At 67.1% G+C, this 56,877-nt stretch carries 50 protein-coding genes and 1 tRNA gene (1 of these 51 running past the window's edge); 18 read left to right on the plus strand and 33 right to left on the minus strand.

Annotated elements, in window-relative coordinates; genetic code table 11:
* Positions 1-240 precede the first annotated feature (240 nt).
* From AC5P5W_RS15795 to coaE, 3 genes are read left to right on the plus strand one after another with little or no spacing between them, the layout of a single operon-like run.
* A complete protein-coding gene (locus AC5P5W_RS15795; RefSeq protein ID WP_075076078.1) occupies positions 241-1,500 on the plus strand; it encodes a type II secretion system F family protein in 1,260 nt (419 codons plus the stop codon).
* Positions 1,501-1,507: 7 nt separating this feature from the next.
* Positions 1,508-2,371, plus strand: a complete 864-nt coding sequence (locus AC5P5W_RS15800) for a prepilin peptidase (protein WP_005418626.1) — start codon at positions 1,508-1,510, stop codon at positions 2,369-2,371.
* An 11-nt stretch (positions 2,372-2,382) separates the two neighbouring features.
* Complete coding sequence (gene coaE, locus AC5P5W_RS15805; protein WP_197574441.1) at positions 2,383-2,994, plus strand: dephospho-CoA kinase; 612 nt, start codon at positions 2,383-2,385, stop codon at positions 2,992-2,994.
* Positions 2,995-3,167: 173 nt separating this feature from the next.
* Here coaE and AC5P5W_RS15810 read toward each other — a convergent pair whose 3' ends face one another.
* The 10 genes from AC5P5W_RS15810 to AC5P5W_RS15855 form a co-directional block, all read right to left on the minus strand.
* Complete coding sequence (locus tag AC5P5W_RS15810) at positions 3,168-3,554, minus strand: hypothetical protein (protein WP_197574440.1); 387 nt, start codon at positions 3,552-3,554, stop codon at positions 3,168-3,170.
* Between the two features lie 484 nt (positions 3,555-4,038).
* Positions 4,039-5,409 (minus strand): sensor histidine kinase, encoded by a 1,371-nt coding sequence (locus tag AC5P5W_RS15815; RefSeq protein WP_032957212.1) that lies wholly within the window; start codon positions 5,407-5,409, stop codon positions 4,039-4,041.
* Positions 5,372-6,049, minus strand: a complete 678-nt coding sequence (locus AC5P5W_RS15820; protein WP_005410804.1) for a response regulator transcription factor — start codon at positions 6,047-6,049, stop codon at positions 5,372-5,374. The genes AC5P5W_RS15815 and AC5P5W_RS15820 overlap by 38 nt, the downstream gene beginning before the upstream one ends.
* 162 nt (positions 6,050-6,211) lie before the next feature.
* Positions 6,212-6,673: a hypothetical protein gene (locus AC5P5W_RS15825; RefSeq protein ID WP_014648206.1), complete on the minus strand. Its 462-nt coding sequence runs from the start codon at positions 6,671-6,673 to the stop codon at positions 6,212-6,214.
* Between the two features lie 115 nt (positions 6,674-6,788).
* Positions 6,789-7,259, minus strand: coding sequence for a hypothetical protein (locus tag AC5P5W_RS15830; RefSeq protein ID WP_134809216.1), 471 nt, complete (start codon positions 7,257-7,259; stop codon positions 6,789-6,791).
* A 95-nt stretch (positions 7,260-7,354) separates the two neighbouring features.
* Positions 7,355-7,834 (minus strand): hypothetical protein, encoded by a 480-nt coding sequence (locus AC5P5W_RS15835; protein WP_049440385.1) that lies wholly within the window; start codon positions 7,832-7,834, stop codon positions 7,355-7,357.
* Positions 7,835-8,092: 258 nt separating this feature from the next.
* Positions 8,093-8,971: a 30S ribosomal protein S6--L-glutamate ligase gene (rimK, locus tag AC5P5W_RS15840; RefSeq protein WP_005418651.1), complete on the minus strand. Its 879-nt coding sequence runs from the start codon at positions 8,969-8,971 to the stop codon at positions 8,093-8,095.
* A 177-nt stretch (positions 8,972-9,148) separates the two neighbouring features.
* Positions 9,149-9,367: a hypothetical protein gene (locus AC5P5W_RS15845; protein ID WP_197574438.1), complete on the minus strand. Its 219-nt coding sequence runs from the start codon at positions 9,365-9,367 to the stop codon at positions 9,149-9,151.
* A 123-nt stretch (positions 9,368-9,490) separates the two neighbouring features.
* Positions 9,491-9,564 (minus strand) — tRNA-Gly (locus tag AC5P5W_RS15850).
* Between the two features lie 161 nt (positions 9,565-9,725).
* Entirely contained in the window at positions 9,726-11,579 is a 1,854-nt protein-coding gene (locus tag AC5P5W_RS15855) for an autotransporter domain-containing protein (protein WP_197574437.1), read from the minus strand.
* Positions 11,580-11,786: 207 nt separating this feature from the next.
* Here AC5P5W_RS15855 and thiS point away from each other — a divergent pair, with 207 nt between their 5' ends.
* The 4 genes from thiS to AC5P5W_RS15875 all read left to right on the plus strand — a co-directional run bounded on the left by thiS (position 11,787) and on the right by AC5P5W_RS15875 (position 15,509).
* Complete coding sequence (gene thiS / locus AC5P5W_RS15860) at positions 11,787-11,987, plus strand: sulfur carrier protein ThiS (protein WP_005418796.1); 201 nt, start codon at positions 11,787-11,789, stop codon at positions 11,985-11,987.
* Between the two features lie 118 nt (positions 11,988-12,105).
* Positions 12,106-12,900, plus strand: coding sequence for a thiazole synthase (locus AC5P5W_RS15865; protein ID WP_005418798.1), 795 nt, complete (start codon positions 12,106-12,108; stop codon positions 12,898-12,900).
* The gene (trmB, locus tag AC5P5W_RS15870) at positions 12,900-13,634 is read left to right on the plus strand and encodes a tRNA (guanosine(46)-N7)-methyltransferase TrmB (RefSeq protein WP_019660186.1); all 735 of its coding nucleotides are present in this window, start codon (positions 12,900-12,902) and stop codon (positions 13,632-13,634) included. The genes AC5P5W_RS15865 and trmB overlap by 1 nt, the downstream gene beginning before the upstream one ends.
* Before the next feature lie 27 nt (positions 13,635-13,661).
* Positions 13,662-15,509: an SLC13 family permease gene (locus AC5P5W_RS15875; RefSeq protein ID WP_032957191.1), complete on the plus strand. Its 1,848-nt coding sequence runs from the start codon at positions 13,662-13,664 to the stop codon at positions 15,507-15,509.
* A 303-nt stretch (positions 15,510-15,812) separates the two neighbouring features.
* Here the strand turns inward: AC5P5W_RS15875 and AC5P5W_RS15880 are convergent, their stop codons facing one another.
* Positions 15,813-16,148: a Rieske (2Fe-2S) protein gene (locus AC5P5W_RS15880; RefSeq protein WP_012511947.1), complete on the minus strand. Its 336-nt coding sequence runs from the start codon at positions 16,146-16,148 to the stop codon at positions 15,813-15,815.
* Positions 16,149-16,326: 178 nt separating this feature from the next.
* Here AC5P5W_RS15880 and AC5P5W_RS15885 point away from each other — a divergent pair, with 178 nt between their 5' ends.
* The 4 genes from AC5P5W_RS15885 to AC5P5W_RS15900 all read left to right on the plus strand — a co-directional run bounded on the left by AC5P5W_RS15885 (position 16,327) and on the right by AC5P5W_RS15900 (position 19,526).
* Positions 16,327-16,608 (plus strand): hypothetical protein, encoded by a 282-nt coding sequence (locus AC5P5W_RS15885; protein WP_005410817.1) that lies wholly within the window; start codon positions 16,327-16,329, stop codon positions 16,606-16,608.
* Positions 16,609-16,683: 75 nt separating this feature from the next.
* Positions 16,684-17,400 carry a fumarylacetoacetate hydrolase family protein gene (locus AC5P5W_RS15890; protein WP_197576153.1) on the plus strand — a complete coding sequence of 239 codons (717 nt, stop codon included), beginning with the start codon at positions 16,684-16,686 and terminating at the stop codon, positions 17,398-17,400.
* A 54-nt stretch (positions 17,401-17,454) separates the two neighbouring features.
* Positions 17,455-17,859, plus strand: a complete 405-nt coding sequence (gene mscL, locus AC5P5W_RS15895; RefSeq protein ID WP_005418809.1) for a large-conductance mechanosensitive channel protein MscL — start codon at positions 17,455-17,457, stop codon at positions 17,857-17,859.
* Between the two features lie 245 nt (positions 17,860-18,104).
* Positions 18,105-19,526 (plus strand): M28 family peptidase, encoded by a 1,422-nt coding sequence (locus AC5P5W_RS15900; RefSeq protein WP_197575541.1) that lies wholly within the window; start codon positions 18,105-18,107, stop codon positions 19,524-19,526.
* Between the two features lie 60 nt (positions 19,527-19,586).
* Here the strand turns inward: AC5P5W_RS15900 and AC5P5W_RS15905 are convergent, their stop codons facing one another.
* The 10 genes from AC5P5W_RS15905 to AC5P5W_RS15950 all read right to left on the minus strand — a co-directional run bounded on the left by AC5P5W_RS15905 (position 19,587) and on the right by AC5P5W_RS15950 (position 34,010).
* Positions 19,587-21,038: an alanine/glycine:cation symporter family protein gene (locus AC5P5W_RS15905; protein WP_069116431.1), complete on the minus strand. Its 1,452-nt coding sequence runs from the start codon at positions 21,036-21,038 to the stop codon at positions 19,587-19,589.
* 10 nt (positions 21,039-21,048) lie between these two features.
* The gene (locus tag AC5P5W_RS15910) at positions 21,049-22,035 is read right to left on the minus strand and encodes a hypothetical protein (protein ID WP_197575543.1); all 987 of its coding nucleotides are present in this window, start codon (positions 22,033-22,035) and stop codon (positions 21,049-21,051) included.
* A gap of 166 nt (positions 22,036-22,201) precedes the next feature.
* Complete coding sequence (locus AC5P5W_RS15915; protein ID WP_049440415.1) at positions 22,202-23,035, minus strand: TrmH family RNA methyltransferase; 834 nt, start codon at positions 23,033-23,035, stop codon at positions 22,202-22,204.
* Positions 23,036-24,544 (minus strand): alanine/glycine:cation symporter family protein, encoded by a 1,509-nt coding sequence (locus AC5P5W_RS15920; protein WP_049440417.1) that lies wholly within the window; start codon positions 24,542-24,544, stop codon positions 23,036-23,038.
* A 180-nt stretch (positions 24,545-24,724) separates the two neighbouring features.
* A complete protein-coding gene (locus AC5P5W_RS15925; protein ID WP_049440418.1) occupies positions 24,725-25,327 on the minus strand; it encodes a GNAT family N-acetyltransferase in 603 nt (200 codons plus the stop codon).
* Positions 25,320-28,445, minus strand: coding sequence for an efflux RND transporter permease subunit (locus tag AC5P5W_RS15930; RefSeq protein WP_014648225.1), 3,126 nt, complete (start codon positions 28,443-28,445; stop codon positions 25,320-25,322). The genes AC5P5W_RS15925 and AC5P5W_RS15930 overlap by 8 nt, the downstream gene beginning before the upstream one ends.
* Complete coding sequence (locus tag AC5P5W_RS15935) at positions 28,442-29,548, minus strand: efflux RND transporter periplasmic adaptor subunit (protein WP_032957171.1); 1,107 nt, start codon at positions 29,546-29,548, stop codon at positions 28,442-28,444. Before AC5P5W_RS15935 ends, AC5P5W_RS15930 begins: the two co-directional genes overlap by 4 nt.
* Before the next feature lie 273 nt (positions 29,549-29,821).
* Positions 29,822-31,885, minus strand: coding sequence for a TonB-dependent copper receptor (locus AC5P5W_RS15940; protein ID WP_197575501.1), 2,064 nt, complete (start codon positions 31,883-31,885; stop codon positions 29,822-29,824).
* A 72-nt stretch (positions 31,886-31,957) separates the two neighbouring features.
* Positions 31,958-32,377: a DUF2946 domain-containing protein gene (locus AC5P5W_RS15945; protein WP_111206614.1), complete on the minus strand. Its 420-nt coding sequence runs from the start codon at positions 32,375-32,377 to the stop codon at positions 31,958-31,960.
* A 649-nt stretch (positions 32,378-33,026) separates the two neighbouring features.
* Positions 33,027-34,010, minus strand: coding sequence for a LysR family transcriptional regulator (locus AC5P5W_RS15950; RefSeq protein ID WP_010481448.1), 984 nt, complete (start codon positions 34,008-34,010; stop codon positions 33,027-33,029).
* 208 nt (positions 34,011-34,218) lie between these two features.
* Between AC5P5W_RS15950 and cysK the strand changes: the two genes are divergently transcribed.
* Complete coding sequence (gene cysK / locus AC5P5W_RS15955) at positions 34,219-35,178, plus strand: cysteine synthase A (protein WP_014648230.1); 960 nt, start codon at positions 34,219-34,221, stop codon at positions 35,176-35,178.
* Between the two features lie 272 nt (positions 35,179-35,450).
* Positions 35,451-36,050, plus strand: a complete 600-nt coding sequence (locus AC5P5W_RS15960) for an O-acetyl-ADP-ribose deacetylase (protein WP_014648231.1) — start codon at positions 35,451-35,453, stop codon at positions 36,048-36,050.
* 92 nt (positions 36,051-36,142) lie between these two features.
* Here AC5P5W_RS15960 and AC5P5W_RS15965 read toward each other — a convergent pair whose 3' ends face one another.
* The 8 genes from AC5P5W_RS15965 to gap all read right to left on the minus strand — a co-directional run bounded on the left by AC5P5W_RS15965 (position 36,143) and on the right by gap (position 47,970).
* On the minus strand, positions 36,143-37,285 hold the full coding sequence (locus tag AC5P5W_RS15965; protein ID WP_197575253.1) for an ABC transporter substrate-binding protein: 1,143 nt from the start codon (positions 37,283-37,285) through the stop codon (positions 36,143-36,145).
* A 129-nt stretch (positions 37,286-37,414) separates the two neighbouring features.
* Positions 37,415-38,419: a class I fructose-bisphosphate aldolase gene (locus tag AC5P5W_RS15970; protein WP_014648233.1), complete on the minus strand. Its 1,005-nt coding sequence runs from the start codon at positions 38,417-38,419 to the stop codon at positions 37,415-37,417.
* 224 nt (positions 38,420-38,643) lie between these two features.
* Positions 38,644-40,110, minus strand: a complete 1,467-nt coding sequence (pyk, locus tag AC5P5W_RS15975) for a pyruvate kinase (protein ID WP_032959168.1) — start codon at positions 40,108-40,110, stop codon at positions 38,644-38,646.
* A 210-nt stretch (positions 40,111-40,320) separates the two neighbouring features.
* Positions 40,321-40,974, minus strand: coding sequence for an HAD hydrolase-like protein (locus AC5P5W_RS15980; RefSeq protein ID WP_197575251.1), 654 nt, complete (start codon positions 40,972-40,974; stop codon positions 40,321-40,323).
* Positions 40,971-42,146: a phosphoglycerate kinase gene (locus tag AC5P5W_RS15985; protein WP_134809227.1), complete on the minus strand. Its 1,176-nt coding sequence runs from the start codon at positions 42,144-42,146 to the stop codon at positions 40,971-40,973. Before AC5P5W_RS15985 ends, AC5P5W_RS15980 begins: the two co-directional genes overlap by 4 nt.
* 642 nt (positions 42,147-42,788) lie before the next feature.
* On the minus strand, positions 42,789-44,165 hold the full coding sequence (locus AC5P5W_RS15990; protein ID WP_197575249.1) for a DUF3999 family protein: 1,377 nt from the start codon (positions 44,163-44,165) through the stop codon (positions 42,789-42,791).
* Positions 44,162-46,840 carry a DUF2339 domain-containing protein gene (locus AC5P5W_RS15995; RefSeq protein WP_197575247.1) on the minus strand — a complete coding sequence of 893 codons (2,679 nt, stop codon included), beginning with the start codon at positions 46,838-46,840 and terminating at the stop codon, positions 44,162-44,164. Before AC5P5W_RS15995 ends, AC5P5W_RS15990 begins: the two co-directional genes overlap by 4 nt.
* A 125-nt stretch (positions 46,841-46,965) precedes the next feature.
* The gene (gene gap, locus AC5P5W_RS16000) at positions 46,966-47,970 is read right to left on the minus strand and encodes a type I glyceraldehyde-3-phosphate dehydrogenase (protein WP_005414333.1); all 1,005 of its coding nucleotides are present in this window, start codon (positions 47,968-47,970) and stop codon (positions 46,966-46,968) included.
* A 192-nt stretch (positions 47,971-48,162) separates the two neighbouring features.
* Between gap and AC5P5W_RS16005 the strand changes: the two genes are divergently transcribed.
* The 3 genes from AC5P5W_RS16005 (at position 48,163) to AC5P5W_RS16015 (ending at position 50,981) form a co-directional block, all read left to right on the plus strand.
* Positions 48,163-48,792 carry an OmpW/AlkL family protein gene (locus tag AC5P5W_RS16005; protein WP_014648239.1) on the plus strand — a complete coding sequence of 210 codons (630 nt, stop codon included), beginning with the start codon at positions 48,163-48,165 and terminating at the stop codon, positions 48,790-48,792.
* A gap of 558 nt (positions 48,793-49,350) precedes the next feature.
* Complete coding sequence (locus AC5P5W_RS16010; protein WP_049406223.1) at positions 49,351-50,169, plus strand: S1/P1 nuclease; 819 nt, start codon at positions 49,351-49,353, stop codon at positions 50,167-50,169.
* A gap of 11 nt (positions 50,170-50,180) precedes the next feature.
* Positions 50,181-50,981 carry an MBL fold metallo-hydrolase gene (locus AC5P5W_RS16015; RefSeq protein WP_197575474.1) on the plus strand — a complete coding sequence of 267 codons (801 nt, stop codon included), beginning with the start codon at positions 50,181-50,183 and terminating at the stop codon, positions 50,979-50,981.
* Between the two features lie 53 nt (positions 50,982-51,034).
* Here AC5P5W_RS16015 and AC5P5W_RS16020 read toward each other — a convergent pair whose 3' ends face one another.
* From AC5P5W_RS16020 to AC5P5W_RS16030, 3 genes are read right to left on the minus strand one after another with little or no spacing between them, the layout of a single operon-like run.
* Complete coding sequence (locus AC5P5W_RS16020; RefSeq protein ID WP_014648242.1) at positions 51,035-51,598, minus strand: hypothetical protein; 564 nt, start codon at positions 51,596-51,598, stop codon at positions 51,035-51,037.
* Positions 51,595-52,836 carry a M56 family metallopeptidase gene (locus AC5P5W_RS16025; protein WP_495221277.1) on the minus strand — a complete coding sequence of 414 codons (1,242 nt, stop codon included), beginning with the start codon at positions 52,834-52,836 and terminating at the stop codon, positions 51,595-51,597. The genes AC5P5W_RS16020 and AC5P5W_RS16025 overlap by 4 nt, the downstream gene beginning before the upstream one ends.
* Positions 52,829-53,194, minus strand: a complete 366-nt coding sequence (locus AC5P5W_RS16030) for a BlaI/MecI/CopY family transcriptional regulator (RefSeq protein WP_014648244.1) — start codon at positions 53,192-53,194, stop codon at positions 52,829-52,831. The genes AC5P5W_RS16025 and AC5P5W_RS16030 overlap by 8 nt, the downstream gene beginning before the upstream one ends.
* Before the next feature lie 118 nt (positions 53,195-53,312).
* Here AC5P5W_RS16030 and AC5P5W_RS16035 point away from each other — a divergent pair, with 118 nt between their 5' ends.
* Together AC5P5W_RS16035 and AC5P5W_RS16040 are read left to right on the plus strand one after the other, a co-directional pair.
* The gene (locus tag AC5P5W_RS16035) at positions 53,313-53,870 is read left to right on the plus strand and encodes a flavin reductase family protein (RefSeq protein ID WP_014648245.1); all 558 of its coding nucleotides are present in this window, start codon (positions 53,313-53,315) and stop codon (positions 53,868-53,870) included.
* A gap of 33 nt (positions 53,871-53,903) precedes the next feature.
* On the plus strand, positions 53,904-55,856 hold the full coding sequence (locus AC5P5W_RS16040; protein ID WP_197575472.1) for an acetyl-CoA hydrolase/transferase C-terminal domain-containing protein: 1,953 nt from the start codon (positions 53,904-53,906) through the stop codon (positions 55,854-55,856).
* Between the two features lie 125 nt (positions 55,857-55,981).
* Here the strand turns inward: AC5P5W_RS16040 and tkt are convergent, their stop codons facing one another.
* Positions 55,982-56,877, minus strand: the 3' end of a protein-coding gene (tkt, locus tag AC5P5W_RS16045; RefSeq protein ID WP_164077921.1) for a transketolase. The gene runs 1,102 nt beyond the window's last position; the window shows 896 of its 1,998 coding nt (coding positions 1,103-1,998); its start codon lies off the right edge, out of view; the stop codon is at positions 55,982-55,984.

Below are 56,877 nucleotides of genomic sequence, written 5' to 3' on the forward strand. Positions count from 1 at the left end.
ACCCCGGCACGCCTCCCCCTGGATTTCCCCGCGCCCATGATGGCAGCTATTTCACGGATGGGAACCCCCCGGATGCGAATCTGCGATGGACGCGGCAATGTGACGCAGTGCGTCACCTTTGGCCGGCAACCGGCACGAATTCGCATCATGGGCCCCTTGGCAACTGCCCAGACGGGCATGAACCCGCTACCATCGACGGCTAGACGCCCGCCTGGGGATGGCGGGTCTTGGGGAGCCGATATGTCTGTCAGTCGCAGTGCGATCAAGAAGGAGCCCGTGGCGCGCAGCACCACGGAACTGCAGCCGTTTGTCTGGGAGGGGACCGACAAGCGGGGCGTGAAGATGAAAGGGGAGCAGGCCGCGAAGAACGCGAACCTGCTGCGGGCTGAACTACGCCGCCAGGGCATAAATCCCGGCGTGGTCAAACCCAAGCCCAAGCCGCTGTTTGGCGCGGCCGGGAGCAAGATCACACCCAAGGAAATCGCTTTCTTCAGCCGGCAGATGGCCACCATGATGAAGTCAGGCGTACCCATTGTGGGGTCGCTGGACATCATCGCGAACGGGCACAAGAACCCGCGCATGAAGAAGATGGTGGATGGCCTGCGCACCGACATCGAGGGCGGCTCGTCGCTCTATGAGGCTGTCAGCAAGTACCCGGTACAGTTCGACGAGCTCTACCGCAACCTGGTACGGGCCGGTGAAGGCGCCGGTGTCCTGGAGACGGTGCTGGACACTGTTGCCAACTATAAAGAGAACATTGAGGCGCTGAAGGGCAAGATCAAGAAGGCGATGTTCTACCCGGCGATGGTACTTGCGGTTGCCCTGCTGGTCAGCGGCATCCTGCTGGTCTGGGTCGTACCGCAGTTCGAAGACGTATTCAAAGGCTTCGGTGCAGACTTGCCGGCGTTCACGCAGTTGATCGTCAACATGTCTAGATTCATGGTCTCATGGTGGTGGCTGATCCTGCTGGTCATCATTGGCTCGGTAGTAGGCTTCATCGCCGCTTATAAGCGTTCACCGAAACTGCAGCACAGCATAGATCGGCTGATACTGAAGCTGCCGGTCATTGGGCAGATCATGCACAACAGCTCGATCGCCCGCTTTGCCCGTACCACCGCCGTGACCTTCAAGGCGGGCGTACCACTGGTGGAGGCACTGAGTATCGTGGCCGGCGCTACCGGCAATACGGTTTACGAGCATGCCGTATTGCGCATGCGCGACGACGTGTCGGTCGGTTACCCGGTCAACATGGCCATGAAGCAGACCGCCCTGTTCCCGCACATGGTCATCCAGATGACCGGCATCGGTGAAGAGGCGGGCGCCCTGGACGCCATGCTGTTCAAGGTGGCCGAGTACTATGAGCAGGAGGTCAACAATGCCGTTGACGCCCTGAGCAGCCTGCTGGAACCTGTGATCATGGTGATCATTGGTACCATCGTCGGCGGCATGGTCATCGGCATGTACCTGCCGATCTTCAAGCTCGCTTCCGTCGTCGGATAATCACTACATGGCATTTCTCGACCAGCATCCCGGCCTCGGCTACCCCGCCGCGGCCGCCCTGGGGCTGCTGCTGGGCAGTTTCCTCAACGTCGTCATCCTGCGCCTGCCCAAGCGGCTGGAGTGGCAGTGGAAGCGCGATGCGCGCGAGGTCCTGGAAGAACCGGACTTCTACGAACCCCCGCCACCGGGGATCGTGGTCGAGCCCTCGCACTGCCCGCACTGCAAGCACAAGCTGAGCTGGTACGAGAACATCCCGCTGTTCAGCTGGATCATCCAGGGCGGCAAGTGCCGCCACTGCAAGGCGCCGATCTCGTTGCAGTACCCGCTGGTCGAGGCCCTGACCTCGGTGCTGGTACTGGCCTGCGTCTGGCAGTTCGGCTTCGGCTGGCAGGGCTTCGGCGCCATCGTGCTGACCTGCTTCCTGATCGCCTTGTCCGGCATCGACCTGCGCACCCAGCTGCTGCCCGACCAGTTGACCCTGCCACTGATGTGGCTGGGCCTGATAGGCAACATCGACAACCTGTACATGCCGGCCAAGCCTGCCTTGGTCGGCGCGGCGGTGGGCTATCTGTCGCTGTGGATGGTCTGGTGGCTGTTCAAGCAGCTGACCGGCAAGGAAGGCATGGGCCACGGCGATTTCAAGCTGCTGGCCGCGCTCGGCGCCTGGTGCGGGTTGAAGGGCATCCTGCCGATCATCCTGCTGTCGTCGGTGCTGGGCGCCATCATCGGCTCGATCTGGCTGTACACCCGGGGCCGTGACCGCGCCACGCCGATCCCGTTCGGCCCCTACCTGGCCATCGCGGGCTGGCTGTACTTCATGTGGGGCGCGCCCGTGGTGGAGCAGTACCTGGTGTTGAGCGGACTGCGCTGAGGGGAATCCCCATGAGCCGCTATGTGGTTGGCCTGACCGGCGGCATTGCCGCCGGCAAGAGCGAGGTGACCCGGCGCTTCGAGGCGCTGGGCATCGTGGTGGCCGACGCCGACCTGGCCGCCCGCGCGGTGGTTGCCGCCGGCAGCCCGGCCCTGGACCGTATCGCCGAGCGCTTCGGCGCCGGCATGCTGCAGGCGGACGGTAGCTTGGACCGGGCACGCCTGCGGGCCCACGTGTTCGCCGACCCGACCGAACGGGCGGCACTGGAAGCGATCACCCACCCGGCCATCCGCCTGCTGATGCAACAGCAGTGCGAGCAGGCCGCCAGCCCCTATGCGATTGCCGCCATCCCGCTGCTGACCGAGGTCGGTGGGCGGCAGGCCTACCCGTGGTTGGACCGGGTATTGCTGGTGGATGCGCCCGAAGCCGTGCAGCACGCCCGGCTGATGCAGCGCGACGGCATCGACGCCGCGCTGGCCGACAAGATGATCGCCGCCCAGGCCAGCCGCGCGCAGCGGTTGGCACTGGCCGATGATGTGGTGGTCAACGATGGCCACCCCGAGGACCTGCAGGCGCAGGTGGAAGCGCTGCATGAGCGCTATCTGGGGTTGGCTGGGGGCTGAGGCCTGGCTGCCGGCCAGCGGCCGGCACTACCGAAGCGAATCCATGCATGGCGGTGATCTACCCCGCGCCAGCGTGGAACTGCTGTAGAGCCGAGCCCGTGCTCGGCTGCGATCATCAAGCCGAGCATTGGCTCGGCTCTACAAAGCGTTCTGCATCCACGCATGGCTTGGATCTACTCCAACTGCAGACGGGCGTAGCGGGCCAGTTCTCGTGCGCCGAGCAGCAGGCCGTCGACGACATCCGGGCTGAGCTGCTGGTGGGCACCGCCCTCTTCGCGGGCGGCTTCGGCGGCGTGCAGCACCTGCATGAGTGCATTCAAGCCGGCCAGGGTGCGGCTGAGACCGGCCATGGTGGCCGCCTGGGCAGGGCTGAGGCCCTGCGCTTCCAGTCGCCGGCCGTCGGCGGCATCGCGGCCGTCCATGCGGGCAAGCAACGCAGGCAGCAGATCTTTCGGATCATCGAGCAGGGTTTCGATGCGCGCGACGACGTCGGCCGGCAGCAGGTCAGCGGCTTCGCCGATCAGTGCGTACAGTTGGGGGAACACGGGGCGTGCGGACATGGTGAATCTCCTCGCAGACGACGAGCCACCTGCGGATGCGAGGTGGCGGACGGTGCGGGTTGGCGTACCGGAGATCCGACATTCAGCAAAAATACTCCAGCGGATTCTGATGAATCCCCACGCACCGCCCGCCGAAGCAAGGCACGCGGTGCATTTTCAACGACTGGCCGAGGGGCCGTCGAAGAGTGCTGAATGTTGGTTTTTTTCAGGACGCCAATCCCGGCCAGGGCACCTGCCCCGGCCGCCCCATCTGGCCATCACGTAGCGTTGTGATCTGTAAGGAAATTCTCAAGCCGCCGCTGAGGGCACGAATGCGTGCATGCGGACACGCACGCGGCGTGGCGGCGATCACAGTGATGTCGTATTGGGCTTCTTGCGCATCACGACTGCGAAGTTAATTCGGTGGCACAAGCGACACAGGGCGCGTTGTGAGGTCGGCAGGATTCGTGCCGACCAAGGTCGGCACCCACCCTGGCAGGGGCCCTTACAACGGCTTCGGCGAGAACGTCAGCGTGGCGATCACGCCGCGCTCGCCACCGGGGCGCACGCTGACCTGCCAGCCGTACAGATCGCACAGGCGGCTGACGATCGACAGGCCGATGCCACCGCCCTGCGAATGGCCGGCATGGGTGCCGCGATAGCCGCGCTGGAACAGCTTGGCGGCGTCTTCTTCGCTCAGGCCCGGGCCGCTGTCAGTCACAGACACTGAATTGCTGCCGACAAAGACGCGCACTTCGCCATCCTGCGAGTACTTCACCGCGTTGCCGATCAGGTTGCCCAGCGCCACCGACAAGGCCGCCTCCGGCGCATCGATCACCAGGTTGCGCTCGCCTTCCAGCGCCAGCTCCAGCGGCTTGCCACCCAGCTGGGCGCGGTGGGCGTCCAGCAGCTGTTCGGCCACGCGCGCGACGTTGCTGGTACCCTGCCCGCGCTCGTTGCGCGACAGCAGCAGCAGCGCGCCGATCAGGTCGCTGCACTGCTGTTCGGCGCGTTGGATGCGCTGTAGCCGCTGCAGCACCTTCTCATCCAGGCCGGGCCGGGTCAGCAGCAGCTCGGTGGCGCCACGGATCACCGCCAGCGGCGTGCGCAGTTCGTGGCTGACGTCGGCATTGAACTCGCGGTCGCGCTGCACCACTTCGGTCAGTCGCGACGAATAATCATCCAGCGCCTGCGCCAGCTGCCCCACTTCGTCGTCGGGGAACCGCGGCGCCAGCGGCTCGGGATCACTGGTGCCGCCGCGATAGGCACGCAGCCGCGCGGCCAGGTCCGAGACCGGCTTCATCACCTTCGATGCCGACCACCAGCCCAGCACCAGCGACAACAGGCTGAACACCAGCACCGACAGCACCAGCGCGCGGTTGAGCTGCTGCCCACCGCGCACGCTGTCGGTCATGTCGTAGGCCAGGAATGCCCAGGCGTCGGGCGTCTTGCGCACGGCCAGCTTGTAGGAATAGCGCTGGCCGCGCTCGTCCACGCCGCCCATGTTGTACAGGCCATCCTTGAACTCATACCAGTCCGGCTCTTCCTCGCGCAGCGCGTCAAACTTGTCAGGCTTGATCAGGCGCGCACGCATCTGCTGCACGGGCAGGTCGGGGTTGCGATCCGGGCTCTCGTAGAACCGCCGCACGTACTCGTTGATGTTGCGGTTCATCACGTCTTCCACCAGCTGGTTTTCCACGCGCATGCGGGCCCAGTTGGTGGCAAACGCGAACAGTGTCGTCAGGCAGAAGCCCAACAACACGAACGAGACGATGATGCGGCTGCGCAGGCGCCGCCGATACGGCGAACGCCGGCGCTCCCCCTTGGTTGCCACGGAATCAGGCTTCCGGGGTGGCGATGCGGTATCCGATGCCATGGCGGGTCTGGATCAGCGGCACTTCAAACGGCTTGTCGACCACCGCACGCAGGCCGTGGATGTGGACACGGAGCGAATCCGAGTCGGGCAGCTCCTCGCCCCAGACGCGGGTTTCCAGCTCCTGGCGGGTGACCACGGCCGGCGCGGCCTCCATCAGGGCCTGCAGGATCTTCAGCGCGGTCGGGTTGAGTTGCAGCAGCTTGCCCTGGCGGCGCACTTCCAGCGTGTCCAGGTTGTATTCCAGGTCGCCGGTTTCCAGCACGCGGGTCTGCACGCCCTTGCCGCGGCGCGACAGCGCGTTCAAGCGCACTTCCACTTCCTGCAGCGCGAACGGCTTGATCAGGTAGTCATCGGCGCCGGAATCGAAACCGGCCAGCTTGTTGTCCAGCGAGTCGCGGGCGGTCAGCATCAGCACCGGGGTCTGCTTGCGCGCTTCGTTGCGCAGCTTGCGGCACACTTCGATGCCATCCATGCCCGGCAGGTTCAGGTCCAGAACGATGGCGTCGAACTCGTGGACCACGGCCAGGTGCAGGCCGGTCACGCCGTCGGCGGCGAAGTCCACGGTGTGGCCACGATCCTCAAGGTAGTCGCCAAGGTTGGCGGCGATGTCGCTGTTGTCTTCGATTACGAGAATGCGCACTGGGACCTCTGGTTCTTGAAGGGTCGTCGGGGGGCCAGGCCCACCCGCTCAGGATGCCCCTGCGTGGGTGGACGCGACGTCTACCTGCTGAACGATACAGGTTCCATTCTTAACATTTCGTACCGAAGGGCCGACACCGACAAAAGCCCCCTCGGCGAGCGGTCAGCGGCTGATGCGCTGCTGGTCGGTCAGCGCCCGGCGGCTGTCTTCCTGGGCCTTGCGACGCTGGGCCACGGTCAGGCAGACGCTGGTCGGCATGTTGCTGCCGGTAAGGCGCTCGCGGCGGCAGATCATGCGGCTGTCGGCCTGGGCGCGGGTCATGATGGTGTTGACGATCTCCTGCTCGTTGAACAGGTCGTTGCGCTCCTGCGGGGCCAGCTCATCCACCTTCTCCCGGCCATTCATCTTGATCCGGATCCGGTTCAGTGCCTGCTGCACGCGACTCTTGTCCTCCAGCCCGATCTCGCTGTAGTCCTCGCTGCCCATGGCCGTTTCAACGCGGCGGATCTGCTCGGACACCGGGGTGAAGGCATCCATCTGCACGGTGTCCTTCTGCGCCTTGGCCTGCACGGTGGCTACCAGGCCGAGCGACAGCATCAGGGCAAGTGTCGTGTTGCGGTACATGACGAGCTCCATGTTCGTCCATGAATAGGGTCTCGACTTTACGATTCCGCCGATGCGCCCACAAGGGACGCACGGCAGGGTGACCGATGGCGGCATGCGATCGGTCCGGCAGCGATCAGGGCTTGTAGTTGTTGAAGCGCTGGTTGTCGTTGAGCGCCTTGCGGCTTTCTTCCTGCGCCTTGCGGCGCTGGGCCACGGTCAGGCAGACACTCTGCGGCATGTTGCTGCCGGTGGTGCGTTCACGACGGCAGACCATGCGGCTGTCGGCGTGGGCGCGGGTCATGATCGTGTTGATCACTTCCTGGTCGTTGAAGATCTCGGTGCGGTCCTGCGGACTGACCTGCTCCACGCGTTCGTGGTCGCCCATCTTGATCTTGATGCGGCCCAGCGCCTGCTGCACGCGGCTTTTGTCTTCCAGCCCGATCTCGCTGTAGTCCTCGCTGTTGATCGCCGTCTCAACGTTGCGGATCTGTTCGGCCACCGGTGCGTTGGCGTCGAACTTCACCTGCCCTTTCTCGGGCTTGGCGTGGGCGGTGGTGGCCAGGGCCAGGCCCAGCATCAGGGCGAAGGGGGTCATGCGCTGCATCGTTACCTCCAGGTTCTTCCATGAGTGGAACATCGATCCTGCGGTGCCACCGATGCGCCGTCACAGCACGCTCGATGGGCCGAAGGGCGGTGCGGTCAACGCCCGGCGGGCGGTGGGCTGAGCGTGTTGTAGCTGCGCTGGTCGTTGATCAGCGCCTTGCCTTTCTCTTCGATCCGGCGCCGTTCGGCCACGGTCAGGCAGCGGCTCTTGGGCATGTTGCTGCCGGTGGTGCGTTCGTACCTGCAGATCTGCCGGCTGTCTTCATGGCCACGCGCCAACACGGTGTTGATGCGTTCCTGCTCGTTGAAGACCTCGGCCTGCAACTGCGGCGGCAGCTCCTGCACGGTCTGGCGTTCGCCCATGTGCTGGCGGATACGCGACAGCGACTGCTGCACCTGGCCGCGATCCTCGGCGGACAGTTCGGCATAGTCGGGGGCGGCCAGGGCGGTTTCCACCTGACGCATCTGCTCGGCGACCGAGCCCTGCCGGTCCATCTGTACAGCCACTTTCTCCGGCTTGGCGGCAACAGCGCCAGACAGGCCCAGCAGCAACGCGATCATCATGATGCGGTACATCGCCAACCTCCCGATCCATCCCGGAACGAAGGGCCAACTCTACGACCGTCACGCGGCCTCCACAAGAGACCTTGGGCATGGGGCCGACAGGCATAAAAAAGGCCCAGACGGTGCACCCGCCTGGGCCTGAAGTCGTATCCCGATACCGATCCTGCTGAGAGGCAGAGCTGCGGTGCGCTGAAGCCTACGCCCGATCCGATTAAAGCCTCGTTAAAGGCCCGGATCATTTGCCGGTGAGAATCATAACCCCATGGATAATCAGGGTTTTTTGATCTTCTCTACGTGCTCGATGATGCGTGTCGCCACGTCGACCCCGCAGGCCGCTTCGATGCCTTCCAGCCCGGGCGTGGAGTTGACCTCCAGCACCAGCGGGCCGCGCGCGGAACGGATCAGGTCCACGCCGCAGACCGACAGGCCCAGCGCCTTGGCCGAACGCACCGCCACCTGCTGCTCGGCACGGCTGGCCTTGGCCGCCACGGCGGTACCCCCGGCGTGCAGGTTAGAGCGGAAGTCGCCCTCCGGTGCCTGCCGCTGCATCGACGCCACCACCTGGTCGCCCACCACGAAGCAGCGCAGGTCGGCCCCCTTGGCCTCGCCGATGAATTCCTGCATCAGGAAGTTGGCGTACAGGCCGCGCAGCGCTTCGACGATGCCGCGCGAGGCACTGGCCTTCTCGGTCAGGATCACGCCGCGCCCCTGGGTGCCTTCATTGAGCTTCACCACGTGCGGCGGCGGGCCCAGCATGGACAGCAGGTCGACGGTGTCGTCGGGGTTGTCGCCGAACACGGTGACCGGCATGTCGATGCCCTTGGCCGCCAGCAGCTGGTGCGCGCGCAGCTTGTCGCGCGAACGCAGGATGGCGTCGGACGGATTGGGCGTGCGCGCGCCCATCAGCTCGAACTGGCGCAGCACCGCGGTGCCGTAGCGGGTGATCGAGGCACCGATGCGCGGAATGACCATGTCCACGCCGGTCATTGGCCGGCCCTTGTAGTGCATGGAAAAGCCATCGGCGGCGATGCGCATGTAGCAGCGCAACGGGTCCAGGATGCGCACGGTGTGGCCGCGCGCGCGCGCCGCCTCGACCAGCCGACGGGTGGAATACAGGGAGCTGTTGCGGGACAGGATGGCGAGCTTCATCGCGGTGGGATCGGTCGGCAGGCGCGAAGCATAGCGCGGGCGTGTGGCGGGTGGATGATGCCTGGCCCGTGCCGCCTGCGCCGGTAGTGGCCGGCTCCTGCGGCGACGATTCCGGCGAAAGAGTAACCGTCGCCGGATACACCACAGGCCCGCATCACCATGCGGGCTGGTTCCGCTTCAGAACCCGCGCGCGGATTCACCCAGCGCTGCGATGCAGGCCATCTGCGTGACCGGTCCGGCCGAGGTCCCCTCATAGATCTGCCACAGAAGCTGCGCGGCCTTCGGCCCACCGGCGCGACCCAGTGCGCGCACTGCGGCCAGCTGGCGGGAGGTGCCGGCACCGGAGTTCTTGTAGATCTCATGAAGGCTGCCGACGACGTCGTCCTTCGTTTCCATGCGCTGCTTCCGTGTAGGAAATGCGGCAACGCTAACCGGGCGCGTATGGGCGTGGATATGAAACTAATCAGAAATGAAGAAGGCCGCTGATGAGCGGCCTTCTGTCTACGCGCGTGGCGCGATTGGAGCGGGCGATGGGAATCGAACCCACGTCAGTAGCTTGGGAAGCTACAGCTCTACCATTGAGCTACGCCCGCAGTGCGCGGTGAAAGTCTATGCGGTTGGGCCAGTGTTGCGCAATGGCAGCATGCCGCAATGGGGTCAGAGCCGTTTCCTGGCGGAAACGGATCCGACCCCCGGCGCAAAAGGTCAGAGCCCTTTCCTTGGCGGAAAGGGCCCCGACCCCGGCGGGTGCTGCTTAGAACGTGCCGCTGAAGTTGGCGAACAGGGTGGCGTCCTGCGCGCGCTTCTGGCCGGTCGACGCGCTCAGGCCGAAGTTGCTCTGCAGGCCGAACAGTTCGGTGCGGGCACCCAGCACGACGGTGGCGTAGTTCTTGTCGAACTTCAGGCCCGGCACGCGGTAGCTGCCCAGTTCCGGCAGGGTCTGCAGCCAGGCGCTGGCCTGCTTGGTGTCCTCGAACTCGTGATCGTAGGTCACCTGCGCGTACGGCTTGACGGCGCCGCCATCGAAACGGGCCTGCCAGCCGATGCGGCCGACGGTCGAATCGACGTTCTGGCGGTCGTAGCCCAGTGCGGTGGCCAGGGTGCCAGCCGCAGCGCTTTCGGTGTAACCGTCGATCTTCACCTTCTGCCAGATCACCGAGGCGATCGGGCCGTGGCGGAAGCCGCCTTCGGTGCCGAACTCGTAACCGGCGTTCAGGGCCGCGGTCAGGTTGCTGCCGTCCGGCGAACCACCATGCTCACGGGTGGCCGGGCCCAGCTGGACCTTGCGGTTCACGTCATAGGACAGCCAGGTGTAGCTGACCTGGCCGTTCACCCAGATGCGGTCGCCATACCAGCCGGCGAACAGACCGGCGGTGGTGTCCTTCTGGGTGAAGTCGCCACGGCTGTTGCCGAAGTCGGCGCTGAGGCGGCCGAAGCCGGCGAAACCGCCGAACACCATGCCGTCGCGGGCCCAGTCGATACCGAACAGGCCGGCCGGGGCCAGGCCGTCGTACAGGTCGGCGTGGTCGTAGCGCTGCAGGTCGCCGCGCACGCCGCCCCACCAAGACAGGCCGTCAGCCGGACGACCACCCAGGTGCATGCTGACCTGGTCGGCACGCGAGCGGCCGATGGTCTGTGCCGAGTGGCTCAGCACCTGCTGCAGGCGCGGGCCTTCCAGCACCGAGACCGCGTACTGGCCCAGCAGCTGATGACCGGCGGTGGTCGGGTGCACGCCATCGGCAAACAGGTAGGTGTTGGCCGCATCCGGGCTGACGTAGCTGGTCGGGTTGCAGGTCAGGATGCTCTGCGTCGAGTTGGCCGGATCGATCTTGCAGGCGGTGCTGGTGACGTTGGTGAAGCCGTACATGCCCGGGTTGGCGGTCACTTCACGCAGGATGCTGAAGGTGTCGAGCGGAATGAACTCGATGCCCGCCTGCTTCAGACCACCGTACAGGGCCTTGTTGTAACCGGCCGACAGTGCAGTGGCGGCGGCGGCGTTGGGGCCACGGAACTGCGGAGTGATGCCCACGTCCGGCAGATTCGGCACGAGCACGTACTGGGCACCGGCCTGCTTCAGGGCGCCCACCAGCGCGATCTGGTCGGTGACCGCGGCGCCGATGATGCCCTGCACCTGGGCCTGCGAGGCACCGCCGGCCGCTGCGCGCGTGGCCGCGAACAGATCATTGGCACCGCCCCATACGGTGTACAGGGCATTGGCGTCAGCCTTGCCACCATTCGCAGCAAGGTAACGGGTCGCCTGCGACTTCAGCGACGGAATGGCTCCGAGGCCACCCGCTTCGTCGGTCGATACACGGGCGCCGCCGACGGCGTAGTTGTCACCGTTCTGGCCATTGCCGTTGGGCGTGCCGTTGAGGCCGTAGTAGTTGGCGACCTGCTGCGCCCACACCCAACCCGGGTTGGTGGTGAACTGGCCGGTCACCGGACGCACATCGGCCGGCAGCAGCGGGCGGAAATAGCCAGCGTCGGTCAGGCTGTCACCGAAGAACACGGCCTTGGAATAGGGGGATTCGCCTGCCATGGCCGGAAGCGCGGCCAGCGCGATCGCGGCCGCCATCAGGGAGCGGATCGGGCGTTTGCTGAGCAGCATGTAAAAAACTCCTGTGGGGATATCGTTGAGGACCCGGCGGACGTACGCCGGCGCACGGTGAATGGTTCCACTGCGCCGCGTTTTGCTCACGCTGCGCCGCCGCATGGATTGTCGCCTGAGGGCGCTGGACCATGCTGTGCCGGGGCTGGCGATCAACGAAATTTGCAAGGGTTCCGATCCGCGCAGGCCATCGGCGACAATGCGGCGATGAACATCCAGCTCAACGGCGAACCCCGTACCCTGCCCGCTTCGGCGACCCTCCACGACCTGCTGCAGGCCGAGCAGCTGCTGCAGCGCCGGGTGGCGGTGGAGGTCAACGGCGAGATCGTCAGCCGCAGCCGCCATGGCGAGCACGTCCTGGCCGAAGGCGACGTGGTGGAGATCGTGCACGCGCTGGGCGGGGGCTGAGGCCTGCGCGGGTGTTCAGGGGTCAGATCCCTTTGCCGATGGCAAAGGGATCTGACCCCACGCTCGACCCCGCCCTCTGCGTGACCCCATCTTCAGGCGGATAAGCGATAATCGCGCCATGAACGTTCATGTCTCCCCCGATTCGCTGGTGATCGCCGGCAAGACCTATGGCTCGCGGCTGCTGACCGGCACCGGCAAGTTCAAGGACCTGGAAGAAACCCGCCTGGCCACCGAGGCCGCTGGCGCCCAGATCGTCACCGTGGCCATCCGCCGCACCAACATCGGGCAGAACCCGGGCGAGCCGAACCTGCTGGACGTGCTGCCGCCGGAGCGCTTCACCATCCTGCCCAACACCGCCGGCTGCTACACCGCCGAGGACGCCGTGCGTACCTGCCGGCTGGCCCGTGAGCTGCTGGACGGCCACAACCTGACCAAGTTGGAAGTGCTGGGCGACCAGAAGACCCTTTACCCGGACGTGATGCAGACCCTGAAGGCCGCCGAGCAGCTGGTCAAGGACGGTTTCGAGGTGATGGTCTATACCTCCGACGACCCGATCCTGGCCAAGCGCCTGGAAGAGATCGGCTGCGCTGCGGTGATGCCGCTGGCCGCGCCGATCGGTTCGGGCCTGGGCATCCAGAACAAGTACAACCTGCTGCAGATCATCGAAGACGCCAAGGTGCCGATCATCGTCGACGCCGGCGTCGGTACCGCGTCGGACGCGGCGATCGCGATGGAGCTGGGCTGCGACGGCGTGCTGATGAACACCGCCATTGCCGGTGCGCGCAGCCCGGTGCTGATGGCCAGTGCGATGCGCAAGGCGGTCGAGGCCGGCCGCGAGGCCTTCCTTGCCGGGCGCATCCCGCGCAAGCGCTACGCCAGCGCCTCCTCGCCGGTGGATGGGCTGATCGGCTGATGACCAATCCTTTTGACAGCGCCGGTTCCAAGGCCCCGCCCAAGCCCTTCACCGTGAGCGAGGGCCGCCGCGAGGTGCGCAGCTTCGTGTTGCGCCAGGGCCGCTTCACCCCTGCCCAGCAGCGCGCGTTCGACGAACGCTGGCCGCGCTTCGGCCTCGACTACACCGGCCAACCGCGTGACCTGGACGCCACCTTCGGCCGCCCGGCACACAAGGTGCTGGAAATCGGCTTCGGCAACGGTGCCGCGCTGCGCTTCGCCGCCCAGCACGACCCGTCGCGCGACTACATCGGCATCGAGGTGCACGCCCCGGGCGTGGGCCGTCTGCTGAACGCGCTGGCCGAGGACAATGCCGACCACGTGCGCCTGTACCACCACGATGCGGTGGAAGTGCTGCAGAACGAGATCGCCGACGGCGCGCTCGATGAAGTGCGCATCTACTTCCCGGACCCGTGGCACAAGAAGCGCCACAACAAGCGCCGCCTGCTGCAGCCGGCGTTCGCCGAACTGCTGGTGCGCAAGCTGCGCCCGGGCGGCCGCCTGCACTGTGCCACCGACTGGGAGGACTACGCCGAGCAGATGTGGGATGTGCTCGATGCCACCGCCGGCCTGGTCAACCGTGCCGGCCCGCGTGGCAGCGTGCCGCGCCCGGACTGGCGCCCGCAGACCCACTTCGAGACCCGCGGCCAGAAGCTCGGCCATGGCGTCTGGGACCTGCTGTACGACCGCACCTGACGATCGCCTGAGGACGCCGCGCCCCACATGGATACCGCGCTGACGCTGACCAACGACATGAAGCTCGTGCTCGGGCTGGTCGGCTTCACGATGGCGATGTTCCTGTTCGAGCGCATCCGCGCCGACGTGGTCGCGCTGGTGGTGCTGGTGGTGCTCGGTGTCACCGGACTGATCGCGCCGGAGGAAATCTTCGGCGGTTTCTCCGGTAACGCGGTGATGAGCATCATCGCCACCACCATCCTCGGTGCGGGTCTGGACCGCACCGGGGCGCTGAACCGGCTGGCCGCCTGGCTGCTGCGGCGCGGCCACGGTGTCGAGCAGCGGCTGCTGATGATGACCACGGCCATCGCCGGCCTGAACTCATCCTTCATGCAGAACCCGTCGGTGATGGCGTTGTACCTGCCGGTCGCCTCGCGACTGGCAGCGCGCACCGGGCTGACGATGCAGCGCCTGCTGCTGCCGATCTCGGCGGCGATCGTGATGGGCGGCGCGCTGACCATGGTCGGCAATTCGCCGCTGATCCTGCTGAACGACCTGCTGGCCTCGGCCAACAACAACCTGCCCTCCGGCCTGGCCACCATCGAGCCGCTGCGCATGTTCGCGCCGCTGCCGATCGGCGTGGCACTGCTGGTCGCCTCGCTGCTGTACTTCCGCTACTACGGCGACCGCAAGCTGATCGAGGAAGAAAACCTGGTCAACGACGGGGTCACCCCGGCGCGAACCGAGAGCTACTTTGCCAAGACCTACGGCATCGAAGGCGATGTGTTCGAGCTGGTGGTCAGCGCCGAAAGCCCGCTGGTCGGCATGACCCTGGGCGAGGCCGAGACCCTGCACGATGCGCCACTGCTGCTGGCCCTGAAGACCGGCAATGACACCCGCCTGGCGCCGCCGGCGGAGATGCGCATCTGGGTCGGCAGCGTGCTCGGTGCGATGGGCCCGCGCCAGCAGATCAGCGACTTCGCGCAGAACCAGTTCCTGCGCATGTCCTCGCGCCTGAAGCACCTGGGCGACCTGTTCAACCCCAGCCGCGCCGGCATTTCCGAGGCGGTGGTGCCGCCGACCTCGAACGTGATCGGCAAGAGTGCGGCCGACCTGCGCCTGCGCAAGGAGCGCGGCATCAGCCTGCTGGCGATCAACCGTGACAAGCAGGTGATCCGCGAGGACGTGCGTGACGTGCAGCTGCGCGCCGGTGACATGCTGGTGTTCCACAGCATCTGGACCGACCTGGCGCAGGCTGCCAAGAGCCGCGACTTCGTGGTGGTGACCGACTACCCGACCGGCGAGCAGCGCCCGCACAAGTTCAAGATCGCGATGGCGATCTTCGCGTTGACCATCCTGATCGCGCTGACCAGCAAGCTGCCGGTGGCGCTGACGCTGATGACCGGCGTGGCCGGCATGCTGCTGACCGGCGTGCTGCGCATGGACGAGGCCTATGCCTCGATCAACTGGAAGACGGTGTTCATGATGGCCGGGCTGATTCCGCTCGGCTGGGCGATGGACTCCAGCGGTGCGGCCGCGTGGGTGGCCGGCCATACCATCGACAAGCTGCCGACCGGCATTCCGGTGTGGGTGCTGGAGGTGGCGCTGGCGCTGCTGACCACGGCGTTCTCGCTGGTGATCAGCCATGTGGGCGCGACCATCGTGATGGTGCCCATTGCGGTGAACCTGGCACTGGCGGCGGGTGGCAACCCGACCGCGTTCGCGCTGATCGTGGCGCTGTCGGCGTCCAACAACCTGATGACGGCCTCCAACCCGGTGATCTCGATGATCACCGGCCCGGCCAACTACACCCCGCGCGAGATGTGGCGGGTCGGCGGCCCGTTGTCGCTGATCTACACCTGCGTGGTGGTGCTGATGATCAACCTGATGTTCTGAGGGACTTGATCGGCAGGGCTGCGCCCTGCACCTGCAGAAGCCGAAGCAACAGCAACAGCGGGCATTCCGTGGGATGGCGGGGCACTGTGGGTTTGCGGGGACGCCGTAAACCCATCCATGGGGGCTTGGCCGCGGCATCCATACCGCTCACACCCCGCAAACCCACAGTGCGCCGCCTTCGACAGTTTCACGCGGCGGGTGGTGGGTGCCGACCGTTGGTCGGCACGGATCTCGCTCTGGTAGCTGTCGACCTTGGTCGACACGGCTTTTGTAGCGTCGAGCCGTGCTCGACTGCTTCTGGCCTCAAGCCAGGTAGACCTGCCCGTCGCGCACGTCCACCGGCACCGCGCGCAGGCGGTCGCCCTTGCACGGGCCGGCGATGCAGTCGCCACTGTCCAGCGCGAACGACGCGCCATGCGCGGCGCACACCAGGTGGCCCTCGCGGCTCTTCAGGAACTGCCCCGGCGCCCAGTCCAGGCGGCGGCCGGCGTGCGGGCAGATGTTCAGGAATGCGCGCACCTGCGCGCCGTCGCGGTACAGCACCAGCGATTCGGCATCGCCATCGACCACCGCTTCGACCTCGGCAAACGCGCCATCGGCAATGGCATCCAGGGCGATCAGGGCAGCAGCGGCAGTCATGGCGAAGGCTCGTACGGTAAACCCGCATTGTCGCATGCCCACTCAGGTGACTGGCTGCGACATGAACACAAGTCATTGATCCGTAATAAGCACAGGCTATATTTAACGAGTTTTTCACTCAATGACAGTGGCGCGTCCCGATACTCTGGTTTCGCTGATCCCAGCCTATCGAGCCGCCATGTTCAATCGCGCATCCGCCTTCAACCAGTTCCGCACCCTGTTCGCGCCGCGCAAGCCGCGCCACCCGCTGGTGCGCGTTGCCGTGGGCCTGCTTGGCCTGGCGATCCTGGCCGCGATGGTGTTCATCGGTGTGTTCGTCGGTGCGGCGATGATCCTGGTCGGCCTGGCGTGGAAGCTGCTGGCCTCGCGCAAGCCGGGTGTTGCCCGTCCGGTCGACCCGACCGTGGTCGAAGGCGAGTACCGCGTGGTACGCAAGCCGGTGTTGCCGGCCTCGCGCTGATCCACCTCCTGCGCGCCCGCTGACGGCGGGCGCCATGCGTTCTAGACTGCGGGCACGCCCTTCCTGGATGCCCGCATGTCCGATGTCTCCGATGTGATCCCTGCCGTAGCCCTGCCGCGTGTGCCGGTAGCCGGTGGTGGCAGTTTCCCCGTGCACCGCATCTACTGCGTCGGCCGCAACTTTGCCGACCACGCCCGCGAAATGGGTGCGGCAGTGCCGGCGGCCGATGACCGTGGCCGCCCGATGTTTTTCAGCAAGCCGGCCGATGCGATCGTGGTCGGCCACGACGATGCAATCCCCTACCCGCCAGCGACCGCCAACCTGCACCACGAAGTGGAGCTGGTGGTGGCGATCGGCCGCGATGCGCCCGCCGGCGAGCTGGCCGTGGCCGACGCCGACGCACTGGTCTACGGCTATGCCGTCGGCCTGGACCTGACCCGCCGCGACCTGCAGGCCGCGGCCAAGGACAAGGGCCACCCGTGGGACGCGGCCAAGGGCTTCGACGCCTCCGCGCCGATCAGCGAAATCGTCCACGCCGAGGAAGTCGGCGACCTGGCCGCGCTGAACCTGTCGCTGGAGGTCAACGGCGAGGTGCGCCAGCAGGCTCTGCTCGACCAGATGATCTGGAACGTGCCGGAGATCCTGCATGAGCTGTCCAAGCTGTGGCAGCTGCGTGCCGGCGACCTGGTGTTCATGGGCACGCCGTCCGGCGTGGCCGCGCTCAAGCCCGGCGACCGCTTCAGCGCGCGCCTGGAAAACGTGGCCGAGCGCCACGGCGTGATCGTCGGCTGACATCACCTGCGCTACCCTGCGCGCTGTCCACTTCCCCACCGGAGAAAAACAACAATGGGAATGCTCACCGAGTTCAAGGAATTCGCGATGCGCGGCAACGTCATCGACCTCGCCGTCGGCGTGGTGATCGGCGCGGCCTTCGGCAAGATCGTGACCGCACTGGTCGAGAAGATCATCATGCCGCCGCTGGGCTACCTGATCGGCCGCGTGGACTTCTCCAGCCTGGCCTGGACGCTGTCGCCAGCCCGGCTCGGACCGGATGGCAAGGAGATCCCGGCGGTGGTGGTTGGCTACGGCGACTTCATCAACACCGTCATCCAGTTCGTGATCGTGGCTTTCGCGATCTTCATCGTGGTCAAGGCGATCAACCGCCTGTCGCGCAAGAAGGAAGCGGCACCGGCGGCGCCGGCCGAAGAAGTGGTGCTGCTGCGCGAGATCCGCGACAGCCTGAAGAAGTAAGGGTACCGGGCGCCTATGGGCGCCCCTCCCACCTGTAGAGCCGAGCCCACGCTCGGCTGATCTGCGAAAGGCAGCCGAGCATGGGCTCGGCTCTACAGAAGCAGGCGAAAGCCCCGCTCCGGCGGGGCTTTCGCTTTGCTGCATCTGGCGGAAAACAGCATCCGCGCCAGCCATGACCTCCCGCCCATGCGCCGGGCTGAACGACTGTTAAGCTCCAAGGCTTAGGTCCCTTCCCGGAGTTGTCCATGCGTCGCCGCGTCCTTGCCATCGCATCCTCCCTCGCCCTGTTGGCCGCCCCGGCCTTCGCGGCACCGCGCACCACCACCCTGCCCCCCGCCTCGCTGGCGACAGCCGCGCAGCTGCGCGACCAGGCGCTGGCCGATGACACCGGCTGGAAGGTGGTCGAGTCGCTCACCACCGAGATTGGTCCGCGCATCGCCGGCAGCGAAGCCGATGCCCGCGCCGTTGCCTGGGCCGAAGCCAAGTTCAAGGCCCTGGGCTTCGACAAGGTCTGGAAGGAGCCGGTGACGTTCCCGAAATGGGAGCGCCGCAGCGAACACGCCGCCGTGACCGGCAGGAACCCGCAGCCGCTGCAGATCACCGCACTGGGCGGCAGCCCGGGTGGCACCGTGGAAGCCGAGGTGGTGCGCTTCGCCGATCTGGCCGCGCTGCAGGCCGCACCGGCAGGTTCGCTGAAGGGCAAGATCGCCTTCGTCGATTACCAGATGCTGCCCTTCCGCGATGGCCGCGATTACGGCCGCGGCGGTGCGATCCGCAGCAAGGGCCCATCCGAAGCCATCCGCAAGGGCGCGGTCGGCTTCCTGATGCGCTCGGCCGGTACCGACTCGCACCGCGTGCCGCACACCGGCATCACCCGTTTCGATGACGGCCTGACCCCGGTGCCGTCGGCCGCGCTGTCGGTGCCCGATGCCGACCAGCTGGCCCGCCTGCTGGCGCGTGGCAGCACCACGGTGAAGGTGGCACTGGATTGCGGCTGGGACGGCACCGCCACCTCGTACAACGTGATCGGCGAGATCACCGGCCGCAGCCTGCCGAAGGAAGTGGTGGTGATCGGTGGTCACCTGGATTCGTGGGACCTGGGCACCGGCGCCGTGGATGACGGCGCGGGCGTGGGTATCACCATGGCCGCCGGCCACCTGATCGGCCAGCTCAAGCAGGCACCGAAGCGCACCATCCGCGTGATCGCCTTCGCCAACGAGGAACAGGGCCTCTACGGCGGCAAGGCCTATGCCGAGGCACACGCCAAGGACGTGGCCCTGCACCAGCTGGCCGCCGAGAGCGACTTCGGCGCAGGCCGCATCTACGCCTTCAATACCGGTTCACCGAATCCGGAAGGCTCGCGTGAAGCGACGAAGCAGATTGCCGAAGTAATGAAGCCGCTGGGCATCGAGTACCAGGCCGACAAGGGTGGCCCGGGCCCGGACGTCGGCCCGCTGGCCGCCAAGGGCGGTGCGTGGGCGTGGCTGGCGCAGGATGGCTCGGACTACTTCCACCTGCACCACACCGCCGACGACACGCTGGACAAGATCGACCCGAAGGCGCTGGCGCAGAACGTGGCCGCGTATAGCGTGTTCGCCTACCTGGCGGCGGAAGCCGACGGCAGCTTCGGCAGCGAGGCCAAGGCGACCACGCCGCCGAACGAGTGATGCGGTGACACAGGGGGTCAGAGCCCTCGCCCTTGGCGAGGGATCTGACCCCTGATCGTATTAGCTCTCCCAGACCCGGGTGTTGCTTACCCCGATCGTCTGCGGCTTGAACAGCGGATCACGCTGCTTGCGCTTCTGCGCCTCGTAATCGCGCAGTGCGGCCAGGGCAGGCCTTTGCAACAGCAGGATGGCGATGATGTTCAGCCAGCTCATCAGGCCGACGCCGATGTCGCCCAGCGACCAGGCCACTGTGGCACTGTTCACCGCCGAGTAGCCGGTCGCTGCCAGGAACAGCAACTGGAAGACGCCCATCAGCCACGCCGCCGGCCGATCGCGGCACAGATAGCTGACGTTGGTCTCGGCCATGTAATACAGCGCCAGGATGGTGGTGAACGCAAACGGCAGGATCGCCAGCGCCACGAACGAACGGCCGAAGCCCGGCAGCGTCGATTCCACCGCGTGCTGCACGAAGCGTGGCCCGGCTTCGACACCCGGCAGATTGCCCAGCAGCAGGCGCGCCTCATCCGGAATACCGTTCACCGCCGGGTCGTAGACGTTGTACAGGCCGGTGGACAGGATCAGGAAGGCGGTCGCACTGCACACCACCATTGTGTCGATGTAGACCGAGAACGACTGCACCAGGCCCTGCTTGACCGGATGCGAGACTTCCGCGGCGGCGGCCGGATGCGCACCACTGCCCATGCCGGCCTCGTTGGACAGCACGCCACGGCGCACGCCCCACTGGATGGCGGTGCCGATCATCGCGCCGAACGCCGCATCCACGCCGAATGCACTGCGCAGCACCAGCATGATCACCTCCGGCACCCTGTCCGCGTTGAGCACCATCACCAGCGCCGCGACCAGCAGGTAGGCCACGGCCATCAGCGGCACCACCCATTCGGCCACGCGCGCAATGCGCCGCACACCGCCGATGAGGATGGCGCCCAGCACCACCAGCAGAACCGCCGTGGTGGTCATCACCGGCACGTCCCAGGCTTCGTTCACCGCACTGGTGATCGCATTGGACTGCGTGCCGGCCAGCATCGCGCCCGCCAGCACCGTCACCAATGCGAACAGCACTGCATACCAACGTTGGCCGAGGCCTTTTTCGATGTAGTACGCCGGGCCGCCCCGGTACTGCCCCTTGCCGTCGCGCTCCTTGTAGATCTGTGCGAGCGTGGATTCGATGAAGGCACTGGATGCGCCGAGGAAGGCGACGATCCACATCCAGAAGATCGCGCCGGGCCCGCCGAAGGCGATGGCCATGGCGACGCCGGCGATGTTGCCCACGCCCACGCGGCTGGACAGCGAAAGGGACAACGCCTGGAACGGCGACACGCCGGCATCGGAGCGCTCATGGCGGAACATCAGGCGCAGCATGTCCGGCAATGCACGCAGCTGGATGAAGCGCGTGCGGACGCTGAAGTACAGGCCGGTGAGCAGGCACAGCACCACCAGGTAGGGGCTCCAGACGACGCCAAGGATCGCGTTGACGATGGATTCGATGTTCATCGGCGGCCCCTCAGAAGAACATGCCCAGGGCGACCTGGGGGCTGATGATGCGGCCGGTGTTGCGGCCGGCCACGCTGAACTCGACGCCGGCGATCAGGCCCAGTGACGGGCTGAAGTGGTACTCCACGGCCGGCGCCAGGGTGACGCTGCGGCTGGCCGGGCGATGCTCGTCGATGCGTTCGAAACCACCGCTGGGGTTGCGCGCGAAACCCCTCAGGCGCTGGCCGGTCTCGCGGCTGGCGGCCACTTCCATCACGCCCACCCAGCGCGGATTGAAGCTGTACTCGGCGCCGACCGACAGGCCCAGCACCGACCCCCGGGAGATGTGCCCCTGGAAGCTGTCGTCGGTGCCGTAGACGCTGGCCCCGGAGATCGCCGTCCGCGACGGCGCAGGCCCGGCGCTGAGCTGGGCACGCCAGCGCAGCGGGCGGTCGTTACCCAGCCAGACCACCTGCTGCACGCCCAATGCGGCAGTGGTGCGCTGCACACCGTCGCCCTGCGCATCGAGCGGATTGCCGGTGATGCGGTCATGGCTGCCGGTGCTGAAGCGCTGCACCAGCGCAACCGAGACGGCCGGACGCGTGCCATCGGCATTGGGCGCCTGCAACAGGTACTGCAGGCGCGCGGTGGTGTCACCGGCACGGAAACCACTGCTGCGCGCGCCGCCCTGTTCGGCACGCGATGCACTGAGATTGACCTGCCCCATCACCCGGTCGCTGAAGCCGTAGATGATCGGTACCACCGTTGCCCATGCGCCGCTGCGTTGCCCACTGCGGCGGCGATGGCCGCCATCGTCGTAATGATCGCGGCTGTCGATCCGCACCAGATAGGGTTCGATGTACCAGTTGCCCTGCGGCAGGCCAGCCGGGTTGGGGGTGATCAGCGGCCCGGTGAAGTTGACGCCGTCCAGGCTGCGTTCGCTGGCTGCGGCACGGCCGTTGGCAAGGACGCTGGTCAGGACCAGCAATGCGATGAGGATACAGCGTGGGTGATGCATGGCAGCCTCTTCTGGACAACGTGGGATGGAGTTCCACCCTGCGTTGCCGGAAGCGGCTGACCAATAAGGAAACTTTCAAAACATCATGCGCGCTTGACGCAATTACGGACCCTGGAAGGGGTCAGAGCCCTCGCCTGCGGCGAGGGATCCGACCCGGGATACCGGATCAGCCGCGGCGACTCGCCCACTGCGCCAGCAGTACCGCCGTGGCCGAGGCCACGTTCAGGCTCTCCACCGCGCCGCTGCCGGGAATCGAGACCTGCTGGTCGCACGCTCCCGCCAGGCTGCGGTCCATGCCCTCGCCTTCGGCGCCCATCACATACACCAGGCGGGCCGGCAGCGAGGTGCGGAACACGTCGTCACCGCCCTCCACCAGGGTCGCCGCCAGGCCGAAGCCGGCCGCACGCAGCTGCGTCATCGCCTGGGCGGTCTCCGGCAGCTGCACCAGCGGCACCGCTTCTGCACCGCCCTCGGCCACGCGCGCGGCGGCACCGGACAGCGCCAGCGTGCTGCCGGCCGGCAGCAGCAGCGCCTTGGCGCCGAAGTGTGCGGCCGAGCGCAGGATCGCACCGAGGTTGTGCGGGTTGCCCACGCCATCAAGCCACAGCGCCAGCGCCGGGCCGTCGCCGACCTGCTCCAGCCACTGCGCCAGCGGCAGCGCCGGTGCGCGCAGCACATCGGCCACCACGCCTTCGTGGTGGGTGGTGCCGGCAAGCTTGTTCAGATCGCCGTCTTCAACCACGCGATACCCCACGCGGTTGGCCACGCACCACTTCAGCAGCGGCTGCAGGCGCGGAATGCGCGCCTCCAGCAGGTACAGCTTGCGCAGCGCCTGTGGCCGCGCTTCGAACGCGGCCAGCACGGCATTCAGGCCGTACAGGCGCAGCTCGTCGCCGCCACCGCGCCCACCACCGCCCGTGGCCGGCACCTCCGGGCGCGGCAACGGCGTTGCGCGCGGCGGACGGGCGGACGGGCGGCGGTTGTTCCAGGGGTTGTTCACTTACACACTCTCCTGCTTGCGCTGGCGCCAGAAATCGGCGTTCTTGATGCCCAGGGCATCAGGGTCGAACACCGGATCCAGGCCCAGCTTCTTCTGTCGTTCGTAGTCACGCAGGGCCAGCATCGCCGGCTTCTGGATGATGAGGATGGCAATGATGTTCAGCCAGGCCATCAGGCCGACGCCGATGTCACCCAGCGCCCAGGCCAGGGTCGCATTATGGAACGCGCCGAACACCACCATGCCGATGATGCCCAGGCGCAGCACCAGCACGGTCAGCGGGCGCTTCCTGTTGTGGTTCACATAGCTGAGGTTGGTCTCGGCCATGTAGTAGTACGCCATGATGGTGGTGAAGGCGAAGAAGAAGATGGCCACCGACACGAACGCCGAACCCCAGCCCGGCAGCACCGCTTCCACGCCGGCCTGGGCGTAGCCCGCACCTTCGGGAATGCCGGCCAGGCCCTGGAAGATCGGCGCGGCGCCCTCCACCGGCGAGTACACGTTGTAGGTACCACTGGCCAGGATCAGGAACGCGGTGGCGGTGCACACCATCATGGTGTCGAAGTAGATCGCGAAGGCCTGCACGTAGCCCTGCTTGGCCGGGTGCGAGACTTCCGAGGCGGCCGCTGCATGCGGGCCCGAGCCCTGGCCGGCTTCGTTGGCATAGATGCCGCGCTTGATGCCCCACTCCACCGCCAGGCCCATCATCGCGCCGAATGCGGCATGCGTGCCGAAGGCACTCTTGAAGATGATGCCGAACATTTCCGGCACGCGGTCGTAGTTGATGATCATGATGATGATGGCCATCAGGATGAAACCGGCGGCCATGAACGGCACCACCACTTCGGCGAAGTTGGCGATGCGCTTGACGCCACCGAAGATCACCACGCCCAGCAGCAGCGCCACCACGATGCCGATGCCCAGCTTCAGCGCCTGCACCGATTCCATGCCGAAGGCCTGGCCATCGAGCGGGCCGCACAGCGCGGTGCCACGGCAGGCGTTGATGATGCTGTCGGCAATGGCGTTGGCCTGTACGCCCGGCATCAGGAAGCCGGCGGCGATGATCGTGGCGATGGCGAAGGCCAGCGCGTACCACTTCAGGCCCATGGCCTTTTCGATGTAGTACGCCGGGCCACCGCGGTAGCGGCCTTCGGCGTCCTTGGTCTTGTAGATCTGCGCCAGGGTGCATTCCACATACGACGTGGACGCGCCGAGGAAGCCCATCACCCACATCCAGAAGATCGCACCGGGGCCGCCGAAGGCGATGGCCGTAGCCACGCCGGCGATGTTGCCGATGCCCATGCGGCCGGCCATCGACATGGCCAGGGCCTGGAACGAGGACACGCCGGCGTCGGATTTCTCACCCTTGACGGTGAGGCGGCACATCTCGAAGAAGCCACGGATCTGCATGAAGCGCGTGCGCAGGCTGAAGAACAGGCCGGCGCCCAGGCACACGAAGATCAGTGCCTTGCTCCAGATGATGCTGTTGATGAAGTGTACGGTTGCTTCCACGCGCGCTCTCTCCAGTCGGCGGGTTGTAAGGACGTCCCGTCGGCTGGAAGGGACCGGTCGATTCTCCCTGATCGCAGGCCGCTGCGGTAGCGCTGTTTTGTAGAGCCGAGCCCATGCTCGGCTTGGGCCCCCGAGGGCAGCCGAGCATGGGCTCGGCTCTACAGCGGCCAGCCCGCGTGTTCAGGGCAGCTGGGTGCGTACCCTGGCGAAACGGCGAAGGTCGTGCAGCACGCCGCGCTTGTAGACCGCGCAGCGCTCCACGCCCTCCTCCTGGAAGCCGTTCTTCTCCAGCACCCGCGCCGAGCCGAGGTTGAAGTCGACTACTGTGGCCTGCAGCCTGAACAGGCGCAGCTCGTCCATCACCCACGGTGCGAACAGCCCGACCACACGGGTCATCACGCCGTGCCCCCAATAGGCCTGGCCCAGCCAGTAGCCCAGTTCGGCGGTGTGCCCACGCTCGGCCATGCCCTGCTGGGCAGCGACGCTGCCGCAGGCCTGGCCGTCGATCTCGATGGCCAGATTCAGGGTTCCGGGGGCCAGCACGCGGCCGGCGAGGAAGGCCTCGCCATCGGTGCGCGTGTACGGGTACGGGAAACGGTCGCGCAGGCCGCGCGACACCTCGGGATCGTTGGCGTGGCGCAGCAGCGATTCCAGATCATCCGGGCGCCAGGGGCGCAGCTGGAAGCCGTCGCCTCGAAGTGGGGGCAGAGCCCTTTCCCTTTGGGAAAGGGGTCCGACCCCGTCAGCGAGGGACCCGATCCCGTCGGTGTGCCGGTCAGGCATGGCCGCCCACCGACGGCGATTCCGCTTCCTGCTTCTCCAGCTCGCGCTTCACCGCTTCCGGCGAACGGGTGTACGGGGCAAGCCGCGCGTAGAACGCCGGCACCACGAACAGCGACAGGAAGGTCGAGAGGGTCACGCCGAAGATGATCACGATGCCGATCGTGCCACGGCTGGCCGAACCGGGACCACCGGCCACCACCAGCGGAATGGCGCCGACCACGGTGGCGATCGAGGTCATCAGGATCGGGCGCAGGCGCACCATCGCCGATTCAATGATCGCCTCGCGCACGCTGCGCCCATCGTCGCGCAGCTGGTTGGCGAATTCGACGATGAGGATGCCGTTCTTCGCGGCCAGGCCAACCAGCATCACGATGCCGATCTGGCTGAACAGGTTCACCGTACCGCCACTCACCCACAACCCGACCAGCGCGCCGAGCACGCCCAGCGGCACGGTCAGCATGATGGTGAGCGGGTGGATGAAGCTCTCGAACTGCGCGGCCAGCACCAGGTAGACCACCAGCAGGGCCATGGCGAAAGTGAGCAGCACGGCGCCACCGGCGCTCTGGTACTCGCGCGATTCACCCTTCCAGTTCACCTGCGCGTACTGCGGCAGCTCTTCCTGGGCCACGTTCTGCGCCCAGGCAATGGCCTCGCCCAGCGGATAGCCCGGCGCCAGGCCGGCACTGATGGTGATCGAGCGCAGGCGGTTGAAGCGGTTCAGGGTGCCGGCCTCGGCCACTTCGCTCAACGTGACCAGGTTGGACAGCGGCACCAGTTCGCCAGAGGTGGCGCGCACGCGGATCGCGGCCAGGTCGGCCGGGCTGGCGCGACCGTCACGTCCGGCCTGCACCAGCACGTCGTACTCCTCGCCGTTGTCGACGAAGGTGGTGACGCGGCGCGAGCCCATCATGGTTTCCAGCGCCGAACCGATCGCGGTGACCGGCACGCCGAGATCGGCCGCACGCTGGCGGTCGATGTTGACCCGCATCTGCGGCCGGGTTTCCTTGTAGTCCGAGTCGGGGCCGACCAGGCCGGGGTTGTCGGCCATGCGCAGCAGGATGCGGTCGCGCCACTGCGCGATCTCCGCGTATTCCGGCCCACCCAGCACGATCTGGAACGGCTGCCCGCCGCTGCGCACCAGGCCGCCACCGACCTGGGTACGCACACGCACGCCACGGATGGTGTCCAGTTCCTTCTGCAGTTCGTTGGCCACGTCCGGCGTGGCCTCGCTGCGCTGGCGCCACGGCTGCAGGAAGATGCTGACGCGGCCGGTGTGCATTTCCTCGCTGGCACCGAAGCCACCGGGCACGCGCGGGTTGGCACGCACGATCGGCTTGTCCGGGCCGACATGCGGGGCCAGCAGCGCCTCCACCTGCTGCACCTGCTGCACGGTGTAGTCGTAGCCGGCACCTTCCGGGCCGTCGATCATGATCTGGAACGAACCGCGGTCTTCGGCCGGCGCCAGTTCCGAGGGCAGCAGCTTGAGCAGGCCCCAGCTGGCGACCAGCGCGGCCACCATCACCAGCAGGTAGATCCAGGTGCGGTCGACATGGTGATCGAGCACCCGCCCATAGGCACCCGCGAGGCGTTCCAGGTTGCGGTTGATGAAGCCGTGCAGGCCACGTGGCGCCTGCCCGGTGTGCGGCTTGAGCAGCTTGGAGGCCATCATCGGCGTCAGTGTGAGCGCCACGAACGCGGACAACGCCACGGCGGCGGCCAGCGCCACTGCCAGCTCGCGGAACAGGCGCCCGGTGTTGCCTTCCAGGAAGCCGACCGGCAGGAACACTGCCACCAGCACGGCGGTGGTGGCGATCACCGCGAAGGCGACCTGCGCGGTGCCGCGCTTGGAGGCCACCAGCGGGGGTTCGCCCAGGTCGATGCGGCGCTGCACGTTCTCCACCACCACGATCGCATCGTCCACCACCAGGCCGATGCACAGCACCAGCGCCAGCAGGGTCAGCAGGTTGATCGAGAAATCGAACGCATACAGTGCGATGAACGCCGCGACCAGGCAGACCGGTACCGTCACCGCCGGGATCAACGCGGCGCGGAAACTGCCGAGGAACAGCCAGATCACCGCCAGCACCAGGATCATCGCCTCCACCAGCGTGGCGTAGACGCGGTCCACCGCCGCTTCGATGAAGGTGGTGTTGTCGAAGGCGACGAAGATCTGCGTGCCCTTGGGCAGGGTCAGCGCCACCCGCTCGGCTTCAGCGCGCGCGGTACGCGCCACGTCCAGCGAGTTGGCGGTGGAGGTCTTGACGATGCCCAGACCGATGCCGGGCTCGCCATTGCTGCGGTAGTACGCGCGGCGTTCGGCCGAGGCCAGCTCGATCTTCGCCACGTCGCCCATGCGCACCACGTAACCGTCGCGGCCCTTGCCCAGCGGGATGGTCGCGAAATCTTCGGGCTTGATGTAGTTGCGCTCCACGCGCAGGGTGAAATCACGGTCGGTCGACTCGATGCGGCCGGCCGGCAGCTCCACGTTCTCGTTGCGCAGCGCGGTTTCCACGTCGCCGGTGGTCAGCCCGCGTGCGGCCAGCTGGTCCCGGTCCAGCCAGATCCGCATCGCATAGCGCTGGCGGCCGCCGATGCGGACCTGGGCCACGCCATCGAGGCTGGAAAAGCGATCGACCACGTAACGGTCGGCGTAGTCGCTCAGCTCCAGCGTGTCCATGGTCGAGGAGACCATGTTGAACCAGATGATGGGGTCGGCATCGCTTTCGACCTTGGCGATCTCCGGTGGCCGCGCCTCTTCCGGCATGCGGTCGGCCACGCGGCTGACCGCATCGCGCACGTCGTTGGCCGCCGCTTCGATATCGCGGTTGGAGGTGAACTCGATGCTGACCTGCGAGCGGCCGTTGGTGCTGCGCGCGTTGATCGTATCGATGCCTTCGATGCCGGCCAGCGCATCTTCCAGCACCTGGGTGATGCGGCTTTCAATGACCGCCGCCGAGGCGCCGGTGTAGTCCACCGAGACCGAGACGATCGGCGGGTCGATGGCCGGCAGTTCGCGCAGGGTCAGGCGGGTGAAGGACATCACGCCCAGCACCAGCAGCAACAGGCTCATCACCACGGCGAACACCGGCCGCTGGATGGAGATGTCGGACAGCTTCATCCGCCGTGGCCCTCGGCCGCGGCCGGCGCAGCGTCTTCAGCGGGCTTTGCACCACTGGCGGGCGCTGCGTCCTTGGCGGCAACCTTCAGGCCCGGACGCAGCTTGCCGGTGCCATCGACCACGATGCGCTGGCCCGCTTCCAGACCCTGCCTGATCTCGACCACGCCGGCACGGCGCGCGCCGGTCACCACGTCCACACGCTCGACGCTGTCGTCAGCCTTGATGCGGTACACGAAGGTATCGCGACCGACCTGCACCACGGCGATTTCCGGAATCACCAGCGCCGGGCGCTCGGGGCGGAACAGGCGCACGTCCAGCAGCATGCCAGGACGCAGCGCATGGTCGCCGTTGGCAAAGTCGGCGCGCACGGTCACGGCACGGGTGGCCGGGTCGATGCGCGCATCGATGGTGCTGACCACGCCCTCGAAGGTGCGGCCCGGCCAGGCCACGCTGGTGGCGCTGACCTTGTCACCGACGCCCAGCGCAGCCAGTTCCACTTCAGGCACCTGGAAATCGATGTGCATGTGCTCGATATCGTCGAGCGTGGCGATGACCGTGGTCGGGGTCACCAGCGAGCCAGGGCTGACCTGGCGGATGCCGAGCACACCGGCGAACGGCGCGCGCACACGGCGATCACCGATGTCTGCCTGCATCTGCATCACGCGCGCTTCGGCGGCATCGCGGATCGACTTCTGCGTATCCAGCGTGGCGCTGGACACCAGCCGCTGGGCGGCCAGCTCGCGCTGGCGCTTGTACAGCTGATCGGCTTCATGGAAGGTCGCCTGCGCCTGCACCAGTGCGGCCTCCTGGGCCTGCCCACGCAGGGTCACGATCGGCGCACCGGCAGCAATGTGCTGGCCGCTTTCGAAATGCACTTTCTCGACGATCTCGCTGACCTTGGCGGTCACGCTGATCGATTCGCGCGCCTTGGCCGTGCCAAGCGCCTGCAGGGTGTCGCTCCACTGACGGGACTGCACGACCTGCGCAGTGACCGGCACCGCTTCTCCCTGCCGACGCGCGGCGGCCTCCTGTTTGCCTGCGCACCCGGCCAGCACGGCCAGGCTGAGGCCAAGGGCCAGGGTCGAAGCGATACGAGCCAACATGAACGGTCCAAATTGATCCACGGCCGCCGAGTGTAGGCAAGTGCCCCTGAAAGCGGTATGTGCCAAGCGTTTACCGGCGTGGAACCAGGGCTGCGATAGCGCCTTGAACCCATTCCGTGCAAGGCTGCCATGGGCAGTGTCGGCGTGTATCGGGGTGTATCCCGTCGTGCACCACCGGGTCAGTCATCGTAGAGTCGAAGCTGCCCGACGGAGGGCGTCGGGCGGGGACGGATCCTGGCGGGGATCCGGCCCCGTTTTTTTACATCCGGCGGATCAATACCGGTAGTTCAGCTTCATCCACACGCTGCGCCCCGGCTCGTTGATGCGCACCGGGTCGGCCGGGAAGCCGAAGTCGGCGCTGCCGGCCAGGTTCAGGTGCTCGCTGTAGGCGCGGTCGAACAGGTTGTCGACGCCTGCGCTGAGCTGCAGCTGCGAACCGAAACGGTACGCCGCGTTGAGCGCGAAGGTGGCAAAGCCCGCGCTCGGCCCGAGATCCTGTGCGACCACGTTGCCCTGGCCATCTGCGACACGGTGCTGGTGGGTCACCGCGCGCAGCAGCGCACCGGCGCTCCAGCGCTGGCCTTCCCAGTTCGCACTCAGGCGCGCTTCCAGCGGCGGCATCTGCGGCAGCGGACGCTGCTGGTCGCGGTTCTCGCCCCAGGCATAGGCCAGCGTGCCACCCAGCTTCCACTGTTCGGCCACGCTCACTTCCAGCCCCGCCTCGGCACCGGCGATGCGCGCATCGACGTTGCTGGCCTGGCTCATCCCCATCGCGCCGCTGCGGTGGTAGGTGAACAGAGTGTAGTCCTGGATCTGCCCGGCGTACGCCGAGACCCAGGCCTGCACGCGCGGTCCCTTGTACTGCAGGCCAGCGTCGAGCTGGGTGGTGCGCTCGGGCTGGATGCCGGCAAACGCGTTCACCGCATCGGCCGGGCCGTGGTCGGGCGAGAACAGCTCCCAGTAGTCGGGCATGCGTTCATTGTGGCCGAGGCCGGCGTACCAGGTCAGGCCGTCGGCCAGGTCCTGCTCGTAGCGCAGGAAGCCACTGCCGAGCCATTCCTTGCGACGCTGGCCCGCAGTCGGATTGGGCATGTTGCCCATCATTCCGCGGAGCAACTGCCGCTCGTCGCGCACGCTGGCGCGATCGATGCGCAGGCCGCTGATCCAACGCTGATCGGTGCCGGCGCCGAGGGTCAACTCGGTGAACACGCCATAGCGGCGGAAGTGGGCATCGGTCTCCCACGCCACCTGGCGATAGGTGCCGCGGCCCATGCCCATGCGCCCACGATGGCGGCTATCTTCGCCGTCCACGCCCGCCACCAGCTGCACGTCCTGCCAGCGCCACTCGGAACTGACCCGGCCGCCCTGGGTACGGCGATCCACGTTCGAAGCCATCGGCATCGGCATCATGCTGTTCGGGTTCGGCGCACGCAGCGTGTAGTTGTCCATCACGTGATCGGCCTCGTTGTAGTACACGTTGGCCTGCACCGTGTCCCACGCACCCGGCAGGTTGCGCTTCTCGAAGCGCGCGGCATAGCTGGTGCGTTCGAACGCGGCCCCGTCCATGCCGCGTCCCGCATAGCGTGCGATCGCATCTCCGGCACCGGCAGAAATTTCCAGCAGCGTGTCGGCATCCGGCGTCCAGCCGATCGCCACGTCACCGTTCCACTTGCGCCACTTCGATGGCACCACATCGCCGTGGCCGTCCTTGTAGTCATCGGCTTCGGAACGGTTGCCACTGGCGCGCACATAGCCGGTCGGGTTGCCCAGGGTCAGGTCGAGCACCTGGTCGTTGCGGTTGCGCGAACCGACCAGCGCACTGGCATCGGCACGCAGGCCCGGCTCTTCGAAGCGCGGTGTATCGCGCTCGAAGCGTACGGTGCCAGCCGAGGCACCTGCGCCCCAGCGCACGCTCTGCGGGCCCTTGATGATGGTCAGCCGGTCGAAGCTTTCCGGCGCGATGTAGGACAGCGGATTGTCCATGCGCGACGGGCAGGCACCGATCAGGTTGCCGTCATTGCTGAGGATGTTCAGGCGCGAACCGAACATGCCGCGCAGCACCGGGTCACCGTTGGTGCCGCCGTTGCGGATGGCGGAGAAACCGGGAACGGTCTTCAGGTAATCGGCGCCATCACTGGCGGGTACCGGCTGCCGCGGCAGGCGTGGGTCGGTCACCCAGTGCAGTGGCGAGGACGGTGCGGCAGCGGTGACCACCAGGGTGTCGAGGGTACGCGCCTCTTCGGCGGGCGCGGCATGGGCGAGCGTTGCAGCTACGGCCAGGCCAAGGGCAACCGGCAGGCGCGCACAGGCGCCCGCGGGGCGGGAAGTCATTTTCATCGGAACAGCTCCAAGGTACGCACGCGCGCACGGCGCCCGGTCAGGCGTCGTGCGGCAGATTCGACAGGGACATCAGCGAACGATGGAGAAAGGCGGCGGCCCACGCGCGGCATGCGCCGGCCAGCACAGCGCGGGCAGCACCTGCCGCGACCAGGGGAACACCAGCCGCGGCCGCCACAACAGCGGCAACAGCAGCACAAGCACGGCCAGCCACGGCAGCAGGCGCATCGCCAGCACGCAGTATTCGCAGGCTTCGCCGTGCATGGCGTGGGGATCGACCGGTGGGGCCGGATCCGTTTGCCCGGGCAAGGGGCTCTGGCCCGCTACGGCACCATCATGCTGCATGTGCGCGTGGTCCATGCCGGCCATCGCAGCGTGGTCCATCGGCTGCGCCTGCAGCGCGCGGCTGACCAGCGGCGCAAGCACCATCAGCAGCGTCGCCAGGACGGCAAGCTGGAGCAGAAGGCGCTGCGGGCGGGACAGCCGGGTCATCCCGCTAGTGTAGAGCCGGGTCCAGGGTTGCCCGTGCGACGAACCGTCGCAGGAGGGGGTTTATCGGCAGGGCTGCGCCCTGCACCTGCAGAGGCCACGTCCACGGCAAGAGCCGAAGCAACAGCAAAAGCAAAAGCTGGCTTCCTGTTGAATGGCGGGGCGGGTCCGGTTGCGGGAGACGCCGTAAACCCATCCATGGGGGCTTGGCCGCGGCATCCATGCCGCGGACACTCCCGCAACCGGACCCACCCCGCCTTCGACAGTTTCCTGCGGTCTGTTGGAACGGCTTTGGGGTCAGATCCGTTTTCCGAAGGAAAACGGATCTGACCCCAGATGTATTTCGATATCTGACAGCTTTCATCCACGCATGGCGTGGATCTACCGTGTCGACCAAGGTCGACACCTACCAACAGCCGCGAAGATCTGTCAGAGGTGGGGCGGTGTGGGCAGACAGGACCGTTGGCGCCATGGATGGCGCCATCGAGCCCCCAGGGATGGGTTTACGGCGTGTCCTGCCTGCCCACACCGCCCCGCCTCCCACGGAAGCCAGCTGTTGCTTCGGCTGTTGCTGTTGCTTCGGCTGTTGCTGTTGCTTCGGCTGTTGCCATTGATTCGGCAGGTGCAGGGCTGCAAGCCCTGCTCGCCCCCCTCACACCGTGATGGTCTGGGTCAGTGATTCCCAGGTCGGTGGCACCGGCCACGCGGCCGCCTGGTTGCCATCCAGCACCCGCCGCAGGTCGCGGGGATCGATCTGCGGTGCCAGCACATGCACCAGCTCCAGCGCGTAATCACGCAGCACGCGGTCGCGCGGCAGCACCGCCCAGGCGATGCACTCGCTGATCGGGTCCGGCGCCGGCCACGACCTCAGGTCTTCGTCGTTGGAACTGACCGCCATTTCGGCCAGCAGGCCCACGCCCAGGCCGGTACGCACATAGGTCTTGATCAGATCGGCATCCAGCGCGGTCAGCGCCAGATCCGGCACCAGCCCGTTGGCGGCAAACGCACGCTGCAGCGACGAATTCGGGCGGGTCGAGGATTCGTAGCTGATCAATGGTTGCCGGGCCAGCGCGGCCAGGTCCGGTGCACGCCCGGCGCGGTCCAGCGGGTGGCCCTTGGGCACCACCACCAGGCGTCGCCAGCGGAACAGTGGCACCGCGATGCCATCGGTGGGCTCCCCCCCAGCGGTGCTGATGATGGCGATATCCGCGTCACCCTGGTTCAAGCGATCCAGCGCGTCGGCTTCACCGGCCTGCTGCAGGTGCACGCTGACCTGCGGGTAAGCCTGCTTGATCGCCGCCACCGCCGGCGGCAGCACGAAGCGCGCCTGGGTGTGGGTGGTGGTCAGGATCAGCTGGCCCTGGCTCTCGCGCCGCTGGTTGGCCGCGTAGGTGCGGATGTTGTTGGCCTCGGCCAGCACGGCGCGGGCGCGGGCGATCACCTCGGTCCCGGCCGGGGTGACCGACTCCAGGCTGCGGCCCTTGCGCACGAACAACAGGAAACCCAGCTCGTCCTCCAGCTGCTTGAGCTGCTTGGACAAGCCGGGCTGGGTGGCATGCACGCGCGAGGCGGCCAGCGTGATGTTCAGCTCGGCGTCGGCGATGGCAACCAGGTAGCGCAGCTGGGTCAGCGTCATGGGCAGGCAGGCGGCGTGGGGCGGAGGTCCACTCTAGGGTCAATTGCCGTCACCAGCTTATAACCAAAGGTTGTTTAAGAAAGGTATCTGGTCATTTCCGGGCGTCATATGCCGGCGCTACGGTCAGCCGGCAGCCGCTGGCCTGAACAGCCAGCCCTCCCCCTTCGCCCGCCGAAGCCCGGCGCGGCCCCGTTTCCGGAGCGCTTCCATGGCCCTGTACGACTCCATCCTCGACACCGTCGGCAACACCCCCATCGTCAAGCTGCAGCGTCTGGCACCGCCGCAGGTCAGCGTTTACGCCAAGGTCGAGTCGTTCAATCCGGGCGGCTCGGTCAAGGACCGCCTGGCTTTGGCGATCATCCTCGACGCTGAAGCGCGTGGCCTGCTCAAGCCGGGCGACACCATCGTGGAGGCCACCTCGGGCAATACCGGCGTGGCACTGGCGATGGTCGCCGCAGCGCGCGGCTACAAGTTCGTGGCGACCATGGTCGAGACCTTCTCGGTCGAGCGCCGCAAGCTGATGCGTGCCTATGGTGCCAAGGTGATCCTGACCCCGGCTGCCGAACGCGGCAGCGGCATGGTGCGCAAGGCAGCCGAACTGGCCGAACAGCACGGCTGGTTCCTGGCCAGCCAGTTCGCCAACCCGGCCAACCCGGCCTATCACCGCAACACCACCGCCGCGGAAATCCTGCGCGACTTCGCCGGCAAGCGGCTGGACTATTTCGTCAGCGGCTGGGGCACCGGCGGCACGCTCACTGGTGTGGGCGAAGTGCTGAAGGTCGCGCGCCCGCAGACCCGCATCATCGCCACCGAGCCGGCCGGCGCCGCCCTGCTCAAGGGCGATGACTGGAAGCCGCACAAGATCCAGGGTTGGACCCCGGACTTCGTGCCGGACGTGCTCAACCGCGATGTGGTGGACGAACTGGTCTCGGTCGAAGATGACCGCGCGATCGCCACCGCGCGCCGCCTGGCCGCCGAGGAAGGCATCTTCGTCGGCATCTCTGCCGGTGCCACCGTGGCCAGCGCGCTGGACGTGGCTGCCCGCGCCGAACCCGGCGCGGTGATCCTGGCGATGCTGCCGGACACTGGTGAACGCTATTTCTCCACACCGCTGTTCGCCGATGTCAACGAAGGCTCCGACGACGACTGGCTGGCCGGCCTGCCGTAAACCGCCCGGGGTCGGATCCCTTTGCCGCAGGGAAAGGGCTCTGACCCCACCCGCGTGGATCAGCGACAGGGGTCAGAGCCTTTCCATGCGGGAAAGGATCTGACCCCGTTCTGCTTCAGCCTGCGTGAAGGCGTCGCCCGCCATCGTGCGTGAAGGCCGTCGGATCGCAGCGCGTGAGACGGTCATGACGCAGTATCGATGCCCTGTCCCCTACCGTGGGAACAGCCGGCGCAGATGCTGCGCGGATCACCTCACAGGCAGGAGACGGACGCATGAAGATCGAGGTTTGGCAGGGTGACATCACGACCCTGGCGGTGGATGCGATCGTCAACGCGGCCAACGAAACACTGCTCGGTGGCGGCGGTGTCGACGGCGCGATCCATCGCGCGGCCGGCCCCGCATTGCTGGCCGAGTGCGCGCAGTTGCCGGAGCTGCGCCCGGGCGTGCGTTGCCCGACGGGCGAAGTGCGCGCCACCAGCGCCCATGCGCTGCCGGCGCGCCATGTACTGCACACGGTGGGCCCGGTCTGGCATGACGGCCAGCGCGACGAACCGGCGCTGCTTGCCAACTGCTACTGGAAGTCGCTGCAGCTGGCCGAGTCGCTGGGCGTGCAGTCGATCGCGTTCCCGGCGATCAGCTGCGGCGTCTATGGCTATCCGCTGTACCAGGCGGCGCAGATCGCAGTGACCGAAACACTGGCGTGGCAGCGCAGCCATGCGCAACCCATGCGCATCGTGCTGGTGGCGTTCAATACCGCTACGGCCAAGGCCTACCAGCAGGCGTTGAGCGCCGCCGGGCAAAGCGCGGACAGCGAACCGCGCGGGTCGATGCTGCCGCCCCTGGGCGATGCGGGTTTTGCCGCCGCGCACTGAATCCCGGTGCGCGACGTAAAGAAAAAGGCCGGGCAGTGCCCGGCCTTTTCCGTTGCACCGTTGTGCTCAGCCACGCATGGCGTGGGTCACGCTCAACGGCTGGCAGCTTCCACCGCGGCGGCGTCATCGGCCACGGCGGCTGCGTCGGCTGCGGCGCGTGCCGCCGAGGCCGCAGCCCCATCGGCGCTGGCGCCATCCACCTGCACGCGCACTTCCACCATGCCCGCGCCATTGTTCAGGCTGGACACGTCGACCGTGTAATGACCGGCCGGCAGGGTCTCTTCCAAGCGCGAATTGGTGCCGTTGCCACCATCGTCGTCGGTCAGCTCGACATCGCCGCCGACCACGCGCAGCACGGTATCAACCTGGCTGGATATCGCATCCAGGCGCACATCGGCCGGGCGGTCCAGCGACAGCAGGAAGCGGCGACGGCCATCGTTGTCGAGCATCGTGTACACGCTGCCCGACTTCGGCAGTGCCGTGCCATCGCGCTCGACCAGATTGCCGGGCAGCTCGATGCGGTTGGCCGACAGGGTGAACATGCCGCTGACGCCGTCGCCGAGGCCGCGCGCGGTCAGGGTGTACTTGCCCGGCTTCAGTGACAGGGTCAGGCGCGAGTTGGTGCTGTCGCCGCCATCGTCATTCTCTGCATCCACGCCCTGGCCCGACAGCTTCAGCACCGGATCGAAGACATCCGACACCAGGCGGATCTCGTACAGGCCGGCCTTGTCCACCTGCAGGGTGTAGTCCTGGGAACCACCGGCCAGCATGTCGACGATCTCGCCGCTGCCCGCCAGCGGCTTGCCGTCGTACGGCACCAACTTCTCGGCGCGCAGGCGGTAAGGACCGTAGTCGGTCGAGCCGTTGGCGTTGACCGCCACCTGGTAGGTGCCGCCACCGTTGGCACGGAAGGCCACCGAGACGTCGCCTTCGCGCTCGTAGCCGGTGTTGCTGCTGGCCACCAGGCTGCCGTTGTTGAACACGGCGATCGAGCCGCTCAGCGAACCGGTTAGCTTCAGCCCGACCAGCTGCTTGTCTTCCAGCTTGATCTGGTAGAGCTGGTGGTGGCTGCCGTCGTTATAGTTGATGCCGCTGCGCGAGGTGATCTCGCCGGATACCGGCTTGTCGAAATCGAGTGACGCGGCCTTGCCCGCGTCCGCGCCGCCGCCGATGCGGTTGCAACCGCTGGCGACCAGGACCGTGGCAACGGCCAGTGTGATTACTGCCAAACGCATGTTGTTTCTCCTTGGCCTTCCATGTGGTTCCCGCATACCGGCCAGGCACGCGGGGGCGGAAAAGATACCCGCAAAAGCAAACGCCGGCGTGATGCCGGCGCTGCCTTGTTCATCCGGCGATGGGACGGATCAACCGTTCCACTTGCCCAGCGCGGCCAGGCCGTTGTCCTTGGCGCGCTCGTACACCGTCTTCTGGGCAGCAGCGTAGTTGCCCTTCATGTCCTTGGCCCACAGCTTCAGCGCGGCCTGCTGCATGGCGCGGCCGTAGGAGAAGCTCAGCGGCCACGGCAGGTTGCCCAGCTGGTTCATCGCGTTCAGGTGCTCGGTGGACTGCTCGTCGCTCTGGCCACCGGACAGGAACACCACGCCCGGCAGGATCGCCGGCACGGTGCTCTTCAGGCACATCACGGTCGACTCGGCCACTTCCTCGACATCGGCCTGCTCTTCACAGTCCTTGCCGGAGATGACCATCGAGGCCTTCAGGATGGTGCCTTCCAGCAGCACGTTCTGCTGGTACAGCGCGTCGAACAGCGAGCGCAGGGTGGCTTCGGTGACTTCGTAGCAGGTTTCGATGTCGTGGTCGCCGTCCATGATCACTTCCGGCTCGACCATCGGCACCAGGCCGCATTCCTGGCACAGCGCTGCATAGCGGGCCAGCGCGTGGGCGTTGGACTCGATGCAGGTGCCCGACGGGATGCTCTCGCCGATGTTGATGACCGCACGCCACTTGGCGAAGCGCGCGCCCAGCTTGTAATACTCCTGCAGGCGCTCGCGCAGGCCGTCGAGGCCTTCGGTCACCAGCTCGCCCGGGCAGCCGGCCAGCGGGTGCGCACCCTTGTCCACCTTGATGCCCGGAATCATGCCGTGGTCGGCCATGTACTTGGCGAACGGCACGCCGTCCTTGGTCGACTGGCGGATGGTCTCGTCGTACAGGATGGCGCCGGAAATGTGCTCGTTGAGCTTCGGCGTGGTCAGCAGCAGCTCGCGGTAGGCGCGACGGTTCTCCTCGGTGTTCTCGATACCGACGCCGGCGAAACGCTTGGCGATGGTAGCGGTGGATTCGTCGATCGCGATGATGCCCTTGCCCGGGGCGACCATGGCCTGGGCGGTTTCAGCCAGCTGTTCGATGCTCATGTATTTCCTGTGGCGGGTGCGGGAAAAACGTAAGTATAGCCCTGCTGCCCGTTGCCTCGCCGTGGAGGACAGGATGGAAACGCTTCCACGTCTACGCAGGACAAAGGATGTCCTGCGGCATGGGGTCAGAACCCCCTCAGGGATCTGACCCCTGGTCAGTACGGGGTCAGATCCCCGCAGGGGCTCTGACCCCGGATCGGCAGCGCCGACCCGACCGTCAAGGCTTACAGATCGCCCAGGCCGATGGCGCGGCCATCCTCGCCCACTTCCAGCAGGCGCAGGGTGTTGGTGGCACCATGGGTTTCCATGTGCTCGCCGCTGGTGAACACAACGCGGTCACCGGCCTGCAGCAGTTCCGATTCGACCAGCAGGCGGATGCTGCCGCGCGCCGCTTCGCGCGGGGTCAGGCCGCGGCTGTCGAAGTTGATCGGGAACACATCGCGCATCAGCGCCATCTGGCGACGCGCGCCGTCGTGGCGGGTGACCGCGAACACCGGCGCCTTGGCGCGGAAACGCGACAGGTAACGCGCGGTGCCGCCGGATTCGGTCATGGCCACGATCGCGCGCACGCCCACATGCTGCGACAGGAACATGGTGGCCATGGCAATTGCCTGGTCGGCACGTTCCAGGTTGCGCGGCGAGGCGTTGAAATCGGTCTCGGTCTGGAACTGGCGCTCGGCACCCAGGCAGATGCGTGCCATCGCTTCCACCGCCTTGACCGGGTAGGCACCGGCGGCGGTTTCCGCCGACAGCATCACCGCGTCGGTACCGTCGATGACCGAGTTGGCCACGTCCAGCACTTCGGCGCGGGTCGGGATCGGGCTTTCCACCATCGACTGCAGCATCTGCGTGGCGGTGATCACCACCTTGTTCTGCGCCAGCGAGGCCTTGATGATCTTCTTCTGCAGGCCCGGCAGCTCGGCATCGCCGATTTCCACGCCAAGGTCGCCACGGGCAACCATCACCACGTCGCTGGCCTCGACGATTTCTTCCAGGTTCTCGATCGCCTCGGTGCGCTCGATCTTCGACACCAGGGCGGCATCACAGCCGTGCGAGCGGGCGATGTCGCGCGCGTCGTTCATGTCCTGCGCGTTGCGGCAGAACGACACGGCGATGAAGTCCACGCCGATCTTGGCAACGATGCCGATCAGCTCCTTGTCGCGCTCGGTCAGGGCACCCAGCGACAGGCCGCCGCCCTGCTTGTTCAGGCCCTTGCGGTCGGACAACACACCATCGTTGAGCACGGTGTTGACGATGCGCTCGCCCTGCACTTCCACCACCTGCAGCTGCATCAGGCCGTCGTCGAGCAGCAGCACATCACCCGGGCCCACGTCCTGCGGCAGGCCGAGGTAGCTCACGCCCACCTGGCTGGCGTTGCCCGGGCCGGCGTTCTCGCTGGCGATCAGGTCGAAGCGGTCACCCGCCTTCAGCTGCACCTTGCCTTCGGCGAAGCGCTCGATGCGGATCTTCGGGCCCGGCAGGTCGGCCAGGATGCCCACTTCCACGCCCACGCGGGCCGACGCGGCGCGCACTTCGGCAGCACGCTTGGCCTGGCCGGACGGATCGCCATGGCTGAAGTTAAGGCGCACCACATTGACGCCGGCGCGGAAAAGATCCTCCAGCACGCCCGGCGGATCAGTGGCCGGACCGAGGGTGGCAAGGATCTTGGTGCGACGCTGACGCTCGAACATGGTGGATGGGCCTCTCCCGTTAAAGAACGGAAATTAGCACATCCTTCACGCCGCATGTATACGGTTACAGCCTTGTGCTGCCTGACTCCGCAGGTCATGCAACGGACATTGTCCGGACATACGCTGGCGCAGGGCATTCCGTAGAGCCGAGCCCATGCCCGGCTGGCCACTCGCCGAAGCAGCCGGGCATGGGCTCGGCGCTACAGGAAGCTAGGCCAGCAGCGTTTCCAGCTGCGCCGGTTCGCGTGCCAGCTGGCCAGCGCCGGCCGCGGTGAGTTCCGCCTCACCGCCAAAGCCCCACAGCACACCCACGCTGCGCAGGCCGTGGTGACGCGCGCCTTCGATGTCCATGCGGCGGTCGCCGATCATCCAGCACTGTGCGGGCTGCACCTGCAGCCGGCGCAGAGCTTCCCCGACCAGCTCCGGCTTGTGGCTGCGCGAGCCATCCAGGGTCGAACCGACGATCTCCTCGAACAGCCCGCCAAACGGCAGGTGCGCAAGGATGCGGCGCGCATGCGGCTCATTCTTGGCGGTGACCACCGCCAGGCGGTGGCCACGGCCATGCAGCGTGCGCAGCGTGTCTTCCACCTGCGGGTACACCGTGTGTTCACGCCAGCCTTCGACGTCGAAGCGCTCACGGTAGTAGCCCACCGCCTGTTCCACCCGTGCCGGTTCGACGAACAGCGGCGCGAAGGTGGTGCGCAGCGACGGACCGATCCAGCCCAGCAGCGTCTCCTGCGGCGGCACCGGATGGTCCATCTTCTGCAGCGCATAGGCGATGCAGGCGGTGATGCCCACCTGCGAATCGATCAGCGTGCCGTCGAGGTCGAAGAACAGGACATCCTTGCTACGGTCGGCACTCATGCGCCGCGCGCGTCGAGTGCGGCGACGGCCGGCAGGGTCTTGCCTTCCAGGAACTCCAGGAACGCACCACCGCCAGTGGAGATATAGCTGACCTGCCCGGCGATATCGAACTTGTCGACCGCCGCCAGGGTGTCGCCACCGCCCGCGATGGAGAATGCCGGCGAGCTGGCGATGGCGCGGGCCAGCGCTTCGGTGCCCTTGCTGAAGGCTTCGAACTCGAACACGCCGACCGGGCCGTTCCAGACCACGGTGCCGGCCTTTCCGATCAGCTGCGCGTACTGCACAGCGGTCTGCGGGCCAATATCCAGGATCAGGTCGTCCTCGGCGACGGCGTCGACCGCCTTCACTTCGGCAAGAGCGTCCGGCATGAACTGCTTGGCGGTGACCACGTCGACCGGCAGCGGGATGTCGGCGCCACGCGCCTTGGCATCGGCCACGATCTTCTTCGCGGTGTCCAGCAGGTCCGGCTCATACAGCGACTTGCCGACCTTGTAGCCGGCGGCAGCGATGAAGGTGTTGGCGATGCCACCACCAACGATCAGCTGGTCGACCTTGCCGACCAGGTTGGCCAGCAGTTCCAGCTTGGTGCTGACCTTGCTGCCGGCAACGATGGCCAGCAGCGGCTTGGCCGGTGCGTCCAGCGCCTGCGCCAGCGCGTCCAGCTCGGCCATCAGCAGCGGGCCACCGGCCGCGACCGGGGCGAAGCGGATGACGCCATGGGTCGAGGCCTGCGCGCGGTGTGCGGTACCAAAGGCATCCATCACGAACACGTCGCACAGGGCGGCGTACTTCTTCGACAGGGCCTCGTCGTCCTTGCCCTCGCCGACGTTCATGCGGCAGTTTTCCAGCAGCACCAGCTGGCCCGGCTGCACGTCGACGCCGTCGACCCAGTCACGCACCAGCGGAACCTCGCGGCCGAGCAGCTCGGACAGGCGCTGGGCGACCGGCGCCAGCGAGTCGGCCTCGCTCCACACGCCTTCCTTCGGGCGCCCCAGGTGCGAGGTGACCATCACTGCCGCGCCCTGCTCCAGCGCGCGCTTGAGCGTCGGCAGCGAAGCGGTGATGCGCTGTTCGGAAGTGATGCGGCCATTCTCGATCGGCACGTTCAGATCCTGGCGGATCAGCACGCGCTTGCCGGAGAGGTCGAGGTCGGTCATGCGGACGATGGACATGGGCAACTCTTTGGCTCAGGGACGGGATGCCGGGCTACGGCAGGCGGCCATTGTATCGGGTGCGGCTGGTGGGAGGGCCGATGCCTGCGGCAGGCAGAGGCGCACGGCAACAGCAACGGCAACAGCCAGAGCCAACGCGCTGGCGCCTTGTGATGCTGTGGGTGGGCCGGGGCGGTGTGGGCTCGCGGGGGACGCCGTGAATCCATCCCTGGAGACTCGGGCGCGCCATCCATGGCGCTTACGCCCCCGCGAGCCCAGACCACCCTGGCCTCGACAGGTTCATGAGGCGGAGCGGACGGCGAAAGCAAAGGCGGTTTCTGGTGTCGGAGGGCGATGGAAGGTTGAGCCGAGCTGATGCTCGGCTGGGTCTACCGCGAGCAGCAGCCGAGCGTGGGCTCGGCTCTACAAAGAGCGCCCAGCCAAGCAGCTTTTGCTCTTCTTTTTTTCTTTCCGTGGGTGGACGCACACGGAAACTGTCAGAGGCCGGGCGGGTGGGCTGGGCAGGGGTATCCGCGCCATGGATGGCGCGGCTAAGCCTCCAGGGACGGATTCACGGCGTCCCCTGCCCAGCCCACCCGCTCGGCCCATCCCCGGGATCGCGCTTTGCAGCCACCCACGAGGGGCTGCGCCGTTCGCCGGAACCTACGCCGAAGGCGTCGGCTTCTGCCGAAGCAGGCTGAGCGCCAGGCCACCCACCACCAGCACGCCCAGACCCAGCAGCGCCCACAACAGCCACGACTTCCAGTCATGCTGCGGTTTCAGCGCCGCGTCACCCGCCAGCGGTTCCGGGCTGCCTTCCAGTCGCGCCAGCGTCGGCTGCCACGACGGATCGTTGCGCTGCCGAAGTTCCTCGATCAACACCCCGATCGGCGCGTCCGTGCGGCGCGCGGTCGCGCTGCCCACCGCCAGTGCGTAGGGCGCCGCACCCTGGCTCAGGAACACCAGCACTTCCGGTTGGTAGCCCAGGCGCAGCGTCGGCGCAGTGGCAGATTCCGCCGGATTCGCCACCAGCTTCCAGTAGCGGTCGCGGTGCACGCCGCCCAGCGGCTGCGCCGCCGACTGCTGGCGCGGGCCCTGCGTGCCCTGTTGCACCTGGTAGGCGATCCACGGCGCGCTGCGGCGCTGCCACTCGGCACTCTCATCATCACGACTGAACAGCGTCCATTGCACCAGGCTGTTGTCGGTGCTGGCCACATCGGCGCGCGCCACCGGGAACCGGCCATCCATCTCGAAGGTGTATTCGCCCTTGCCCTTCGACGTCGGCTCCAGCGACAGCCATTCCCACGGCAGCGTGGCCGGCGCTGGCGGCAGTTCCGCCAACACGCCGCGCAGGGTCGGCAGCCGCGAGTCGCCCTGCGCCAGGATGCGCAGGTAGCGTGCAGTGCCGTCCACCTGCAGGCGGCGCTGCAGCAGGCGCTTGCCGGCGCGCTGCAGATCCACCAGCGGCACGTCGCGACCCATCGATCGCCAGTGCTGCAGGTCATCACTGGCATCCAGCTGAACCTGCGCCTGCAGCGGCTGGCCGCTGTCGGCCCAGTCCAGCACCAGCGCCGCCAGCGGCTGCTGGTCGAGCATGCTGGCGTCGATCAGCCAGCCGCCCTGCCCGTTCGCCGTCGCCCCGCCACTCACCCGTGCTTCGACCCGGCGCACGCGCCCATCGGTATCACGCTCGGTCAGCAGCTGCAGATCGTTGCGCTGGGCATCGGCCAGCGGCGGCAGCACGAACCACGGCAGTTCACGCTGCACCGGCGGTTGCGCCAGCGGCTGGTCCGGCGCCAGCAGTGCCGACGGCAGCAGCTGGCTGGCTGCATTGAACACCTGCAGGTCGCTGAGGTCGGGGCTCACGGCACGGCGGTAGATCGCCGGCTCCAGCACGATGCGGTAGGCACCGGACTGCGCGCTGGACAATGTGAGCGGCCATTGCTCGGCATACTGCGTGCGGTAATCAGCCGCCTGCACCACGACGGCGGCCAGCATGCCGAACATCGCCGGCAGCAGCGCCCTGCTCCACTTCCTCATTGCTTTTCCTCCACGGTCGGCGCCACGCTCGGCGGAGCCGGTGCCAGATAACCCACGACCGTGCACAGCAGGCCGTAGGCGATGAACGATGCGATGCCCAGCAGGTTGCCCAGGTGCTGGCGATCGACAATGACCAGCTTGGCCAGTACCACGCCCATCAGCACGGCACCGACCATCCACAGCACACGCTGGCCACGACGCGAACCCCACACCCAGGCAATCACGCCCAGCACGCTCCACAACACGGTCAGGCTGGTCTGGGCCAGGCTGAAGCGCATCATCGACGCGTTCCATGCCAGCCCACCCCACTGGTGCACGCCATGCAGCACCAGGCTGGTCAGTGCGACGAAGGCCGCCAGTGCCAGCAGCGGCATGCGGATGTTCAGCAATGCCTGCGGTGCCTGCGGTTGCTGATCGCCGTACAGCCAGCGCGCCAGCAGCAGCAGGCTCAACCATTGGCCGATCTCGGCCGGATTCAGCACCGGCAGCCACAACAGCGGTGCAGCGTCGCCCGGCAGCAGCTGGCCCAACAGCCAGCCGATCGACAGCAGGCCGAACAGCACGCACTGCAGCGGGACGCGCACGCTGTCGAAGGCCTGTCCCAATGGCCAGCGCAGCGCATTCCAGCGCCACAGCGACAGTGCCGCCATCAGCAGCCATGGCAAGGTCACCAGCAGGGTCGTCCAGCCCTGCGCCAGATCGGCTTCGCCACCGCCCCACAGGGCCAGCAGCGAAAGCAGCGACGGCCACAGCAGCCACCACAGGAACTGCGCGATGCGGGCCACGGTATCGCCGCCCTGGCGCAGGCACAGCAGGGTCCGCACGCCCAGCACCGCGAACACCGCCCAGGCCAGCGCGCCATAACCGGCGAACGGCTGGTGGTGTGCATCGCTCTGCACCAGGGCCAGCGGGAAGCCCAGCGCGAGCATGGCCAGTGCGGTCACGCCCAGTGCACGTGCCGGCTGGCGACGCTGCACTTCGGCCACCAGCCAGGCAGTGACCGCGGCCAGCACCAGCAACGCGTCCACTTCGGTGCGGTACGGGAAGAAGCGCGTGATCTCATGGACCAGGCCGCCCAACCACCACAGCAGGCCCCACAGGTAGTACACCAGTGCGACCTCATGACGTGGCCTGCGCTGGTAGCTCCACGCCGACGCGAAGCCGGCCAGGGCCAGCAACAGCGCGCCGATGGCGGTCGGGTTGATCAGGAAGCGCAGGTCTTCGTGCCAGTGGTCGCCACCGGCAACGAAGGCGAATGCGGCGCCGATCTGCAGCAACGCGCCGGATACCTGCGGCAGCCAGCGCTTCTGGCGCAGCCCCAACCAGGCCAGGCCTGCACCTTCCAGCGCAAACACGGCACCGGTGGCACGCGCCGACAAGGCCAGCGGCACCGCCAGCGTGGCGAAGCCCACCGCAAGCACGGCATGCGACTGCGCCAGCATGGTATACGACGCACGTGCGATCAGCGCCCGTGCCAGTACCGCGTAGATCGCGGCCAGGCCCAACGCGCATAGTGCCAGCGTCATCGGTTGTTCGTGCAGCATGCCTGCCTGCAACGAGAATGCGACCAGCGGCGCGCCGAACACCAGGCTGCCATCGATCAGATCGCGCCGGCCGGCCGGCTGGCGGCGCGCGTACAGCAGCGGGATCAGCAGGTAGAACACGGAGAACAACAGCAGGAACGGCTCAGTGCTGCTGAACTTGTCCGGTACGTACTGCAGCACGCCCCAGAAGGTGCCGATGCCGAAAGTGAAGGCGAAGCCCAGCAGGTTCAGTGCGCGCCAAGGGCGGAACCAGGCGATGGCGAAGATGCCCGCGTTGAGCACCGCGTAATAGCTGAACAGCCCCACGTGATTGCCGCTGCCGGTGGACAGCCACAGTGGTGCCATGAAGCCGGCCAGGATGCCCAGCACGGCCAGCGTGCGCGAGTTCTGCACCACCGCCAGCACGCACAGCCCGGCCACCAGGGCAATGGAGCTGGCGAAGGCGAAGCCCGGCGGAATCAGGTCGAAGCGCTTGAAGGCCGCGAAGATGGTCAGCAGCAGTACGCCGATGGCACCGCCCTGCAAGGCCAGCGCAAACAGGCGCCGGCGCTCGCGCTGGTGCCAGCCGAAGGCCAGCAGGCCCAGCGCGCCCACAGTGATGCCGGCCAGGCGCAGCTCGATCGGCAACACCAGCCAGCCCTGGTCGCTGACGTACTTCAGCAGCGCCGCGACACCGGCCAGCAGCACCAGCATGCCGATCTTGACCGGCACGTTGCCTTCGGTGAACCAGCGCTTGACCGCACTGATGCCGCGCTCGATGACGTTGGGCAGTGCCGGCTCGGAAGGCAGCGGCGGCTGCACCGGCACCGGTGGCACCGGCGGTGGCGCAGCAGGTCGGGGAACAGGCGCCTCGGTCGGCGCTGCTTCGCGCACCGGTGGCTGCGGGGGGTGCGGCGCAGCAGCGGCGACCGGCCGCAGGAACGGTGGATCGGCACTGGCCGTGGGCGTGGCCGCAGCCCGTTCAGGCGTGGGCGCGCTGGCGGCCGGCCTGGCGGTGGCAGGCGCGGCGGCCATCGCGCTTTCCAGCGCCGCGACGCGGCGGCGCAGGCCGGAGATCATCACCAGCGCCACCACCAGCAGCAGGGGGATGGCCAACAGGACCAATACGACCAGTGCGATCAGTGCTTCCATTGCGTGCTTCCATTGCGTTCCCGCGCCACAGCGGCAGCGGTCGACCGCCCCATGCTACGACAGGGTGGGCCCCTTAAACGACGAACCCCGGCCAGGCCGGGGTTCGTCTGCGATCTACGCCGGCCTTACTTGGCGGCGATGACCTTGGCCATTTCCAGGCACTTGTTCGAGTAGCCCCACTCGTTGTCGTACCAGGTCACCAGCTTGACGAAGGTGCCGTCCAGGGCGATGCCGGCATCGGCATCGAACACCGAGGTGCAGGTTTCGCCGCGGAAATCGGTGGCCACCACCTTGTCTTCGGTGTAGCCCAGGATGCCCTTCAGCGGGCCTTCGCTCTGTGCCTTCACTTCGGCGCAGATCTCGGCGTAGGTGGCTTCCTTTTCCAGCTCGACGGTCAGGTCGACCACCGACACGTCCGAGGTCGGCACGCGGAAGCTCATGCCGGTCAGCTTCTTGTTCAGTTCCGGAATGACCACGCCGACGGCCTTGGCCGCACCGGTGGACGAGGGAATGATGTTTTCCAGGATGCCACGGCCGCCGCGCCAGTCCTTGTTGGACGGGCCATCGACGGTCTTCTGGGTGGCGGTGGCCGCATGCACGGTGGTCATCAGGCCGCGCTTGATGCCCCACTTGTCATTGATGACCTTGGCCAGCGGGGCCAGGCAGTTGGTGGTGCACGAAGCGTTGGAGATGATCGCCTGGCCGGCGTAGGTCTTGTCGTTCACGCCGTACACGAACATCGGCGTGTCGTCCTTCGACGGGGCCGACATGATGACCTTCTTGGCGCCGGCATCGATGTGCTTCTGCGCGGTTTCCTTGGTCAGGAACAGGCCGGTGGCTTCCAGCACCACATCAGCGCCGACTTCATCCCACTTCAGGTTGGCCGGGTCGCGTTCCTGGGTCAGGCGGATCTTCTTGCCGTTGACCAGCAGGTCATTGCCCTGCACCGCCACGTCGGCCTTGAAGCGGCCGTGCACGGAGTCGTACTTGAGCATGTACGCCAGGTAGTCCGGCTCCAGCAGATCGTTGATGGCCACGATTTCGATGTCGTCGCCGAAGTTCAGCACCGCCGAGCGCAGGACGTTACGCCCGATGCGACCGAAACCGTTGATACCAACCTTGATTGCCATTTCTCAAGCTCCTGCGGCCGCGACAGGTGCGGCGGGATGGATAGGGCCCACAAGTCTAGCAAACCGCCGCTGGCCACCGTGGGCCAGCCGGGACCGCCGGCCGGCCCACGGACAGGATTTGATCCGGATCAAAGCGTTAGCGCGGCGTGAGGCCGAGACTGTCGCCATCCACCCAGCAACGAGAACACCCCCATGCGCAAGACCTCCCCCCTGATCGTGGCCAGCCTGGCCGCCGCCCTGTCGCTCGCCGCCGCCCCGGCCATGGCCCAGTCCAAGGGCGACTGGACCGTCTCGGCCGGCGTGCACCAGGTGGCGCCGAAGTCGAACAACGGCTGGCTGGCCGGCGGCACCCTGAAGGTCGACGTCGACAATGACGTCAAGCCGACCATCACCGGCGAGTACTTCATCGCCGACAACCTGGGCATCGAAGTGCTGGCCGCGCTGCCGTTCAAGCACGACATCAACATCAACGGCCTGGGCCGCGTCGGCAGCACCAAGCAGCTGCCGCCGGTGGTCACCCTGCAGTACCACTTCAACAGCAAGGGCAAGGTGTCGCCGTTCGTCGGCGCCGGCCTGAACTACACCACCTTCTTCAGCGAAGACACTACGGGTGCGCTGGCCGGCAGCAAGCTGAAGCTGCAGGATTCGTGGGGCCTGGCCGCACACGCCGGCGTGGACTTCGCGATCGGCGAGAAGGGCGCCCTGCGCGTGGACATGCGCTGGATCGACATCGACAGCAAGGTGAAGTTGAACGGCGAGAAGATCGGCACGGTCAACATCGATCCGCTGGTCTACGGCGCTTCGTACGTCTTCAAGTTCTAAAGCGGTGTATTGGGCGCGGGGGCTTCGCCCCCGCTCCCCCGCTACACGCAAAACCCTCGCAGCATGTTGCCCCGGTAATTGCCGGGGCTTTTTTGTGCCTGGGACTGAAGCGGTTCCGGAGCTGGGGCAAGGCAGGGAGCGGAGCCGGGACACGCCGTAAACCCATCCCTGGGGGCTCGATGGCGCCATCCATGGCGCCAACGGTCCCGGCTCCGCTCCCCGCCTTGCCCCTTCCCATCACCGCGTGCGTACCAGCTCAAGCAAAGGCAAGAGCAGAACCCGTGCATCCGAGGCGCAGTGATTGCCTGTAATTGCAGGAGGCCGATTTTGATCCTGCATTTGTTTTTGATGTTGCATTTGACGTTTGCATCCGCCTCCGCGGCCATGTTTGGAGGGGAGCGCAGAGGGAGGGGCGGCGGGACCGTTGGCGCCATGGATGGCGCCATCGAGCCCCCAAGGACGGATTTACGGCGTGTCCCGCCGCCCCTCCCTCTACGCTTCCACTTCGGAACAGGAACGCGCCGCTCTTCAATCCACCTACCCCGCTAGAATGGGCGCATGAAAGCCCTGCACTCCCTGTTCCTCGCCGCCGCCCTGGCGCCGGCCCTGCTGTCCGTCTCCGCCCCTGCCCATGCCTGGGGCGCGCAAGGCCACCGCCTTGTCGCCGAAGTCGCCGACGCCCGCCTCACCCCCGCCGCCCGCGCCGAAGTGGACCGCCTGCTGGCCACCGAACCGGACGCCACCCTGGCCAGCATCGCGCCCTGGGCCGACCAGCTGCGCGCCAAGGACCCGGGCCTGGGCCGTCGCTCGGCCGGCTGGCACTACGTCAACATTGCCGAAGACGACTGCCACTACGAAGCACCGAAGCACTGCAGGAACGGCAACTGCATCGTCGAAGCCCTCAAGGCGCAGAGCGCCATTCTGGGCGACCGCAGCCTGACTGACGGCGAGCGCCTGCAGGCGCTGAAGTTCGTCGTGCACCTGGTCGGCGACATCCACCAGCCGATGCACGCCGGCTACGCCCACGACAAGGGCGGCAATGATTTCCAGCTGCAGTTCGGCAACCGCGGTACCAACCTGCACTCGCTGTGGGACAGCGGCATGCTCAACACCCGCAAGCTGGACGATGCCGGCTACCTGCCGGTGCTGCAGAGCCAGCGCGCACCGAAGCTGGCACGCCAGTCCAACCCGCAGCGCGACCCGCAGGCCTGGGCCGAGGCCAGCTGCCGCATCTCCATGCAACCTGGCGTTTATCCGGCCTCGCGTAAAATCGGTGACGAGTACACCGAGCGCTACCGGCCGCTGGCCGAAGCGCAGCTGCGGCTGGCCGGTGAAAACCTGGCGCAGTTGCTGAACCGCGTGCTCGGCACGCGCTGAGGAGAGCTCCAATGCCGGTCCAGGTGCAGTCGTTCTTCCACCGTGACAGCAACACCTTCAGCTACCTGGTCAGCGACCCGGCCAGCGGCGAGGCGGCGCTGATCGATCCGGTCCTGGACTACGACCCGGACACCGACGCCAGCAGCGAATCACCGCTGCGCGCGGCATTGCAGGCCATCGAACAACAGGGCCTGCAGCTGCGCTGGCTGCTGGAGACGCATGCCCACGCCGACCATGTGTCGGCCGGGCGCCGACTCAAGCAGCACTTTCCGCAGGCCACGCTGGCCATCGGTGAAGGCATCCGCGCGGTGCAGGCGACGTTTGCGCCACGCTATGGCCTGCAGCTTCCGGGCGCCGATGAAATCTTCGACCACCTGTTCAGTGATGGCGAGACCTTCACTTTGGGCGAACTGCGCTGCCAGGTGATCGCCGTGCCCGGCCACACCAGCGACAGCATCGCCTACCTGATCGACGATGCGCTGTTCACTGGCGACTCGCTGTTCATGCCCGACGGCGGCACTGCCCGCTGCGACTTCCCCGGCGGTGATGCCGCACAGCTGTACCGCTCGATCCAGCGCCTGCTGGCCCTGCCGGATGCCACCCGCGTTTTCGTCTGCCACGACTACGGCCCGGGCGGCCGCGACTTCGCCAACGAAACCACCATCGGTGAACAGCGCGCGCACAACATCCACGTGCACGACGGCGTGGCCGAGGCGGAGTTCGTCAGCGTGCGCCAGGCCCGCGATGCGACGTTGGAAGAACCGAAGCTGATGCAGCCTGCGGTAAAGGCCAATATCCAGGGCGGGGCCTGACGTACGCCGGGCAGAGCCCAGCGCCATCGGTTTCCATCACGGACCGCGAGCGTTCATTTTCCCTGCATCCGCACCACGTGCTGGCCCTTCACGATCTCGAACGTGAAGGCGTACTGCAGGGTGACCGCTACCGGCTCGACGCGCTCGGCGCCCCGGCAGTCACCGCGGTCGGCAGGCACCTTGCCCGCCGCGAAGTGGCAGACCGCTGCGGACGAGTACTTCCACATCGCCACGGCTTCCTGGGCAGCCTGCAGCAGGGGCGCATTCTCGCCCGCAGCACCTGCCGCGCACTCCGGACGATCGGTCAATGGCAGGCTTCGCTCCACGGCGCCATTGGCATCAACCACCACCTGCAGGCAGATCGTGGTCGGCGCCAGTTCCGCGCGCGGGTCACGATCGCCAACCTCCGGGTCAGGTGCCGCGTACAGCTGCGGCATCCGGTAGCCTTCGGTCGCACCCAGCGAATACACCTGCGACTGTCCACCGCCGCTGCCCGCCTGCGGCTGCAGGCGCTGGTGGCCGACATTTTCGCTGCGGGTATCCACCGTGGTCAGGCGGTCCTGGCTCGCGCACCCGACCAGCAGCGCTGCCGCCATGATCAGCGCAGCGGACTTCATTGGGTGTCCTCGGTGTTGTCCATGGCGAACGTGATCGGAATCTTCACCGCCGCTGCAACCGGCTTACCGTTCTTCATCGCCGGCCGATAGGTCCAGCTGCGTGCCGCAGCGATCGACACCGCATCGAACACGCCCGGATTGGTGGCACTGAGCACGCGGACATCGCTGGGACGCCCCTGCGCATCCACCTCCACGCGCAGGTTCACCACACCTACCTGGCGCTGCTCGAACGCGGATTTCGGATAGGACGGCGGTGGCATCCTGTCGATCTGGATCGGACGGTCCAGCCCAGCCTTGGCCGCACCTTCTTCCGCCGTTGCGTACGGCTCGACACCGATCCCCGGGCTCCCGGCCGCGCCGCCCTGGCTGGCCCATGCCACCGCGCCCATGCCCACACACAACCCGACCACCAGCACCTGCCCGGACACCCACGGCAATGCCTTCCGCTTGGACTGCTTCAACATGGCGATACGCTCCTTCAACACGGGTTGGCTGCGCCAATGGCAGACCGCGGGCGCAACCGGGTGGACCAGCTGCGCCTTCAGCAGCGTGCTGGCGTAGAGGCCGCGCAGCGCCGGCTGCGGGGCCATGGTGCGGGCATCGCAGGCCAGTTCCTGGTCGCGCAGGAAGCGGCCCGCAGCCCACGGCAGAAGCGGGTGGAACCAGAACACCGCGCGCATCAGCAGCAGCGCACCGTTGGCCCAGTGATCGCCATGACGGTGATGGCTGCGCTCGTGCTGCAGGATCAAGCTCTGTTCCTGTGCGGTGAACTGCAGGTCGAAGTCGGGACCAACCACGATGCGTGGGCGCCACAGGCCAACCAGCGCGGGCAAGCCGGGATCGCCGCTGGCCTGCCAGCTGCCATCGGTGCGCGGCGTCAGTGGGCCCATGCTCCGTTCGAAACGATGTTGTGCGTGCAGGTCGCGCAACAGGCGGATGCCCGCGCCCAATGCCCACAGCGCGAACAACAGCCCGGCCCATGGCAGCGAGGGCCCGCTCAGGGCATCGAGGGCACCGGGCATCACTTTCAGCGGCAGCGTGGGTACCTGCTGCAACACCGCAACCTGTGGCAATGGCAGCGTCAGGGCCACCAGCAGCAGCGGCAGCAGCCACCAGCTGCGGTAGGCCAGCCCAGCGCCCCCCAACCGCACCAGCAGCGGTCGCAGCACCGCCAGCAGGACCACACCCACGGCCAGCCACAAGCTGGCCCGCCACAGTCCGTCGAGCAGCTCAGTCATGGTCCAGCTCCTGGATCAGCTTCTTCAGTTCGGCGATGTCCTGCGCGCTCAGCTGGCCGCGTTCGCTGAAGTGCGCGACCAGCGGCGCCACGCGCCCTTCGAAGACACGGCCGATGAAGTCCTGGCTCTGCGCCTCCACCCACGCCTGTCGCTGCAGCAGCGGCCGGTACAGGTAACGCCGTCCATCGCGCTCGGCAGTGATCGCGCCCTTGGTCAGCAGGCGGTTGAGCAGGGTCTTGATGGTCGGCTCGGCCCAGTCGCGATGGGCCAGCGCGGCCACCACGTCATCGGCACTACGCGGTGCCTGCTGCCACAGCACCTCCATCACGACGGCTTCGGCTTCGCTGATCGGGGTCATGGTTTACATCCGTAATCGACAGATTGATTACGCGCGTAATCGAACTGCCTGTCAAGCCCCTCGACTCCGGGTTCATCCCGGCTGCGCCAGCATCGGTTCCTCCCGCCCCTGGCCCCGGATGAAAGCACTGCCGAAGAAGGATTTCCCGGTCGAGCAGGCCCGCCGCTTCCTCGAACCCGGCCCGATCGTGCTGGTCAGCACGGCATGGCGCGGCCAGCGCAACCTGATGACGATGGGCTGGCACATGGTCATGGGCTTCTCGCCTTCACTGGTCGCCACCTACCTGTGGGACGCAAACCACAGCCACGCGTTGGCGCGCGGCAGCGGCGAGTGCGTGATCAACGTGCCCGGGGTGGAGCTGCTCGATACCGTGGTGGACATCGGCAACTGCAGCGGCCGCGAGGTCGACAAGTTCGCCCGTTTCGGGCTCGACGCACTGCCCGCGCGTGAGGTCGGCGCGCCACTGGTCGGCCAATGCCATTCGTGCTTCGAATGCCGCCTGTACGACGACAGCCAGGTGGCAGCGAGCAATCTGTTCATCTGGGAAATCGTGCACGCCCATGTTGCGCCCCGGCCGAAACTGCCGCGCACGGTGCATTACCGCGGCGATGGGCAGTTCATGGTGGCCGGCGCGGAAGTCTCGCGTCGACGGCGGTTCAAGCCCGACATGCTGTAATGCCCGCACTTCCCCGACGCAGGACCGCCGCGCATGACCGAACACCTCACCGACCTGGACGCCGCCGTCGACTGGTTGTTTGCGCGCGTGGACGGGCCGCTGCGGATCGGGGCACCGCTGGCACTGGGCAAGCCGCATCGGCTGCTCAACGCCCTCTACGCGCGCGTCGAGCACGATCCGTCGCGGCCGCTGCAGCTGTATACCGCGCTGTCGCTGAATCCGCCGAAGGCGCGGGGCAACGGCCTGGAAGCCCGCTTCCTGGCACCGTTCGCGCAGCGCCATTTCGGCGACGACTTCCCGCGCCTGGCCTATGCCGATGCGATCGCACGCGACGCGTTGCCGGCACATGTGCAGGTGGAAGAGTTCTACATGCAATCCGGCGCCCTGCTCGGGTCGCGCCAGGCGCAATCCAGCTATACCAGCCTGAACTACACCCACGCCGCCGATGCGGTGGCGCAGCGCGCGCCACAGGTGATCGTGCAGAAAGTGGCGATGCGCCCGAACGACCGCCGGCTTTCCCTGTCGTGCAACAACGACATCACCCAGGACACGCTGGACGCGATGACCGCGCGTGGCCTGCCGCGTCCGCTGCTGATTGCCGAGATCGATCCCCAGTTGCCCTACCTGGGCGGCTCGGCCACGGTCGATGTCTCGTTCTTCGATCTGGTGATCACCCCACCGCCGCCGTACCCGGCGCTGTTCGGGCTGCCGCGGCAGCCGGTCGGCGATGTCGACTACGCCATCGGCCTGTACGCCAGCACGCTGGTGCGCGATGGCGGCACGCTGCAGATCGGCATCGGTACGCTGGCCGACGCGCTCAGCCATGCGCTGGTGCTGCGCCACACCGACAACGCGCGCTACCGCCGCGTGCTGCACGCGCTGGATCCGCAGCTGGCCAGCCACCCGCTGGTGCAGGAGATCGGCGGCGTGGACCCGTTCGAAGTGGGCCTGTACGGCTGCAGCGAGATGCTCAACGAGGGCTTCCGCAGGCTGGTGCAGACCGGGGTGATCAAGCGCAAGGTACACGATGACCTGGCGCTGATGCAGCGCATCGAGAACGGCAGCACGCTGTCGATCGACCACGCCACACTGGCGGCCGAAGGTGAGTACCTGCACGGCGCGTTCTACCTGGGCTCGCCGGAATTCTACGAGTGGCTGCGCACGCTGCCAGAGGACGAGTGCCGTGCGATCGGCATGCGCCGCATCAGCGAGATCAACCAGCTGTACGGCGGCAACGAAACGCTGGAACGCCTGCAGCGCCGCCATGCGCGCTTCTTCAACTCCTGCATGATGGCCACCGCGCTGGGCGCGGCGGTGTCCGACGCGCTGGACGATGGACGCGTGGTATCCGGTGTGGGCGGCCAGTACAACTTCGTGGCGATGGCACATGCCCTGCCGGAAGCCCGCAGCGTGCTGATGTTCCGCGCCGCGCGCGATGACAAGGGCCGACGCGAATCCAACGTGCGCTGGAACTACGGGCACACCACCATTCCGCGCCACCTGCGCGACATCTACCTCAACGAATACGGCATTGCCGACCTGCGCGGACTGACCGACGAGGACTGCGTGCATGCGATGACCGCAATCACCGAGGCCCCGTTCCAGGGCGGCCTGCTGCAGCAGGCGCACGCCTCGCGCAAACTGCTGGAGGTCGCGCAACCGGATCCGCAGCGGCAGCAGCGCAATACGCCGCAGGCGCTGACAGCGGCGCTGGCCCCGTTCCGCGCCGATGGCAGCCTGCCGGACTATCCGCTGGGCAGTGACTTCAACGAGATCGAGCAGGTGCTGGTGAAAGCGCTGGCGTGGCTGAAGGCCAATACGCAGACCCGCGGCGACAAGCTGCGTACCGTCTGGGCAGCACTACGGCAACCGGCCGGCGACGGCGATGCGGTGTACCTGCAACGCATGGGCCTGCAGGCGCCGAAGGATTTCGCCGAACGCCTGGACGCGCGCCTGCTGCGGCTGGCACTGGCGCGCACCGCCTGAGAAAAGGGGACGGAGGGGATTAAGTCGCTTGTGCACAAACGACTTAATCCCCTCCGTCCCCTTTTTCCTGCGGCAAAGAAAAGGCCGGCGTGCGCCGGCCTTTCCTCATTACGTCGCGATGCTGCTTACAGCGCCTTGGCGGCTTCCACCACGTGGGCGGTGGTGATGCCGAAGTGCTTGTACAGCTGGTCGGCCGGGGCGGAGGCACCGAAGGTGTCGATACCGATCACGGCACCGTCCAGGCCGACGAACTGGCGCCAGAAACCGGTGACGCCGGCTTCCACGGCCACGCGCTTGCGCACGGCGTTCGGCAGCACCGATTCACGGTAGGCCGCGTCCTGGCGCAGGAACACGTCGGTGGACGGCATCGAGACCACGCGGGTCTTGAGACCAGCCGCATCCAGCTGGGCCTTGGCTTCGGTGGCCAGCGAGACTTCCGAACCGGTGGCGATCAGGATCACATCCGGGGTACCGGCGGCATCGGCCAGCACGTAACCGCCGCGCTCGATCTGCGCGATCTGCTCGGCGCTGCGCGGCTGGTGCGGCAGGTTCTGGCGGCTGAACACCAGGCAGCTCGGGCCGTCCTGGCGGGTGATCGCGGCCTTCCAGCTCACCGCCGACTCGACCGCATCGCACGGACGCCACACGTCGTTGTTCGGGATGTAGCGAAGCGAGGCCAGGTGCTCCACCGGCTGGTGGGTCGGGCCGTCTTCGCCCAGGCCGATCGAGTCGTGGGTGTAGACGTGGATGGCGTGCGCCGGGATCAGCGCGCTCATGCGCACGCCATTGCGGGCGTAATCGCTGAACACCAGGAAGGTGGCGTCGAACGGAATGAAGCCACCGTGCAGGGCCAGGCCGTTGGCAATGGCGGTCATGCCGAACTCGCGCACGCCGTAGTACACGTAGTTGGCGTTGGCGTCGTCGCTGGCAACCGATTTGCTGCCCTTCCAGAGGGTCAGGTTGGAGTGCGCCAGGTCGGCCGAGCCGCCGACGATTTCCGGCAGCAGCGGGGCATAGGCTT

This window comes from Stenotrophomonas sp. YJH_SMC_123, assembly GCF_059368215.1.

Bases quoted from the DNA above. Each gene is read 5' to 3' on its own strand.
- AC5P5W_RS15835 (WP_049440385.1), bottom strand. From the start codon at position 7,834: ATGTACCGCATCATGATGATCGCGTTGCTGCTGGGCCTGTCTGGCGCT.
- AC5P5W_RS15800 (WP_005418626.1), top strand. From the start codon at position 1,508: ATGGCATTTCTCGACCAGCATCCCGGCCTCGGCTACCCCGCCGCGGCC.
- AC5P5W_RS15855 (WP_197574437.1), bottom strand. From the start codon at position 11,579: ATGCTGCTCAGCAAACGCCCGATCCGCTCCCTGATGGCGGCCGCGATC.
- trmB (WP_019660186.1), top strand. From the start codon at position 12,900: ATGACCAATCCTTTTGACAGCGCCGGTTCCAAGGCCCCGCCCAAGCCC.
- AC5P5W_RS15935 (WP_032957171.1), bottom strand. From the start codon at position 29,548: ATGTTGGCTCGTATCGCTTCGACCCTGGCCCTTGGCCTCAGCCTGGCC.
- AC5P5W_RS15900 (WP_197575541.1), top strand. From the start codon at position 18,105: ATGCGTCGCCGCGTCCTTGCCATCGCATCCTCCCTCGCCCTGTTGGCC.
- AC5P5W_RS15865 (WP_005418798.1), top strand. From the start codon at position 12,106: ATGAACGTTCATGTCTCCCCCGATTCGCTGGTGATCGCCGGCAAGACC.
- AC5P5W_RS15905 (WP_069116431.1), bottom strand. From the start codon at position 21,038: ATGAACATCGAATCCATCGTCAACGCGATCCTTGGCGTCGTCTGGAGC.
- AC5P5W_RS15960 (WP_014648231.1), top strand. From the start codon at position 35,451: ATGAAGATCGAGGTTTGGCAGGGTGACATCACGACCCTGGCGGTGGAT.
- AC5P5W_RS15950 (WP_010481448.1), bottom strand. From the start codon at position 34,010: ATGACGCTGACCCAGCTGCGCTACCTGGTTGCCATCGCCGACGCCGAG.
- AC5P5W_RS16030 (WP_014648244.1), bottom strand. From the start codon at position 53,194: ATGACCCCGATCAGCGAAGCCGAAGCCGTCGTGATGGAGGTGCTGTGG.
- AC5P5W_RS15970 (WP_014648233.1), bottom strand. From the start codon at position 38,419: ATGAGCATCGAACAGCTGGCTGAAACCGCCCAGGCCATGGTCGCCCCG.
- AC5P5W_RS16025 (WP_495221277.1), bottom strand. From the start codon at position 52,836: ATGACTGAGCTGCTCGACGGACTGTGGCGGGCCAGCTTGTGGCTGGCC.
- pyk (WP_032959168.1), bottom strand. From the start codon at position 40,110: ATGTTCGAGCGTCAGCGTCGCACCAAGATCCTTGCCACCCTCGGTCCG.
- gap (WP_005414333.1), bottom strand. From the start codon at position 47,970: ATGGCAATCAAGGTTGGTATCAACGGTTTCGGTCGCATCGGGCGTAAC.
- AC5P5W_RS15890 (WP_197576153.1), top strand. From the start codon at position 16,684: ATGTCCGATGTCTCCGATGTGATCCCTGCCGTAGCCCTGCCGCGTGTG.
- cysK (WP_014648230.1), top strand. From the start codon at position 34,219: ATGGCCCTGTACGACTCCATCCTCGACACCGTCGGCAACACCCCCATC.
- AC5P5W_RS15980 (WP_197575251.1), bottom strand. From the start codon at position 40,974: ATGAGTGCCGACCGTAGCAAGGATGTCCTGTTCTTCGACCTCGACGGC.
- AC5P5W_RS16005 (WP_014648239.1), top strand. From the start codon at position 48,163: ATGCGCAAGACCTCCCCCCTGATCGTGGCCAGCCTGGCCGCCGCCCTG.
- AC5P5W_RS16010 (WP_049406223.1), top strand. From the start codon at position 49,351: ATGAAAGCCCTGCACTCCCTGTTCCTCGCCGCCGCCCTGGCGCCGGCC.
- AC5P5W_RS15945 (WP_111206614.1), bottom strand. From the start codon at position 32,377: ATGACCCGGCTGTCCCGCCCGCAGCGCCTTCTGCTCCAGCTTGCCGTC.
- AC5P5W_RS15990 (WP_197575249.1), bottom strand. From the start codon at position 44,165: ATGAGGAAGTGGAGCAGGGCGCTGCTGCCGGCGATGTTCGGCATGCTG.
- AC5P5W_RS16015 (WP_197575474.1), top strand. From the start codon at position 50,181: ATGCCGGTCCAGGTGCAGTCGTTCTTCCACCGTGACAGCAACACCTTC.
- AC5P5W_RS15880 (WP_012511947.1), bottom strand. From the start codon at position 16,148: ATGACTGCCGCTGCTGCCCTGATCGCCCTGGATGCCATTGCCGATGGC.
- AC5P5W_RS15875 (WP_032957191.1), top strand. From the start codon at position 13,662: ATGGATACCGCGCTGACGCTGACCAACGACATGAAGCTCGTGCTCGGG.
- AC5P5W_RS15910 (WP_197575543.1), bottom strand. From the start codon at position 22,035: ATGCATCACCCACGCTGTATCCTCATCGCATTGCTGGTCCTGACCAGC.
- AC5P5W_RS15815 (WP_032957212.1), bottom strand. From the start codon at position 5,409: ATGGCATCGGATACCGCATCGCCACCCCGGAAGCCTGATTCCGTGGCA.
- AC5P5W_RS15810 (WP_197574440.1), bottom strand. From the start codon at position 3,554: ATGTCCGCACGCCCCGTGTTCCCCCAACTGTACGCACTGATCGGCGAA.
- AC5P5W_RS16035 (WP_014648245.1), top strand. From the start codon at position 53,313: ATGAAAGCACTGCCGAAGAAGGATTTCCCGGTCGAGCAGGCCCGCCGC.
- AC5P5W_RS15825 (WP_014648206.1), bottom strand. From the start codon at position 6,673: ATGTACCGCAACACGACACTTGCCCTGATGCTGTCGCTCGGCCTGGTA.
- AC5P5W_RS15940 (WP_197575501.1), bottom strand. From the start codon at position 31,885: ATGAAAATGACTTCCCGCCCCGCGGGCGCCTGTGCGCGCCTGCCGGTT.
- AC5P5W_RS15925 (WP_049440418.1), bottom strand. From the start codon at position 25,327: ATGCCTGACCGGCACACCGACGGGATCGGGTCCCTCGCTGACGGGGTC.
- AC5P5W_RS15985 (WP_134809227.1), bottom strand. From the start codon at position 42,146: ATGTCCATCGTCCGCATGACCGACCTCGACCTCTCCGGCAAGCGCGTG.
- AC5P5W_RS15845 (WP_197574438.1), bottom strand. From the start codon at position 9,367: ATGGAAACGAAGGACGACGTCGTCGGCAGCCTTCATGAGATCTACAAG.
- AC5P5W_RS15965 (WP_197575253.1), bottom strand. From the start codon at position 37,285: ATGCGTTTGGCAGTAATCACACTGGCCGTTGCCACGGTCCTGGTCGCC.
- AC5P5W_RS15795 (WP_075076078.1), top strand. From the start codon at position 241: ATGTCTGTCAGTCGCAGTGCGATCAAGAAGGAGCCCGTGGCGCGCAGC.
- AC5P5W_RS15885 (WP_005410817.1), top strand. From the start codon at position 16,327: ATGTTCAATCGCGCATCCGCCTTCAACCAGTTCCGCACCCTGTTCGCG.
- mscL (WP_005418809.1), top strand. From the start codon at position 17,455: ATGGGAATGCTCACCGAGTTCAAGGAATTCGCGATGCGCGGCAACGTC.
- AC5P5W_RS16040 (WP_197575472.1), top strand. From the start codon at position 53,904: ATGACCGAACACCTCACCGACCTGGACGCCGCCGTCGACTGGTTGTTT.
- AC5P5W_RS15995 (WP_197575247.1), bottom strand. From the start codon at position 46,840: ATGGAAGCACTGATCGCACTGGTCGTATTGGTCCTGTTGGCCATCCCC.
- rimK (WP_005418651.1), bottom strand. From the start codon at position 8,971: ATGAAGCTCGCCATCCTGTCCCGCAACAGCTCCCTGTATTCCACCCGT.
- AC5P5W_RS15830 (WP_134809216.1), bottom strand. From the start codon at position 7,259: ATGCAGCGCATGACCCCCTTCGCCCTGATGCTGGGCCTGGCCCTGGCC.
- AC5P5W_RS16020 (WP_014648242.1), bottom strand. From the start codon at position 51,598: ATGAAGTCCGCTGCGCTGATCATGGCGGCAGCGCTGCTGGTCGGGTGC.
- thiS (WP_005418796.1), top strand. From the start codon at position 11,787: ATGAACATCCAGCTCAACGGCGAACCCCGTACCCTGCCCGCTTCGGCG.
- AC5P5W_RS15930 (WP_014648225.1), bottom strand. From the start codon at position 28,445: ATGAAGCTGTCCGACATCTCCATCCAGCGGCCGGTGTTCGCCGTGGTG.
- coaE (WP_197574441.1), top strand. From the start codon at position 2,383: ATGAGCCGCTATGTGGTTGGCCTGACCGGCGGCATTGCCGCCGGCAAG.